Below are 54,536 nucleotides of genomic sequence, written 5' to 3' on the forward strand. Positions count from 1 at the left end.
CACGCGGCCGCCCACCGGGGCGTCCTGTTCGGCAAGGCCATCGACCGCGACTTCGATCCCGCCCCCTCCGCTTTTGATCTGCACGGGATCGCCGCGCTTCACGGCATTTGCGGCGATCAGCACGTTGGCGCGCACCGCCTCGCCGGGGTTCAGCGCGCGAATAACCACCTTGCCGACCACCTGATCGACCGCCGTGACGCCGCCTGGCACATAGGTATCAGGCCGGAAATCCACATCCCCCGCCGTGATCGTACCGCCGCGCGGCACCGGGCGAACGACGACGACGGCACCGCTTCCACCCTGCACAGCGCCCTGCCCCGCCGGTTTCATGTCGATGGGAACGTAAATCTGCCAGCCGGCCGGCCCGCCGCAGCGGACGAGAACCGTCGTCTGCCCCGTGCCGTACCAGATCAGTTCCGGCCGGATAGCACAGGCGCCAAGCTTGAGGCGGCGATCGACGCGCGGCGCGCGGTTCGGCCCGGCGAAGTCGCCGATCTGGGCTTCAAGGCGATCAAGGTTCTCGAAAATCACGGGCTGGGCCGTCGCCGCGGGTACGCCGACGGCAAATACTGCCGCCAATGCCCACAAGCGTCGGGAAACCGTCGTTCTGTTCATCCAGCCTTGCATGACACATTTCAAAGCAATGTCCATGCCAAGCCCGGAACGTTAGCGCAGGCGCAGCGCCGTCCGCGTTCCGGGAGGCACCCCATCGCCGAGCACGCGCGCCCGCGCGGCGCTGCCCGACACCGAGACCACCTCGGCAAACGTCCATCCCGGCCCTGCCCCAGCCGCAACGCGCGCGTCTCCGAGCCCAAGCAGATCGCCGACGACGAGATCGCCGCCCGCCGCCGAGATCAGCAGTTCGTCCCCCGAAGCCCCGTTCACGGCCACTTCGAGCGGGCGGCAGCGCGCGAACGCCCCCGCTTCCTCGACGAGATCGGCGAGCTTTCCGCCGAAATCGGGCGCAACGGCACGGCGCGAGGGGCGATAGTCGGCGGGAACATATTCCCACGTCCGCGCCGAAAGCGTCCAGTCGCTATCCCGCGTGATCCGCCCGAGGAGCGTGCCCCGCACGGAATCGTAAACTTCCACGCCCAGCACGGCCTCGGCGCGCTTGCCCGTGATCAGTCCGGCGCCTTCGACCCGGTGCGTGCGCATCTCGATGAACGGCTGCACGAACAGGCCGTAGCCGGGCGCGCCGCCATGCGCGAGCGCCGCATAGCGCTCCGAAGACCGCCGCGCGGCAGCAAGCGGCAACGCGGCAGGCTCCCCATAGGCATCCCGGAACGTGCGCTCGGCATCGGCACGCACCGGGTCCGCAATGGCGGGATCAATCGCCGGATCGATATCGACGCGTAGCGGTCCCACATGCATCGCGGGCCGCACCGATGCGTTGCACGTGTTGGCCTCAAGCGGCGCGAGCGTTGCGGATACCGCAACCCGCAACAGGCCGCCCTCGCGCCATTCGTCCGTCACCTCGAACGCAGTCACCTTCGCGCGCGCGGTCGCCCAGAGCGTGTCGGACCGCACGATATTGCGATCGATGATCGTGCGCGCCTCGACATCCATGCCGCCCGCCGCGACCGCCTGCCGAAGCGCATCCCCGATCGCCGCGCGGCGCGCACGCGCCGCATCCGCGCCGAGCGGCGCGGCGCCTTCCACGTCGACGCGCACGTCCGCGGCCGCCGGAAAGGCCGCAAGAACGACAGCAACGGCAAGAAGGGCGGCCCCGCGGCGCATCAGTCGGCCCCGCCCGCCGGTCGCCGCATTTCAACGACGGTTTCGTAGGTATCGTCGCCCTTCGGCGTGATCTTGACGATGCGTGCACCGGATACGGTGCCGCTCACTGTGGCGCGGATCGAGTCCGACTGCAGCGACGTGTTGGATGCGGAGGACTGCGACTGCAGCTTCACGCCGTAGACCTGCTCGGCCAGGTTGCGCAGCGCGGCAAGGTGCGAGGCGCGGATCGCCAGCAGACGGCGCTCCTCGTCCGTTCGCGCGGGCTGCGACGAGATCGGAGCGAAACCGACGCCGGTCAGCACGGCGGGCGCTGCTTCCTGCGCGTGTGCCGGCAGGACAAACAGGGCAAGCACCGCAAACGCGGTCCGGGGCGTCATGAGTCTCATGTCAGGAATAACGACAGCTTCGGGTTAAGATTAAGTGCGCGCAAAAACGCGTCGGGAAACCGACGGAAGACCGTCAAGGCTCCGACAACGCACCCTTTCTCTCAAAATATATCTATTGAAATCATACTGTTATCGATCTGGCACGCCACTTGCTGGAGCGAGAGCGGACAAAACCATCAGGACGTACCGCAATGGACGTACTCGACAATTATTTCGGTGTGCACGCACAGGCGCTCGAATTGCGTTCGAAGCGCCTCGAACTGCTCGCCTCGAACATCGCCAACGCGGCCACCCCCGGCTACAAGGCGCGCGACATCGATTTCGCCGCGCAGCTGAAGTCGGCGGAGAGCGGCGGCGGTGCGCTGACCGTCACGGCCGGCAATCACATCGGCATGGGCGGTCCGGGCGCGACCGGTAATGCGCTCTACCGCATTCCCAACCAGGCTTCGCTCGACGGCAACACGGTCGAGCTTTCCACCGAGCAGACGCGCTTCGGTGAAAACGCCGTCCAGTACCAGACGACACTCGCGTTCCTGAATGGCCGCATCAACACGCTCTCGCGTGCGCTGAAGGGCGAATGACGATGGCCGGGCTTTCGATCTTCGACATTTCGGGCCGCGCCATGTCGGCGCAGCTTGTGCGTCTCAACACCACGGCGAGCAACCTTGCGAACGCCGGCTCCGTCGCGCGCAGCGAGGCCGAAGCCTACAAGGCGCGCAAGCCGATCTTCGAGACCTATTTCGATCAGGCGAACGGCGGGGCTACGGCGACGGTGGACGTCGTCGATGTCGTCTCCGCCGGCGGCACGCCCGTGAAGCGCTACGATCCGGGCCACCCGCTCGCGGACAAGAATGGATATATCTACGAAGCCGCAGTCGACCAGACCCAGGAGATGGTCGAGCTGCTCGAGGCTTCCCGCCAGTATCAGAACAACGTCGAGGTCATTCAGACCGCGAAGTCGCTGATGCTGAACACCCTGAAACTCGGACAGTGAGGCAGGCATGACCAGCACCAGCAGCGGTCTTGATCTCAATGCGCTCGGCATCAAGAGCTACGATTCAAGCAACACCGTTACGCAGAAGACCCAGCTCGACCAGAGCGACTTCCTGAAGCTGCTGACCACGCAGCTGAAGAATCAGGATCCACTGAAGCCGGTCGAGAACGAGGCGTTCGTCGCGCAGATGGCGCAATTCTCGTCGCTGTCCGGCATTACGGAAATGAACACCAAGCTCGGCAGCATCCTCGACTCGCTGAACAACAATCAGCTTTCGACCGCCACCGGCCTTGTCGGCAAATATGTGCTGACCTCTGGCACCAAGGCGGTGCCGGACGGCACCGGCGCCGTTTACGGGGCGATCACGATCCCCGAGGGCGCGACCGACACGACAGTCGCGATCAAGGATTCCACGGGCGCGACGATCCGGACGCTGAAGCTCGGCGCGGTCGAGGACGGCGTCCACGAATTCGCGTGGGACGGCAAGAACGACGCGGGCGAGGCCGTCGAGCCAGGCCCAGTCACCATCGAGGCAACGGCGAACGTGGGCGGCAAGCGCGAGGCGCTCGCCACGTCGGTCTACGCCCTTGTCCAGTCCGTCAGCACTGCAACGCCGAATTCACCGATGACGCTCGATCTGCTCGGCATCGGCTCCGTCACCTTCGACAAGGTTCAGAAGATCAGCAGCTAGTTCTCACCGTTTCCAGAGGAGACCCTACCCATGGCCATGTATACCTCGCTCACCGGCCTCAACGCCGCGCAGACCGATCTTTCCACGACTTCGAACAACATCGCGAACGTCGGCACGGTCGGCTTCAAGCGTTCGCGCGCCGAGTTCGGCGACATCATCTCCAGCTCCGCGCTGCAGAGCGCCGGCCGCGTCGCCGGTTCGGGCACCGCGCTCAAGACGATCAAGCAGCAGTTCACGCAGGGCGCGATCCAGTCGAGCCTCAACGTGATGGACCTCGCCATCATGGGCGAAGGCTTCTTCATGGTGAAGTCGACCTCGGGCACGACCGACATGCAGTTCACGCGCAACGGCTCGTTCACGGTGAACAGCGAACGCTTCGTCGTCGATAGCGGCGGACAGGCACTGCAGGTCTATCCGGTCAACGATTCGGGCACGGTGATCTCCACGAGCATCAACGACACGCGCGCGCTGCGTCTGCCGCTGACCTCGGGCCAGCCTCGTGCGACGACGGGCATCAACCTTGCGCTCAACCTGCCGTCCGACGCCGAGGTGATCCCAAACAATCCGATCTACACGCCGACGAACCCCTATGTGTTCAATCCGGACAACCCCACGACCTACAACCGGTCGACATCGACGACCGTGTACGACTCGCTCGGCAATCCGCTGGCGGCGGAAATCTACTACGTCCGCACGTCGAGCTCGAACTCTTCCTCGACCACGAACGACTGGAACGTCCACGTGATCGTCGACGGCACCGAGCTCACCCCTTCGAGCGGTCCCTCGCCGATGCAGATGCAGTTCGACAACTTCGGCCAGCTGATCTCGCCCACCACAGGCGTTGGTTTCGATCCGCTGGCGATCCCGGGCGGCGACGCGCTGCAGATCGCGCTCGATCACGGCACCTCGACGACCCAGTATTCGGATCCGTTCTCGATCGTCTCGATGACGCAGGACGGCTATCCCTCGGGCCGCCTCGACAGCGTGACCGTCGATAACAACGGCGTCATCTTCGCGAGCTTCACCAACGGCCAGACGCAGGCCCTCGGCAAGGTGTCCATCGTGACCTTCGCCAACGCCAACGGCCTGAAGCAGACGGGCGACGCGCACTACACCTCCACCGGGCTTTCGGGCGAACCGATCCTCGGCGAGGCGGGATCGAGCGGTGTCGGAACGATCCGGTCGGGCGCGCTTGAAATGGCGAACGTCGATATCACCGAGGAACTCGTCAACCTGATCACCGCGCAGCGCAACTTCCAGGCGAATGCGAAGGCGATCGAAACCGACAGCGCCATGACCACCGCCATCATCAACATCCGCAGCTAAGCGGAATTGGGCTGACCGGAACCGCTGATGGACCGTCTCGTCTATACCGCCCTCTCCGGCCTGCGCAGCGCCATGGCTGCGCAGGACGTGACGGCGCACAACATCGCCAACGCGAGCACGATCGGCTTCAAGCGCGACGTCAGCGCCGCGCAGAGCCGTCATCTCGTCGGCGGGCAGAGCTTCGCCAGCCGCATTCAGGCGGCCGAAGGCACGCTCGAGTCCGATACGGCGCCCGGCACGGTCAACCAGACCGGCCGCGCGCTCGACGTGGCGATGCTGGGCGAATCGATGATGGCGGTCCAGGCGCCGGACGGCAGCGAGGTCTACACCCGGCGCGGCGATCTTCGCATCAGCCCCACGGGTATCCTTGAAACCGGCGACGGTCTCGTCGTCGTCGGACAGGGCGGGCCGATCACGGTGCCGCCGGCGAACACGGTCGAGATCGGCGCGGACGGCACGGTGAGCATTCGTCCGCAGGGCGGGCAGCTCAACGAGATGAGCGAAGTGGGCCGCATCAAGCTGGTGACGCCGCAGCCGGACGAGCTCGAAAAGGGCCTCGACAATCTGATGCGCGCGGCGGGCGGCGGACAGCTCGCACAGGACGATACGGCCCGGCTTCAGACCGGCGGGCTCGAGGGATCGAACGTCAACATGATGGGATCGATGATCACGATGATCGAGCAGGCGCGCGCCTTCGAGGTGCAGGTTCAGCTCGTCACCAGCGTGCGTGACATGGATACGAGCAGCACGGCGCTGCTCCGTCTTGAATAACGAAGAAGGAGCCAGACGATGAGTTCGGCACTGCATACGGCACGGAGCGGTCTCGACGCGCAGGACATGCGCATGAGGGTGATCTCCAACAACCTCGCCAACGTGAACACCACGGGCTTCAAGCGCGATCGCGCGGAATTCCAGAGCCTGATGTACCAGAACTATCGTCAGGCGGGCGCGAACAGCGAGCAGTCGACGCAGTACGCGACCGGCCTCAACATCGGCACGGGCGTGCGCATCGTCGGCACCGAGCGTATCAATACGCAGGGTTCGATGCAGTCGACCGACAACCCGACCGACATGGCGATCAACGGCTCCGGCTATTTCCAGGTGCTGAAACCCGACGGCACGATCACCTACACGCGCGACGGTTCGTTCACGGTGAGTGCGGAAGGCCTGCTCGTCACCAACGACGGCTACCCGCTGCAGCCCGACATCACGATCCCCGAAGGCGCACGCTCGCTCACGATCGGCAAGGACGGCACGGTCAGCATCGTCAATGCCGGAGACTCCTCGCCGAGCCAGATCGGCCAGATCCAGGTCGCGAACTTCCTCAATCCGGCCGGCCTTCAGCCGCTCGGCGACAATCTGTTCGCCGAAACCGCCGCAAGCGGTGCGCCGATCGTCGGCACGCCGGGCGTCGATGGTCTCGGCGAGATCAACCAGAACATGCTGGAAACCTCGAACGTCAACATGGTCGAGGAAATGGTCAACATGATCGAGACGCAGCGCGCCTACGAGGTGAACTCGAAGGTGATCTCCACGGTCGACGGGATGATGCAGTATGTCACGCAGAACCTTTAAGGTTGCCGCGCTCTCGCTGCTCGCGGCGACCACCGCGTGCGCAGCGCCCTACGAGCGTCCGATGGCGGAATTCGCACCCTCGCACGCCCCGGCGCCGACCGCGCCCGTGCAGGCGACGGGCGCCATCTACCAGGCCGGGCGCTTCGCAAGCCTCGTCGAGGACAATCGCGCCCGCCGCGTGGGTGATGTGCTGACGATCGTGCTCGTCGAGAAGACGCAGGCGGCGAAGTCGGTATCGAGCGCCAGCTCGCGCAACAGCGACATGTCGCTCACGCTCCCCGATGCGAAACCCTTCTCGTGGGTGCCGGACGGGCTGCTTTCGGGCGGCAGCGGCCAGACGTTCGCCGGACAGGGTTCCGCCGCGCAGTCGAACCAGCTGACCGGCGAGATGACCGTCACCGTGGCGCAAGTCTACACCAACGGCACGATGCTCGTGCGCGGGCAGAAGCTCATCAAGCTCAACCGCGGCGAGGAGTATCTGCAGATCTCCGGCATCGTGCGTCCGCAGGACGTGACGCCGGAAAACCGTGTCGCCTCCACGCGCGTTGCCGACGCCCGCATCGCCTATTCCGGCACCGGCGAACTCGCGCAGCAGACCCGCATGGGCTGGCTGCAGCGCTTCTTCACCGCAATTACACCCTTCTAGGTCCAAAGGACTCGCCATGCGCCTTCGCCGCTTCCTCATCGCTTTCGTCCTCGCCTGCGGGTTCGCCGCACCGGCGGCGGCGGAGCGCGTCAAGGATCTCGGCGATTTCGCCGGCATCCGGTCGAACCAGCTTGTCGGCTACGGCATCGTCGTCGGTTTGAACGGCACCGGCGACGACAATCTCGAATACACGATCCAAAGCATGAGAAGCGCCATCGCGCGCTTCGGCGTCGTCATCCCGCCGGGGGTGAAGGCGAGCCTCAAGAACGCCGCCGCCGTGATGGTGACGGCTGACCTGCCGCCCTTCGCGAAGCCCGGCCAAAAGATCGACGTGACCGTCTCCGCGATCGGCAAGGCGAAGTCGCTTCGCGGCGGCAACCTGCTGCTGACGCCGCTCGTCGGCGCGGACGGCGAGGTCTATGCGATGTCGCAGGGCAGCCTTGCCGTCGGCGGTCTCGGCGTCGAGGGGCAGGACGGATCGAAGGTGACGGTGAACGTCCCCTCCACCGGCCGCATCCCGCAAGGCGCCTCGGTCGAGCGCATGGTGGATACGCCGTTCGCGACCTCGCCGAGCCTGGTGCTCAACCTTCGCGAGGCCGATTTCACGACGACGCAGCGCGTCGCCGACGCCATCAACAAAACGCTCGGCGGCGGCACCGCCTCCCCGATCGACGCGGTCTCCATCGAAGTCACCGCGCCGATGCAGGCGGACCAGCGCATCAGCCTCGTCTCGATCATCGAGAACATCGAGGTGCAGCCCGCCGCCCCCGCCGCGCGCGTGGTCGTCAATTCGCGCACCGGCACAGTGGTGATCGGCGCAAACGTCCGCGTCTCGCCCGCGGCCGTCAGCCACGGCAGCATGGTCGTGAAGGTGACGGAGAACCCGCAGGTCAGCCAGCCCGGCCCCTTCTCGCGCGGCCAGACGACCGTGACACCCGACAGCGGCATCGAAGTCGAGCAGGGCGGCGCACACATGTTCCTGTTCAACCCGGGCGTCGCGCTCGACGACATCGTGAAATCGGTGAACGCGCTCGGCGCAACCCCCTCGGACCTCGTCGCCATCCTCGAGGCCTTGAAGCAGGCGGGCGCGCTCAAGGCGGAGCTGATCGTGATATGACGACGATAAACGGCCTCCAGAACGGCGGAACCGCGGCTGTCGACAGCAGCCGCAAGAACACCGATGCGAACCTCGACAGGGCCGCACAGCAGTTCGAGGCCGTTTTCGTGAACCTGATGCTGAAGCAGGCGCGACAGGCCGTGCCCGATGGCGGTCTCTTCCAGAGCGAGGGCCTGAAGACCTTCCGCGAAATGCAGGACCGGGAGCTTGCGGGCACCCTCGCGAAGCACAGCCCACTCGGCATCGCCGAGGCGCTGAAGACCTTTCTCGCGCGTGGCCAGAAAACCGCAGCCCCAGCGACAAACGAAGGCGAAGCGAAATGAGCGACCTCCTCGGTCTAGGCGCATCGGGCGTCCGCGCCTACCAGACCGCGCTCGACATCGTAGGCGAGAACATCGCCAACGCGAACGTGCCCGGCTATGCGCGGCGGACCGCCGTTGTCACCGAGAATCCCTCCGCCGGCGGCGGCTTCCCGCTGATCCGGCAGACCGCAGCCGGAAGCGGCGTCAATGTGAGCGGCGTCGCGCGCGCCTATGATGCCTTCCTCACCAACGATGCACGCACCTCCTCGGGCGATTATTCGCGCGCGCAGACGCGGCAGTATTGGCTGAGCGAGATCGAATCGTTCCTCAACACGGGTTCGCAGGGCCTCTCGGGCAGGCTGACGTCGTTCTACAACGCCGCGCAGGACGTCTCCGCCGATCCCACCTCGCTCTCCGCGCGCGACGCCTTCCTGTCGGCCGCCGGAGAAGTCGCCGCGCAGTTCCGCAGCCTCGCGCAATCGTTCGACGCGACGCGCACGGGCATCAAGCAGGATGTCGATCAGACCGTCGATCGCATCAACGATCTCACCAGCGCGCTTTCGACGCTGAACGGCACCATGCGTCGCACCGCAGCGGGCACTTCGGCATCCGCGAGCCTCGAAGACGAGCGCGACCGGCTGCTGAACGAGCTGGCGTCGCTCACCAAGATCGACGTCACCACCCGCGGCGACGGCACGGTCGATGTGCGGCTCGACAATTCGAACGGCCCCATGCTGCTCGATCAGATGGGCGCGAAGCTGCTCGGCGCCACCGAGGCGAACGGGAAGATCAGGCTGACGCTTGATCCGTTCGGCAACAGCGGCACGATTCCAGTGCCGGGCAGCGGCGTGCTCGCCGGACTTTCCGATGCCTACACGCAGAACAGCAACAGCATGGCGGCAATCGACACGCTTGCCCAGCAGTTCATCACCAGCGTCAACGATGCACACCGGCAGGGCGTCGATCTGAACGGCATCGCCGGCGGCGATCTTTTCGCGGCAAGTTCGCTCGTGGCGACACCGTCGCGCACCAACACCGGGCAAGCGACGCTCGACCTGCAGGTGACCGACGAATCGCTCGTCTTCGCCGGGGGCTATGAGCTCTGGTACGATGGCGGCACCAGCCAGTGGACGCTCTCGCGCGCCGATGGCAGCGCCTCCATATCCGGCAGCGGCACGCTTGATCTCGATGGCATCCACCTCGAACTCGGCGGCGCGCCAAAGGGCGGTGACTGGTTCCAGATCGAAGGCGTCTCGGGCGCTGCGGGCATGCGCGTTCTCGTCGAGGACGGCGCAGATGTTGCGGCGGCAGCGCCGTGGGCGGCCGATATTTCCGCGGCCAACCAAGGCACGGGCACGGTTTCGGTGCGCAGCAACCCGGCGGCCGCCACGATCCCCGCGCCGGTGCCGACGAGTTTCACGGTCCGCATGGGCGCGGGCAGCACATACGAGATCATCGACACGGCCGACACCGGCATTCCACCCACCGTGCTCGCGAGCGGTCCCTATGTGCCGGGTGCGTGGATTCCGGTGAACGGCTTCGATGTGCAGCTTTCGGGCGCGATCGCAGAAGGCGACAGCTTTGTCGTCGCGCCGACGGCGGCAGGCATGGCCGACAACGCCAACATGCTGCGCATGGTCGATACGCGGCTCGGCAATCCCGGCTTCGAGGGCCGCTTCGCGCGCGAGGTGACGCGGGTTGCAACGAACCTCAACGATACGAAAGCGCTGGCTTCGGCAACGCTCGCCGTGCGCGACAAGGCGCTGGAAACGCGCGACGCGGCCTCCGCCGTCAATCTCGACGAGGAAGCCGCCGATCTCATCCGTTTCCAGCAGGCCTATCAGGCCTCTGCGAAGATCATCGCGGCCGCCCGCGAGATCTTCCAGACCATCATCGACATTCGCTAAGCATCCCCAAGGAACCGCAACATGCGCGTCGGCACCTTCCAATCCTTCCAGTCGCAGACGAGCCGCATGGGCTCGCTGCAATCGACTCTCGCGCAGCTCGAGGCGCAGATCGCTTCGGGCAAGCGCATCCTCGATCCGTCGGACGATCCCCTGGGATCGAGCCGCGTTGCGGACCTGCAGCGCAGCATCGACAACAATCAGCAGTTCATCCGCAACATGGATGCGATCACCACGCAGCTTTCGTTCGCCGACAGCGCCGTGGACGCCATGTCGAACCAGATGGTGCGCGCGAAGGAACTCGCCGTGCAGGCCGCGAACGGTACGCTGACCGACGCCGACCGGAAGGTGATCAGCACCGAGCTCGGGCAGATCATCGACCAGATGCTGTCGCTTTCGAACAGCCGCGACGCGGCGGGCAATTATTTGTTTTCTGGCGCTTCGGTCGCAACGGCACCGTTCGCGCGCGATGCGACGGGTGCCATCGTCTGGCAGGGCAGCGGTGAAGCACCGAAGGTGCCGATCAGCGCCGACGTTGCTGTGTCGACCGGTGCGAACGGCCTCTCGATGCTTTCGATCGAAACGAGCGGCGGACGCCAGACGATCCTCGCCTCGCTCACGGAATTCAAGGCGCTGCTCGAAGACCCCAGCGTCGACGCCGCAACCTTCACGGCCGGCATGGAGAAGGCGCTCAGCGACACGACGGCGGGTATCGACCGCCTTGCCGACCAGCGCGCGACCTTCGGCTCGCGCATGGCGCAGGTGGATACGGAGACCGACCGTCTGAAAGCGCTGGAGACCACGATGACGACCGCGAAGAGCAATCTCGAAAGCCTTGATGTCGCCGCGGCCATCGTGCAGCTCAAAAGCGCGATGACGCTTCTTGACGCCTCGCAGCAGAGCTTCGCCCAGATCAAGAAACTGTCACTCTTCAGCTACTTGTAACACTGTGCTGCGTCGCAACAAATCTGGGTTCGAGGAAGCCTTTCTCAACCTTTGGGTGCCTAAATGGCCGTCAATTGAGGTCGTTAAGCAAGATGGACAGACGGCATCGCGAGAATCCGGGCGCGGCCCGGTGATGCCGCCAGGCAATGGAGTTGTGCGTTAGATGTTCGCTGCGATCGGCCTTATTGTCCTTTTCGCGATGGTCTTCGGTGGTTTCGCCATCACCGGCGGCAATCTCGAGCCGGTCATGCACGCGATTCCGCACGAGATGCTCATCATCGGCGGCGCGGCGGCGGGTTCGCTGCTGCTCGGCAACAGCTTTGCCATCCTGAAGCAGGTCGGCGGCGGCATCGGCAAGATCTTCAAGGGCCCGACCTACAACCGGAAAGATTATCTCGACGCGATCTTCCTCGCCTCAAAGCTGATGAAGACCATGAAGACAGATGGCCCCGTCGCCATGGAAGCGCACATCGAGGATCCGAAATCCAGCAGCATCTTTCAGGAATATCCAAAGCTGCTCAAGGACCACTTCCTCATCGATTTCATGGCGGACGCCATCCGCCTCGTCGTCGTCTCTTCGGGCACGCTCAACGTGCACGCGGTAGAGGAGATCATGGACAATGCGATGAAGACGCATCACCACGCCGCCATGAAGCCGGTGAAGGTGCTGCAATCCACCGGTGACGCCCTCCCCGCGCTCGGCATCGTCGCGGCCGTGCTCGGCGTCGTGAAGACCATGGGCTCGATCGACCAGCCGCCCGCGGTTCTCGGCGGCATGATCGGCTCGGCGCTCGTCGGCACCTTCCTCGGCGTGCTCCTCGCCTACGGCATCGTCTCGCCGATGGCGAACCGGCTGGAGCAGATCCTTGAGGAAGACGGCGAGATCTATCATGTCGCCAAGGCGATCATCATTTCCTCGCTGCACGGCAACGCACCTGCAATGGTCATCGAGGCCGCGCGCACCAGCATCAGCAGCAAGAACCAGCCCGGCTTCGCCGAGGTGTTTGACGGGCTGCGGGGCCGATGAGCGCCGAGCCTATCAAGCCGCTCGTCGCCGAAGCGGAAGTCCCGCCGCCGATCATCATCAAGAAGATCACGATCGAAGCGCACGGAGGGCATCACGGCGGCGCATGGAAAGTTGCCTACGCCGACTTCGTGACCGCGATGATGGCGTTCTTCCTGCTGCTGTGGATCGTCGGCGCGACCAACGAAGACCAGCGCAAGGGCATCGCCGATTATTTCTCGCCGACGCTCGTCCAGCACACCAAGGCGGGCGGATCGAACGGCGTGATGGGCGGCCGCGCCATGCTGGCGCCCGATGGAAACGCGCCGAACGCCGTACCGAAGGGCTCACAGCGCCTGATGCCCGTCACCAGCTTTTCGCGCGTGACGCCGCCGACGCCAGAGGAACGCGCAGCGGCGGACCAGTTGCAGAAGGAAGACGTGAAACGCTTCGAAGCTGCGGCCGAAGCGCTCGAAAAGCGCATGGCGAGCGACAAGAATCTCGCGCAGCTCCGTGACCAGCTCCGGCTGTCGGTGACAGAGGAAGGCCTGCGCATCGATATCCTCGACGAGGCTGACTTCGCGATGTTCTCGCTCGGCACCAACCGGCTTTCGCCGCAGGCACAGGATCTTGTCCGCGCCGTCGCCACCGCCGTGCAGACGATGCCGAACCCCATCGCCATGCGCGGCCACACCGACAGCCTGCCCTACGCCGGCGGCTCGCTCGGCGGACCGGTGGGCGGCATGAACAACTGGGTACTTTCCGCGCAGCGCGCCGAAGCCACGCGCGCCGCGCTCGCCGCCGCCGGCGTCGATCCGACGCGGTTTTCGCGCCTTGAGGGCGTCGCCGACCGCGAGCCCTTCAACAAGGCGAACCCCTACGATCCGCGCAACCGGCGCATCAGTGTCACGCTGCTCTATCGCACGCCGATGGGCCCCGGAACCGCTGACCAGCCTCCCGCCGAATAAGACGGGTTGATCGGCGCGGCAGGTGCGTGCATATGCACGCATCATGTCTTCACCCTGTGTCTGCACACGCCTGCGTCGCGCGGCCCGCGCCGCGAACACGCTCTACGACGCCGCGCTCGCGCCGGCGGGCCTCACGACGCCTCAATTCGCGTTGCTGCGTACGCTGGCGCGCACGGGCGCCTGCTCGCTGACGGCGTTCGGCGCGGCGACAGGCCATGACCGCACCACGCTGAACCGCACCGTCGGTGCGCTCGAACGCGAAGGTTTCGTGCAATCCTGCGCAGGCACCGACAAGCGCCAGCGCATGGTTTCGCTGACGGATACGGGCCGTGCCGCGATCGACCGCGCAACGCCGCTCTGGGAGCAGGCGCAGGCGGAGATGGCGCGCCAGATCGACACCGAAACGCTGTTCACCCTGCTCGACCGCGTCGAATTGGCGGCGCACGCATGAAGCGGCCGGTCGTCGTCATCGCCTGCGGGGCGCTGATCGTCACGCTCGCCATGGGTGTGCGGCAGACCTTCGGGCTGTTCCTTCCCGACATGAGCGCCGCGCTCGACATCGGGCGCGGCACGTTCGGGCTCGCGCTCGCCATCCAGAACCTGTTGTTCGGCCTCGCGCAGCCGTTCGTCGGCGCCATCGCCGACCGCCACGGCGCCGGGCGCGTCGTCGCCTTCGGCGCCATTCTCTACGCCCTCGGCCTCATCGGCGCGGCAATGGCGTCGAGTGCCCTCGGCCTTCACATCACGTTCGGGATCATCGTCGGCATGGCGCAGTCCGCCACGACCTTCGTCGTCGTGCTCGGCGCGGTCGGCCGCGTGGTGCCGGAAGCGCAGCGCTCGCTCGCCTTCGGGATCGTCACGGCAGGCGGCTCGCTCGGCCAGTTCCTCATCGTGCCCGCCGGGCAGATGCTGCTCGGCGACTTCGGCTACCAGACCGCGCTCATGGTGCTCGCCGGCACCGTCGCCGTCGGCGCGGCGCTGTCGTTCGGCGTCGCCGGAAAACCGCAGCAGGTTCGGACCGACCAGCCCCTCGGAAACGCCCTTACCGAGGCACTATCGAACCGCAGCTTCCAACTGCTGACCGCAGGCTTCTTCGTCTGCGGCTTCCACATCGCCTTCATCGCCACGCATTTCCCGGCCTATCTCGCCGACAAGGGCCTCGGCACCTCAATTGGCGCCACGGTGCTGGCGCTCGTCGGCCTCTTCAACATCTTCGGCTCGTACATCTTCGGCCTGTGGGGCGACCACGCGCCCAAGAAGCTGCTACTGAGCGGGCTCTATGCGACCCGGGGCCTCATCATCGTCATCTACCTGCTTCTACCCGTATCAACAGCCTCCTCGCTGGCCTTCGCCGCCGCGATGGGTTTCCTGTGGCTCGGCACGGTGCCGCTGACGAGCGGTCTCATCGGGCAGATTTTCGGGGTGCGTTACCTGTCGATGCTCTACGGCATCGTCTTCCTCAGCCATCAGGTGGGCAGCTTCTTCGGCGCGTGGATGGCGGGCGTGCTCTACGACATCACCGGCAACTACGACGCGACCTGGGGCGCCTCGATTGCGCTCGCGGTGATCGCCGCGCTCCTGCACTTGCCGATCCGCGCCGTTCCCGTCGCGCGGCTGCAGGCCGCATGAGCCGCCGCGCACATCTTCTCGTCGTGGCGCTCGGCCTGCTTGCCGCAGCCGCCGGCTGGGCGCTGTGGAACCGCGAGGGCGCCATGCTCTGGCTCGCCGGGTTTGCGAGCCTGTGCGGCTGAGCCGCTTGCGCTCGCGTGCAAACCCGGCTAGCAGCACAGCGTCATCTGGGGAGTAGCCAGCCGCCGACAAGGCGGGCCTTCGCGTCAACATACTTGGTCGAGAGGCCATGGTGCGAGGGGAACGGGATCACCGTTCGGGCGAGACCAATGACGTCGCTTCCCTGTCCGGTCGGGCGGGGGAGGCGATGTCGTTGGATTCGCGTACTGCCCGACCCGGAGATATCCCTTGGAAGCCCTGTTCGTTTCGACCGTCGTGGTCGCGCTCGCCGAAATCGGCGACAAGACCCAGCTGCTCGCCATCGTCCTCGCCGCCCGCTTCAAGCGCCCGATGCCGATCATCGCGGGCATCTTCGCCGCCACGATCGCCAACCATTTCCTCGCCGCGCTTGTCGGCAGCCAGGTCGCTTCGATCCTCGAAGGGCAGTGGTTCCGCTATGCTGTCGGTGCCTCGTTCATCGCCATGGCGCTCTGGACGCTGATCCCCGACACGCTCGACGACGTGGAAGACAAGCCCGCCCGCTTCGGCGCGTTCCTCACCACGCTCATCGCCTTCTTCCTCGTCGAGATGGGCGACAAAACCCAGATCGCCACGGTCGCGCTCGGCGCGCGCTTCGAGAACGTGATCGCAGTGACGATGGGCACCACGCTCGGCATGATGATCGCGAACGTGCCCGCCGTGTTCCTCGGCGACGCGCTCATCCGCCGCGTGCCCATGCGCGCCGTTCACATCACCGCCGCGCTGCTGTTCCTCGCGATCGGCCTCTGGGTGGTCGCGCAGACCGCCGGCTGGGTGTGAGGCCCGGCATCGCCAAGGAAGCACTGGACAATCCGGGCGGCAACGCGCATCGCTTCGGCCCATGACCGGTACGCCCAAGGCGCGCCCAGCGCGCCGTCTCACCCGTGAGGACTGGATCGCAAGCGCCCGCAAGACGCTTGTCGATCGCGGTGTCGACGATGTGAAGGTCGATCGGCTGGCGAAGCAGATGCGTGTGACGCGCGGCAGCTTCTACTGGCATTTCCAGCACCGCAAAGACCTTCTCGATGCGCTGCTGACCGACTGGGAAGCACGCAACTATTTCGAGATCGCGCAGATCCGCGCGCGCTGGGCGAAGACCGCGCCGGATCTCACAGAGGTCGTGGCGAGCTGGCTGGATGCGGACCCCGCCTTCCCGTCCTTCGACGTTGCCGTGCGCGCATGGGCACGCAAAAGCACCGACGTGGCCGAAGCGGTCGAGCGCGCAGATGCCGCATGGATCGGGCTGCTGCAGGAGCTGTTCCAGAAGAGCGGCTACGACAGCGACGAAAGCCTCGTCCGCGCGCGCATCACGCACTTCCACCAGATCGGCTATTACGCCCTCGGTTTCCGCGAGCCCCATGCCGAGCGGCTTCGCCTCGTCCCGCTCTACTACCGCGTGCTGACCGGCCGCGAACCGACGGCCAATTTGCTGAAGACACTCGGCGATCTCGTCAGCGAAGCGCCCGTCGCCAAGCGCGCGGGCCGCAAGGCCGCAGGCTAACCCAAGTCCAGTGCAACGCTGTATCTTCGTTCCGAAAGCCTGAGCTTTCGGAGACGCCATTCATTTGCTTTCCATGCATTTCGCAGGATTGATTCCAAACAGAAGTGTATGTATCTCTGACGCCGTGATGGGAAGCAAGCGGGGAGCGACGGGCAGGTGACACGATATTCGGCGTGGTCGCTGCTGCGCGCGGGCCTTTCCGGCCAGCGGACGTGGACGCCCGCATGGCGCGACGCGAAACCCAAAAAAAGCTACGAGGCCGTCATCATCGGCGGCGGCGGGCATGGCCTCGCGACCGCGTATTATCTCGCGAGCAAGCACGGCCTTCGCGACATCGCCGTGCTGGAGCGCGGCTGGATCGGCGGCGGCAACACGGGGCGAAACACCACCGTGATCCGCTCCAACTATTTCTTCCCGGAAAGCACGCGCTTCTACGATTTCTCGCTGTCGCTCTACGAAGACCTGTCGCGCGAACTCAATTACAATATCATGTTCTCGCGGCGGGGCATGTGGAGCTTCGCGCACGACCGGCACGGCGTTGAGATGCTGCGCCGCTCGGCGAACGCGATGCGGCTGAACGGTGCCGACGCCGAATATCATGAGGAGGACGAGGTGCTCCGCCGCATCCCCGGCCTCAATCCCTCGCCGCGCTTCCCGATCCTCGCCGGCCTGCTGCAACCGCGCGGCGGCACCGCCCGCCACGATGCCGTGGCATGGGGCTATGCGCGCGCCGCCGACAGCCTCGGCGTCGACATCATCCAGAACTGCGAGGTGACAGGCTTCGACATTCGCGATGGTCGCATCCGGGGCCTCGAGACCTCGCTCGGCGATATCACCGTAGATCGCGTCGGCCTCGCGGTCGCGGGCCACAGCAGCGTAATGGCAGCGCGCGCGGGCTTCCGCCTGCCGATTGTTTCCTACGCGCTGCAGGCGTTCGTGTCGGAACCGATGAAGCCAGTGCTCGATACCGTCGTGCTCGCGCCTTCCACCGGCACCTACCTCAGCCAGTCAGACAAGGGCGAAATCGTGGTGGGGAGCGCGCTCGATCTGTTCCCGTCCTACGCGCAGCGCGGCAGCCTGCCCGTGCTCGAACACACGGCGGCGGGTCTTATCGACCTGTTCCCGCACTTCTCGCGCGTCCGCCTGCTCCGGCAGTGGGCAGGCATCGTCGATGTCGTCCAGGATTCGACGCCGATCCTTGGCGAAAGCCCGGTGAAGGGCCTGTACCTCAATTGCGGATGGGGCACCGGCGGCTTCAAGGCGATCCCCGGCGGCGGCTTCTGCCTTGCCCACAACATCGCGACCGGCGAGGCGCACCCGCTTGCCGCCGCCTTCTCACTCGACCGTTTCCGGACCGGCGCGCTCATCGATGAAGCCGCCGCCTCCGGCATTGCGCATTGAGGTCACCATGCTGCTGATCAATTGTCCCTGGTGTGGCCCGCGCGCCGAAAGCGAATTCCGCTGCGGCGGTGAAAGCCCGATCGTCCGCCCCGCCGACCCCGCAGCAACCGATGATACAGCATGGGGGGACTACATGTTCTTCCGCGATAACGTGAAGGGCCTCGGCTTTGAACGCTGGCACCACCGCTACGGCTGCGGCCTCTGGTTCAACATCGCGCGCGACACCGTCTCGCACCGCATTCTCGCCGTCTACGGCATGACCGATCCCCGCCCGACGCTGGAGAGCGAGGCATGAGCGGCTACAGGCTCGACCACGGCCGCGACATAGACCGCAGCCGCCCCCTCACCTTCCACTGGGAAGGCAAAAAATATTCAGGCTTCGCTGGCGATACGCTCGCCTCCGCCCTGCTCGCCAGCGGCGTCCGCATGGTCGGGCGCAGCTTCAAATATCACCGCCCGCGCGGCCTCATCGCCGCCGGGCTCGACGAGCCCAACGCCATCGTCCAGCTCGAACAGGGCGCGCAGACGATCCCGAACCTCAAGGCGCCTTATGTGGAGCTTTACGAAGGGCTGAGCGCCAACCCGGTCAATGCATGGCCCAGCCTCAATTTCGATCTTCTGGCCGTAAACGGCCTCCTGAAGCGCTTCATTCCGGCCGCCTTCTATTACAAGACCTTCATATGGCCGGATTGGCTGCTGTTCGAACCCGCGATCCGCAAGGCTGCTGGCCTCGGCACAGCACCGAAGCTTCCCGACCCTGATGTCTACGCGCAGATCTCGGCGCACACCGAGGTCCTCGTCGTCGGCGGCGGGGTCGCCGGGCTTTCGGCAGCGCTGCAGGCCGCGCAGGCTGGGAAAACCGTGATGCTGGTCACCGGCGGCGCGCATTGGGGCGGCAGGCTCGCCGGAACCAGCGACACGATCGAAGGGAAGCCGGCACGCGTCTGGATCGAAGACACGCTCCGCGCTCTTGCCGCGATGCCCAATGTCACGCTGAAAGCGCGAACGCTTGCCACGGGACATTACGATCACGGCATGGTCGCGCTTTGCGAACGCCTGACCGACCATCTGCCGCTCGAACAGCGCAGCGGCCCGCGGCAGCGGCTGTGGCGGGTTCGCACCGACGAACTGATCCTTGCAAGCGGCGCAATCGAACGCCCGCTGGTCTTCCGCGGCAACGATCGCCCCGGCGTGATGCTCGCGGGTGCGGCACGCGCTTATCTCCATCGCTACGGCGTCGTCGCCGGGCGGCGCATCGTCGTCGCAACGAACAACGACAGCGCATGGCAGGCGGCTTTCGATCTTGCCGAGGCGGATGCGCATCTTGTCGCCATTGTCGATGCACGCAGTGCGCCGTCCGCCGCGCTGATCGAACGCGCGCGCGGCTTGGGCATCCCGGTCCACACAGGCATGGCCCCTGCCGCAGCACTCGGCGGGCGGTCGCTGCGCGGCGTGCGGGTCGGGCCCGTATCAAACGATGGACAAATCCAGGGCGCCACGCAGACGCTGCGCTGCGACACGCTGCTCGTCTCGGGCGGCTGGAATCCCGCCGTGCATCTCCATTCGCACGGCGCCGGCAGATTGGCGCTCGATCCGAACCTTCAGAGCTTCACCCCCATCGCCACCGCGGGACATCGCAGCGTCGGCGGCGCGGCGGGTGATTTCGCACCCACCTCTCCGATCCCGGCGCTGTGGTCGATTTCTGAAACCGGAGAGCCCCATCCCGAAGCGTGGGTCGATTTCCAGAACGATGTGACCGCCGGAGACGTGGCGCTCGCCGCGCGGGAGAACTTCCGCTCGGTCGAGCATCTGAAACGCTACACGACGCTCGGCATGGCTTCCGATCAGGGCAAGACCTCGAACGTGAACGGCATCGGCATCCTCGGCACGCTGCTGGATAAGCCGATGCAGGCGATCGGCACCACCAAGTTCCGCCCGCCCTACGACCCGACACCGTTCGGCGTGTTCGCCGGACACCGTGTCGGCGAAGGTCTGCGCCCCCGCCGCCGCCTTGCGTTCCACGACTGGCACAGCGCGAACGGCGCATCGCTCGACGAATACGGCGGCTGGATGCGCCCCGCGGCCTACCCGCGCGCGGGTGAGAGCGAGGAAGACGCCGTCCGCCGCGAGGTTCTATCCGTACGTGCCGGCGTCGGCCTCTTCGAAGCCTCCCCGCTCGGCAAGATCGAGGTGAAGGGCCCGGACGCAGCCGCCTTCCTCGATCGCATGTACGTGAACACGATCAGCACGCTGAAACCCGGCCGCTGCCGCTACGCGATCATGCTCACCGAAAACGGCACGGTGTTCGACGACGGTGTCGTCACGCGGCTCGGAGAGGATCACTTCCTCGTCGGCACGACGAGCGGGCACGTCAGCGCGATCGCTGAAGCGTTCCGCGAGTGGCTTCAGTGCGAGTGGACGACGATGCAGGTGCTCGTCGAAGACGTCACCACCTGCTGGGCAGTCGCGAACATCGCCGGGCCGAAGGCGCGCGACGTGCTCGCCGCGCTGGAGCCGGACGTCGACATTTCGAGCGCCGCCTTCCCGCACATGAGCGCGCGTACCGGGCACGTCTGTGGCCTCCCTGCGCGTATCGCGCGCGTCAGCTTCACGGGCGAGCTTTCCTATGAAATCGCCGTGCCATGGCGGGATGCCGGGGCATTGTGGACCGCGCTGGTCGAAGCCGGCACCCCTTACGGTTTGACCCCGTTCGGCGTCGAGGCGCTGATGACAATGCGCATCGAAAAGGGCTTCCTGCATGTCGGCTCGGACACCGATGGCGCCACGCTGCCGCAGGACATCGGCTTCGGCGGCATCATGCGGAAGAAGACGCAGGATTTCGTCGGCCGCCGCTCGGCGCTCCGTCCCGACGGGCTCAGGACCGACCGGCGCAGCCTCGTCGGGCTCGAAGTGACGGACGGCAATCCGGCCCCGCTCACCACCGGCGCGCACGTGCTCCCCGCCGCGACCGCCGCGCCGCAGCCGAGCGAGGGCTGGGTCACGTCGAGCACATGGTCGCCGACGCTGGAGGCACCGCTCGCGCTCGCACTTGTCGAACGCGGGCAGGACCGGATGGGCGACACCGTGCGCGTCTGGGATCTCGGCACATGGCGCGAGGCGCGCATCACCGGCCTCTGCCGCTATGACCCCGAAGGAGCCCGGCTCGATGCCTGACCACCTGATGCCGGATTGGTGCCGTATCGATGCGGACCTCGCCGTCGCCAAGATCCAGATCACCGGCGCCGATGACGCGCCGCAGCGGCTCGCAGCGGCGCTCGGTCTCAGCACGCCCGCTCCGAACCGCTTCACCGGCAATGGCGATATCGCGCTCTCGGCGGTCGCGCCGGGCGAATGGCTGCTCACGGGCACGGCAGACGGCGTGGCGACCGCACTGAACCGCGCCGAGGCCGCGTTTCCGAACGAACCCATCCTCGCGCTCGATCTCACCCACGGACGTATCGCGCTGCGGCTAGAAGGGCCGGCGGGGCAGGATTGGCTCGCTGCTTTCACGCCGCTCGATCTCCGACTCCCGGCCGGCGCCGCGGTTCGCACGCGTTTCGGCGACATCGGCGCCTTCATCGCGCGCACAAGCGATACGCCTGCGTTCCTGCTGATCGCCGATCAGAGCTACGCCGGATACCTCCTGCACCTCCTCGGAAGCCCGTCATGACCGAACTGAACCGAACCCGCTGCGTCCTCCGCTTCCGCAGTCCGGATCGAACCGGCATCCTCGCGGGATTGACGCCGCTTCTCACCGACAACGGCTGGGACATTCGCGAGGCCGCGATCTACGGCGACCCGGACAGCGCCACCTTCTTCGCGCGCATGGAACTCGCGAGCGACAGCGCCCGCACGGCCGATCTCGCCCGGCACATCGCCCCCGCAGTCGTCTCGCTCGGGCTCGACTGGGAAGTCCACGACATCGCCGAACCGATGCCCGTCCTGATCGCCGTCTCAAAGTTCAACCACTGCCTCGTCGATCTCCTACACAAGGTCGAAATCGGCGCCCTCCCCATACGCATCGTCTGTGTCGTCTCGAATCACGAGCAGGAACGAAAGCGCGTGGAATGGCACGGCATCCCCTACCACCACCTCCCGGTGGACCGCTCGGACAAAGCCGCACAGGAACGGCGCTTCCTCGAGATCATCGCAGAGACCGGCGCCGAACTCACCGTCCTAGCCCGTTACATGCAGATTCTCTCGGATGACTTCGCAGGCCAGTTCGCCGGCCGCTGCATCAACATCCACCACAGCTTCCTGCCGAGCTTCAAGGGCGCCAAGCCCTACCATCAGGCCAAAGCACGCGGCGTGAAGCTGATCGGCGCCACCGCTCACTACGTCACCGCCGACCTCGACGAAGGCCCCATCATCGAGCAGGACGTCCGCCGCGTAACCCACGCAACCACCGCCGAGGAGATGGTCGCCATCGGCCGCGAGGTCGAAGCTTCCGTGCTATCCCGCGCCGTCCGCTGGCACGCCGAACACCGCATTCTTGGCAACGGTAACCAGACAGTCGTGCTGAACTGACAAAACCGACGATTGCAGGCTTGGCAAGACCCCAACACCTCGCCTATATGCCCGCTTTCGTCGATCCAGTGCCTGCCTCCGAGCAAGGCGCTACCCGGTGCGGAGAGGTGCCAGAGAGGTCGATTGGGACGGTCTCGAAAACCGTTGTGCGGGCAACCGTACCGTGGGTTCGAATCCCACCCTCTCCGCCACTAAGCCTCTTCTTGAGCGCTCCGAAAGTCCCGGAAAACCTTGCTTTTCTGCTGATTTTCGGCTAGCCTGTTCTCTCATTTGATCCCTTTGGATGCCCCCAAATCCCATGCCGTACGGGACGTTTCTGGGGGCACCGATTTGAGAGATGGGGGCACTCGTGCTGACAGACCTCCAGGTGCGGAAAGCCAAGCCCGCGGAGCGGGATTACAAGCTTGCAGATTCCGGCGGGCTGTACCTCTACGTGACGCGCAAGGGCGCGAAGTCGTGGCGAATGAAGTACCGGTTTGCTGACCGGGAAAAGCGGTTGGTGTTCGGTCTTTACCCCGAGGTGACATTGGACGCGGCGCGCAAGCTGCGCGACGAGGCGCGACAACAGCTGCGCGACTTCCGTGACCCTGCCGTCGAGAAGCGCAAACGCAAGCTCGCGGCGTCCGCTGCGGCGATGGAGACGTTCGAGAAGTTGGCGCGTGCGTGGCACGCGTTGCAGGCGCCGCGCTGGGCGCCAGTCCATGCCGCCGACGTGATCGCGAGCCTTGAGAACGATGTCTTTCCGCACCTCGGGAAACTTCCGATCCCGGCGATCGACAGCCGGGTGATCCTTGCGACCTTGCGCAAGGTCGAGGCGCGCGGCGCGATCGAAACGGCACGGCGGCTGCGCCAGCGCATCTCGTCGATCTTCTGCTACGCGATTGCCGAAGGCGTTGCCGATCACGACCCCGCCTCCGGCATTGTGAAGGCGATGAAGCCGGTGCCGAAGAAAGGTCGACAGCCAGCAATGCTGCGGATCGAGGATGCGCGCTGCGTGCTGGTGGCGGCGGAAGCCTCCGATGCCACGCCAGTCGTGAAGCTCGCGTCGCGTCTGCTCGCGCTGACGGCCGTGCGGCCCGGGGTCATCCGCGGCGTGACATGGGACGAGTTCGAGAACGTCGATTGGGAACGTCCTGGTGGTGTCGGCGGCGAACCGCCGCTGTGGCGTATCCCGTCTGCGCGAATGAAGCTGGTGCTTGTGCGCAAGGACGAGACGGCATTCGATCATCTGGCGCCGCTCTCGCGCCAATCGGTCGCGGTGCTGCGCGCGATGCGGACGCTCACGGGACGGAACCGGCTGGTGTTCCCGTCGCAGCGTCATGCACATCGACCGATGAGCGAGAATGCCATCGGCTATCTCTACAACCGCGTCGGCTTCCACGGACGGCATGTGCCGCACGGCTGGCGCGCCAGCTTCTCGACGATCATGAATGAGGTCGCCGAGCGCAGCGCCCGCGAGAGCGGCCAGCGCATCCTTGCCGAGCTCGATGCCAAGGTCATCGACCTGATGCTTGCGCATGTCCCTCCGAACACGGTGGAGAGTGCCTACAATCGCGCGGCGTTCATGGACCGGCGCATCGAGATCGCGCAGGATTGGGCCGACCTCCTGTGCGAGGGGCTCGCCGAGCCCGCAGAGCTTCTGGAAGGCAACCGCCGCTAACGTGCCTCTGCGATCCATGCATCGATCTCGGACTCGTACCAGCCGACGAAGGTCGCGCTAAACCGGACCGGCGCCGGGAATGATCCGGCCTTCACGCTCCGCGCGATCGTCGTGCGGCTGAGGCTGGTGCGCCGGGTCACGTCATGGATGCTGACAAACCTGTCGGTGAGCAGCGGCACAGGCTACTCCGCGGGCAGATCGTCGACATGGAAGAACATGGGGTTCTTCATCCATGCGCTGACGGCTGACTCGCGCCAGCCGGTGCAGCGCGTGGCGATCCGGACCTGGCGTGGGAAGCTGCCCGCCTGCATCTTCCGGTACAGCGTAGAGCGGCTGAGCCCCGTGCGGTCGAGGACGGCCTTCAGGCGCAGAATACGATCGTGGGACATGGCTGGTCCTTCCTTCAGCGGTTGTCAGCTTCCCCAGTCGGGTCAGGATGCCGGGTCCGGTACGGGCGTCAAGAGTGGCGGAAATGATGCCACCTCAACGCAAACGGTCCCGTGGGATCGCCCAGGACGTCACCGGATGTCAGTGCACGTCAGTTCGCCGCCAAAGATTTTTTTGCAGCAGATCACGGCGATGGGGGCCTGGTGTCCCATTGTGTCCCGTGCGCCGGGTCGGCACGCGAATCAGGCGCCGGGCTTGTGCCTGGCGGCGTGTTTGACCCGTCAGTTCAGGCGGGGAGCGGGCGTCACGGGCCTTTGGGCGGGCCGCGCCGGCCTGCAACCTGCCTGCGGCAGGTCTTCCACTCGCGTTCCAGCCCTTCGGGTGCAGGCCGCCTCATGCGGCCCGCCTGATCCCGTTCCTGCCGCCCGCCCCCGCCCTCCGGCCGGGGCCGCGGCTTCGGCAGGAGAAGGTAATGAACGGAGAGTCTGTACCTGAACCCGGTGTGCCCCTTGAGCGGGACCGGCACGCAGTGATGCGGGCATGGCTGCGGAAGCTGCCCGAGCGGACATTGGTGGTGTTCATCGCCCACAGGGTCGAGGGCAAGTCCTACGCTGAGATTGCACGCGAGCTGGGCATCGGTGAGTGGCGCGTGCGCTGGCACATGCGGAAGGCCATCCGGCATATCCTGAAGATCGGCAAGCCCTACCGGGAGGCGTTCGCAGCGCTCGACCCGGTATCACAGCAAGTCATGGAGCTTGCCTGGGACGGCCTCCTCAACGACCGCATCGCGCTGCGGCTCGGCCTTTCCGTCACCGAGGTCGAAACCCGCATGGCGGCGGCATTGGTCGCGCTGCACAAGGCCGCAACCCTCTGATCAGGGGGTTGCGGGGTCCACACTTGCGGCAACAGCCTGTTCTTGCAGTGCAAAGTCATGCCTGAGTTGCTAGGAAGGTGTCCTATGCGCACGAGCCTCGATCATCTTCCGCCCGCAAAGCAGCGCGAGCTCGAGCGCGTCGTCGAGATTCTGTTTGAGGAGTTCAATGACACTCTCGCGCTCGCCCAGCACCAGTGGAAGAAGCAGGGCCGCATCACCAAGGTCATCCTCTACGGCAGCTACGCGCGCGGCGGCTGGGTCGACGAGCCGCACACCGCCAAGGGCTACAAGTCGGACTTCGACCTCCTCGTCATCGTCAATGACAAGCGGCTCACCGACTATGTGACGTACTGGGCGAAGGCCGAGGAGCGCTTCCACCGCGAGTACGGCATCACCAAGAGCATCAAGACGCCGGTCAACTTCATCGTGCACACGCTGCAGGAGGTGAACGACGGTCTCGCCCATGGCCGCTACTTCTTCATGGACGTCGCGAAGGATGGCATCGCGCTCTACCAGAGTGACGACAGCGTGCTGCATACGCCGAAGCCGAAGACGGCAAGCCAAGCGCTAGCCATGGCGAAGGAATACTTCGATGAATGGTTCCCAAGCGCCGCCGCGCTGAAAGAGGGGACGGACTTCTACATTGGTAAAGGGCGGCTCAAGGAAGCCGCATTTTCCCTGCATCAGGCGACTGAACGTTTGTACCACTGCGTGCTTTTGGTCTGCACGTTCTATACTCCGCATGTCCACAATCTGGGCTTTCTGCGGTCGCAGGCAAATCTCATCGACCGGCGCTTGATGTATGTCTGGCCCGAGGAAAACCGCAAGCAGCGCGCGATGTTCGAGAAGCTGAAGCAGGCTTATGTCAAAGCCCGCTACTCGAAACATTATCGCATCAGCGAGGAAGAGCTCACGTGGCTCGGCGAGCAGGTCGAGGAGCTCGGCCGTGTCGTCCATGCCGTGTGCAGCGAACGGATTACGGAGTTGGAAGTGGCAGCGAAGGGCTGATTTGGCTGATACCGGCCTGTACGACCTTAAGGCATCGATCGTGACTAAGCGGGCGGTGACAGTGCTGTTCGCCTACGTCGATAGCCGCCAACAGAGCCGACGTTCGTCGGCTCAGATCGATTTGTCGAAAGCAGTCGTACATTCACAAAAGTCGAATGGAGTTTAGCTGGCGGGCAGCTGACCCAAATTGGGCCGCATTTTGGCCGGAGGTCGGCCTTCCCCAAACTACCCAATTGACCTAGCTTGTTGCCGAGCGGCGCGTGCAAATGACCATGTTTCATATCAAGCGTACAAAGAAGACTGGGGGCGGGATGACGGCAAAGACGAAATCTGAAAGACTTCGGCGCCTGTTATCCCACGGCTATTTCGCTCCGGAGCTACCGCCCTGCTTTGTCTCGCACGACCTAGCAAAATATCGAAAGTTTGTGCTGAGCGGTATCGAAGCTTTGCCTCCAGTAAACGGCAAGCCAGCGTTTCACCGCTATCTTTCTGAGCCAAGCTGGTTCTATTTCCCCCGCTTCGGTAAAAACGACCGCAGGCATGGCGTGCCGAACCCTGTAGCCTATTTGCTCTTGTCGCGAGCCGTTGCCGATAACTACATTAAGATGCGGACCGCAGCTAAAAACTCGCGGATTTCTTCGTCGCCGCCAATATTCGACTGGAACGGTCCGCGCGCTCTGGTCCGGCCGAGTATCGATTTGCGTGACGACTTTCGCGTCGACCTGTCATCGAGACGCGAGGAATTCGTTAGCGCCGACATTAGAGCCTTTTTTCACTCAATTTATACTCATGCAATTCCCTGGGCGATTCATGGCAAGGCGTTCGCCAAACTAAATCGCGGCACACAGCATTTTGGCAATCTTATCGACCTATTGTGCCGGAACGCGCAGGACGGGCAGACTATTGGTCTGCCCGTAGGTCCCGATTGCTCACGCCTGATCGCCGAAGTGATTGCGTCCGCGATTGATGCCGCGCTGCGTGCCAAGGTCGGAATCGGCCCGCAGGATTCCTCCCGATATATCGATGATTATACGATAAGCAGCGGCGCCAACCATACTGGCAACAACCTTATAGCCGCGCTTCGCCAAGCTGCCGCGGAATATGAGCTAGAGCTCAACAACGACAAGTCGGCGATCCTGCCAACCTCGACTCGGCACGACAATGGCTGGAAGCAGGAAGCACGTTCCCACATTCCGCGCGGAATAAGCGGCGACAGCGAGTTCCAACACTTCTTCTATCACGTCGGACGCATGTGCAACGCCCATCCAGATACGAACGTTGAAAAATATGCTTTCCAGAATGCGCGAGCGGCGTTTGTGCGGGCAACCAGCTGGAGCAAGATCCAGAGCCACTTGATCGCGGCGTACCGACGAAACGCCAGCCTTGTCGCGTTTCTTGTCGAAATCACCCTCCTGCGCCAAGTCGAGCGCAACGACGTTGAATTGCCAAAGTTAGCTGAATTCCTCGAACATCGGCTGCCCGTACTCGCCCGTGAGAACCGGACCGGCGAGATCATCTGGTTTTTGTTTCTTGTTGCCCGCTTGAACATATCGATTTCAGCTAAGAGTGTTGAGCCCCTTACCGAAATTGATAACCCAATGGGGGCCCTCCTCACCGCATGGTGTGTCGATCGCCAGCTCGTCAGGGGTGCGATCAATTTCGCTAAATGGAATGCCGCGCTTTCCGGTGATGGTCTTCGGAGTGGCATGTGGCTATATGCGTATGAGAGCGTCGGCCTTGGGATCAATCCCGTACCGTCTACAGCTTTCGTTGAGGCGGATCCCTATTTTGCGTTTCTGCACGCTAAGAAGGTCCGCTTTCTCTCGATTGCTACTGGGTTCACGTCGATTAACACCACGCTCCGCTCGCTGCGCGCTGACAATGTCCGGCTCCAGCGCGTCCGTGACGATTTCCTTGACGATTTCATGTTCGAATTGGACGATCTCGACGATGACACTGATTATGACGTCGAAGACGAAGCATACTAGGCCGTAGACTTATAGGCGATGCTTTTCCAGGGCCCGCAGTCGACTCCTCACGCATCGCTGCGACATCGAACCCGCTAAACCGCCGACAAAGGACTTTCCCGCTGATGGAAGCGCCGATTGGATCATCACGCGGGTGACCTTAGAAACCGCCGACTTTCCGGACATCTTCTGATCAAGCGTCGGTGTCCGAAAGTTGCCGTTCGTAGGGATTGGACCTGCTCCGACTCTCGTAGAAAACCGTCACCACCGCACGAGCCGGGGGACCAACAGCCTGCCGAGCAGCGCGCTGATGAGGACGGGTGCGGTGTGCCACAGCCCGACGTGATAGATCGTGTCCGACGAGCAGTGAAACGCAAACGCAAAGATTCCGATGCATCCCGACGCGATACCGACGAGCAGCCCCGCGCGTTCGGGTGAGGTCGGCGCACCCCGCCGCAACCAGAACACCAGTACCGCAGCGGTGAGCAGGCCGAGGCCGACCCCGGCGAAGAGACAATCCATCTCGTGCACGGACATGAGCGTACCGGGAGGCGCCTCGGTGCCGGACATGAGTATGATGATCGCCGACAACGGCAGCAAACACGCCGCCGCAGCCACCCATCGCCATCCGAAGTGCCGGCTCCCGACTTGCGGATTCCCCATTGCGATAACGGTTGCCGCGCAGGCGACACCCAGAATCAGGAACAGGCCGTTGGCGATCAGGAACAGCGTGTCGAAGCGCCCTGCGGAGATGTCGCTCCGGAACCCGAAAACGAACGCGACGATGGCAAGCGTGGCAATTGCTGCAGTCGCGGCAAGCAACAGTCCGTAGCGCCGGCGCAGGACACGCGCCGGTCGCAGGTCGTCCACGAGCGAAGCGATGAGCGTGTCGGTATCGGGATCCATCGTCATTCTGCTTCCTCGATCAGGGCGCTGAGTTTCCTGAGCCCCCTGTGTACATTGACCTTGACCAGTGCCTCACTCTGGCCCGACCGCGAGGCCGCTTCGGCCACGGACAGCCCCTCGATCCTCACCAGCTCTATCGCCTGCGCCTGGGAGGGGGACAGACACGCCAGCAGCCCGTCGAGGCTGAGCCGCGCCGCGACGCTCTCCTGACCGCCGGTGACGGACACTTCCTCGTCTAGCCCCACTTCGTCCACGCGGTAGACCTTTCGAAGATGATCCACCCAGCGATAACGAGCAATCGCCGCAAGCCAGGGCAGGAACGGGCGCGACGGATCGTAACTCGCGAGCTTGCCGTGCAGCGACAGCAAGGTTTCCTGCACGAGATCGTCCAGATGGCACGGTGCGATCCGGCGGGCGAAATAGCGACCAAGCCAGGACGAGCAGGCCTTCAGAAGCGCGGCATAGGCCGGGCGGTCACCCCGCTGCGCCAGCGCCATCAGGCGCGACAGGCTGGCATCGTCCGCCTTCACCGCGCGGGTCGGCTGAAAAGCGTGTCGAGCGACAGCATGCCGCCCCCCCTCGCGATGAGGACGAGCGCCAGCGCGGCCCACAGGGAATGCACCGGCCACCACGCTTCAGGGTAGACGAACAGCTGAATCACTATCGTCATGCCGAGCAGCCCGAGCGCGGACAGGCGGACGCCGAAGCCGATGACGAGCAGCACCGGAAAAATATGCTCGGCCATCGCCGCGGCGACAGCCGCGAACACGGGTGGCAGCGGGACGCGCGTATATTCCTCACGAAACAGATAATAGGTCGCATCGCTGATCGAAAGCCAGCTGCCGTCTTCGATTTTCGCACGTCCCGATCGCCAGAAAACCCCGGCGAGCGCGAAACGCGTGAGTAGAAGCGCTGCGGCCTCCACCGCGCGGCTGGAAAGCAAAGCCGTGATCCGCTGCCAGCCCGTCTGAAGCGCGACCATCACTCTATGCCTGCGGCGTCAGCGAACCGCTGCCCTTCGGCGTCTTGATCTTCAGGCAGGTTCCCGCCTTCACCAGCTTCCACGCATTGCCCTGGTAATCGGTGGTCGATGTGCCCGCGCAGCTGGTGCCGGCTCCGGCGGCGCAGTCGTTCTGGCCTGCCTTCGCGACGCCGTAGCATTTTTCCATCTCGGGCTTTTTGGTTTCCGCCTGCGCGCCGTTCGCCAAGCCGGCGGTCACCGCCGCCGCGAGCAATGTCGTGAACAGGGGCGTCAAGGGTTCGCGGGTCATCATCTCATCTCCCATTGGATTGAAAGGCGGCCGGTCATGCAGTGGCCTGACTCGAAGTTCGGGCAGGGAGCGCCGCGCGTTACAGGCGCGGAAAAATAAAATTCGAAGGCACCACTGTAACCTTCCAGCGTACGCGCGCGAATGAACGATAGCCAATCCGGCGCACTTCATTGGGAGATTTGTCTGATGTCCACCGCACTGAAAGGAGCCGGTTTCGCCTCGGCTGCCGCCCTGTTCGCACTTTCGACGCTAGCCTCCGCCGCGCCAGCGCCCGCCGGCAGCAGCGGCGCAGCCATCTCCGGCGCGGACACGGTGCATTGCTACGGCGTCAACAGCTGCAAGGGCAGCGCCGACTGCAAGACCACCCAGCACGAATGCAAGGGACACAACAGCTGCAAGGGTCACGGCTTCAAGGCGATGAAGGCCGACCAGTGCCTGAGCAAGGGCGGCACGATCGGCGATATCGGCTGATTCTCCCCTGGCGATCCGGTCTCCCCCCGACCGGATCGCCCCTCCTTCCTCCTTTCAGGACGCCCTCGTGACGGAAATCCAGCCCTTCACCGGCTTCGGCCTTGGCCTGCGCAGGGATCACTACGCCGACTATCTGGCCGGGACCGTTCCGGTCGATTTCGTCGAGATCATCTCGGAGAACTTTATGGTGGACGGCGGCCGCCCGCTGTTCACGCTCGATGCCGTTCGCGAGCGGTATCCGGTGGTGATGCACGGCGTATCAATGTCGATCGGATCGGCGGCGGGTCTTGATCCCGAATATCTTGCACGCCTCAAGCGGCTGGCTGATCGCGTGAACCCGCTATGGGTGTCCGACCATCTCTGCTGGACCGGCGTGGCCGGCCACAACACGCACGACCTGCTGCCGTTGCCCTACAGCGAAGAGGCGCTGGAAACTGTGTGCAGGAATATCCTGCACGCCCAGGAGACTTTGGGACGAACACTGTTGTTCGAAAACCCCTCCAGCTATCTCGCCTTCGACGCCGACATGACCGAGGCGCAGTTTCTGGCCGCGATGTGCGAACGGACCGGCTGCGCCCTTCTGCTCGACGTCAACAACGTCTATGTCAGCAGCGTCAATCACGGGTTCGATCCCGCCGCGTATCTTGACGCGCTTCCCGCCTCGCGGGTGCGGCAGATTCATCTGGCGGGCCACAGTCGGGGTCAGGACATGCTGATCGACACGCACGATGCGCCGGTCTGTGCGGATGTCTGGGCGCTCTATCAACTCGCCTGCGCGCGTTTCACCGCGGTTGCCGCCATGATCGAGCGCGACGACGCGATTCCGCCGATCAATGTGCTGCTGAGCGAACTCGACATCGCACGACGGCTTTCGGGACACGGAGCACGGTACGCCGCATGACCCTTGTCGATCTCCAGCGTCGGTTCCACGCCGCCGTGACGAGCCCCGGTGAGACGGCGTTCGAAGATTGGGTTCCGGTCCTGCGCCCGGGCCTTGCTGTCTACCGGAATGCCTATCGGGCTCGGCTGATCGAATGTCTGCGTTCCACATTCGAGAAGACATGGACATGGATCGGCGACGAGAGTTTCGATGCCGCAGCCGCGCATCACCTCATTGTAAAGCCGCCGCAAAGCTGGACGCTCGACGATGCGGGCGCCGGCTTCGATGAAACGCTGGCTCAGCTCTTTCCAAACGACCCGGAGGTCGCGGAACTGGCCTGGCTCGAATGGCAAATGCAGCAGGCCTTCATTGCCGCCGACGACCCGGCGCTCGATGCCGCCGGCTTCGCCGCGCTCTCGAAAGACTTTACTGAAGAGGCGTGGGCTTCGCTCCGCCTTTCATTCGTGACCGGAATGCGCTCAAGGCGGATACAGGCCGATTGCGAGGCGATCTGGACCGCTATCGCGACTGACGGAGACATACCGGCGGCAATCCTGCTCGCCGAGCCGCGAACGTTTGTCGTGTGGCGCCAGGGTCTGAGCCCGCGATTCCGAATGCTGGGCACCGAAGAGACGGCCGGTCTCGAGGTGCTGCAACAGGGCGGTAGTTTCGGAGATATGTGCGAGACGATGGTCAAGCGCCTCGGCGCGCCCGGCATCGAAGAAGCCGGACGCGCACTCGGCGCCTGGATCGCGGAGGATATGATCCGTCAGGTTATGGTCGCTGCATAGCGAAATCGTTGATATGGCTGCGAGACACTGATCTCCTAGCGATACGATCATAACATGCATCTTCGGTCAGCAAGCTCAAGTAGAGGAGCCGGACCACAATACCCGACCTTGGTACTGCGACGTCCAATTCTGCGCGCTAACCAAACAGGGGGAAATCTTGCCGAACAAGCCCGATCGCAATGACAACCCTCAGGTCACAATCACTGTCCGATTATTTGAGCGAGAATATCATAGAACATTTCGGTCCGCCTCACCGGCCTGATAGCAATTGGCATGGCTGAATGGCGCTCCCCGAAACCTGTCGAGGTTGCACCCTCGCCGAAAGATACTCTAGATTCTCAAACGTGGGTGGATGCACCTTATCAGACAAGTCACGGCTTTCTCTAGCGATCGCCGGCTTTCTCTATCAGTTTATTCACAATATTGACCGTGTTCTGACAGCTTACCGCACATCCACACTGTCGCACGGTGTGCTTGCACTCGTTCTGGAGCTGCCCGGTGCCGACACAATCTACCGCGGCATGACGACGGAGTTCGTACCGTGCAAAGCAAGACGAGGACGCGCTTGGTCGCCGTTCCAGATCCCCCTCGAGATCCTACCCCCGCTCGTGAAGGCCGTGCTTGGCTGCGACACGCTGGAATTGCATTATTATGAATTTAGTTTCCGTCTCGAAACCTCATTTGTCACACGTTCGATATATGGATGAACTGCGCGTGCGTCGATCGGCTTGCTGAGCCAATACCCCTGAATTTGCCGGCATCCTTCCTTGCGGAGAATATCAGCCTGAGCTTCATCCTCCACGCCTTCCGCCAGTGTTTCCATGCCGAGCGCGTCGGCCAGGGTCGTGATGGCGCGGATCACCGCGTGTGCATTGCCGTCCTGCGTCAGGTCGCGCACGAAGCTCTGATCGATCTTCAGCTTGTCGAACGGGAACGATCGCAGATAGCTGAGCGAGGAATAACCGGTCCCGAAATCATCAAGCGCGATCCGAACACCAAGCGCGCGCAGGCTGTGCAGCGCGCCCAGCGTCTTTTCCACGTTGGCGATGAAGATGCTCTCGGTGATTTCCAGTTCAAGCCGCGTCGCGGGCAGCCCGGACGATGCGAGTGCCGACATGACGACGCCCGCAATGTTGGGGCTGAGGAACTGTTTGGGCGAGACGTTGACGGCAACCGAAAGATCGCCCGGCCACGATGCCGCCTGATGGCACGCTTCGCGGATCACCCATTCGCCGATCTGCACGATGAGGCCGGTATCCTCGGCAAGCGGTATGAAATCGGCCGGGCTGATCATGCCCTTTTCCGGGTGCGGCCAGCGGATGAGCGCTTCGAACGCCTTCAGCCGCTCCTCTTTCAGGCTGTAGAGCGGCTGAAAGTAAAGCTCGAAGCCGCCTTCTCGAATGGCCGTGCGCAGATCGAGTTCCATCTCGCGGCGCTGGCGCGCCTGTACGTCGAGCGATGGCTCGAAGAAATGAAACATGCCCTTGCCGTCGTGCTTGGCGCGATAGAGCGCAAGGTCGGCGTTCTTCATCAGCGTGACGCGGTCAGTGCCGTCATCGGGTGCGATGGCGATGCCCATGCTCGCCGAGGTTTCCGCCAGCTGTCCCTCGATCGTGATCGAACGGTCGAAGCAGCCCTGCAGCTTTTCAGCGAGCGCGACAAGGTTCGCGCTGGGGGGCACTTCGCTCAGCAGAATGGCGAACTCGTCGCCGCCCAGCCGCGCCACAATGGCATCCTCCAGCGTATCCTGCAGATGCGCGGCGACATTGCGCAACAGCGTATCGCCCGCCGGGTGCCCCAGCGTGTCGTTAACCACCTTGAAGTCGTCGAGATCGACATAAACGACCATCAGCCGCGCGTCGCCGCGCCGCCGGGCGATCGCGTGATCGATCTGTTCGGCAAACAGCTTGCGGTTGGGCAACCCGGTCAGATTGTCGTGAAGCGCGACGTGCGTGATCTGGCGTTCCCGCTCCTCGATCGCGGCGACCATCACGTTGAAACTCTCGCCGAGGCGCCCGATTTCGTCATCCGACGACACCTCGACGCGCGCTTGCTGCCCCTCGCCCACCAGTTGCGTCGCCTTGTCGAGCGCGCTCAGCGGCCGAGTGATCGACCGGGCGACCGGCCAGCTCAGAACCATGACGAGCGCGAGGCCGGCCGCGGCAAGCGAGACCAACAGCCATTGCAGCCCCGAATATTCGCTGAGAGCCTTGCTCAGCGAGTGATCAAGCACGAGGCGCGGCTGGATGCCGCTTTGAAGAGACGGTAGCGCCGTCACATAATGCAGAATGCGTTCGTCGCCGCCACTTTCGAACACATCGTCGCGCGTCGCGCGGGCCAGAGCCCCGCGCAATTCCGATTGTCCGACGACGCGGGCATTGATGTCGACCGCGGCGAGCTTGCTCAACCGACCCATTTCCGTCGCATCGAGCGACTGCGCGAGCACAAGCCAGCCGATGAGATCAGGCGCTTCGATCGCCGAGGCCGCGGCAAGCGCGGGCTGACCGCCGACCAGCACAATGCCGCGTTCCTGCCCCGCGTCGAGCGAGGACCAGAGCGCATCGACAGGCGGCAGCGCGCCGTCGGCGGACCCGACCATGTCGCCGTCGAGCCCCACGATGAACGCTGCATCGCTGCCGGAGCGTCGGCGCAAGCTATCCAGCGCGCTTTCAATCGTTGGCCGGTCGCTGGTGGCGACGGCCTGCCGGAAACCAAAGTCCCGCGAAAGCACGTCGCCCGCGCCCCGCATCTGCTTTGCGCGCAGTTCGATGATCTCGTCGAACACGCGGGCATTGGCTGCAAGATCCCGCGAGGCGCTGGTTTCGCCGAACCGCGCGATGCCGTCGCCCGCCAGAAGCAGCACCGCGGCGAGCGTCACGGTGAACAGCCCCGCATAGGTGGCGGCGATCCGCAGTCTTAGGGAACGAAAACGGAGTTGCGGCGTGATCCGACGCAGCATCAGCGCAGACTCAGTGTGATCGTCTGCACCGCCTGGCCCGCACTGACCCGGAACGAGCGCCGGAATTCACCGCCCGGTGTTCGCGCGCGCGGGTGCCACACCGTCATTTGATAACTGCCCGCGGGCACCGTCGCCAGTTTTATGGTGCCGTTCGGATCGGTCTTTCCCGCGTAGGGCGTATCGACGACGCGGATATAGCCTCGCATCTCGTCGTGGATGTTGCACCCGAGCGCGACCGTACCCGGCAACGGAAAGTTTTGGGAACGCGTCTGGTCACGGCCGTAAAGGTCGATTTCAAAACGCGCCGCTTTGGAAAAGCTGTAAACGCTGTGGCGGACCTTATCGAGATTGGGGAAGGCCACGCTCGCCCCCTTCGCCACCACGAGCGTTCCCGGCGCGAACGCAATGTTCTTCTGCGCCATGGCTGCGCGCCAAGGAAACAGGATGGCGCCTCCGTTCCAGCCTCCGTCGGGGCCGAGTTCAACGACGGCGTCGCGTATCGGTACGCCGCGTTCATCGACCACCCTCACCTCAACGCCGATCGGGGCCGCTGTCCATGAAACGAACAGCGGTGCGCCGAGCGCGACCAGGGCCAGACAGAAAATCTTCTTTCTCACCCGCTCGCAGCTAGGCGACAGAGCTTAATATTACCTCACCGCCACCGTGGGTTAACGCAATATTCGCGATCTGCTGCGATCAGCGCACCATGAAAAACTGGCTCCCCCGCTGCGCCCGCACACCCAAATGGATCGCCGCCGTCGTGCTCGCCTGCACGCTCGCCGCACCGGCGGCCGCGCAGCAGGCCGATCTCTTCGACGGCGGCAAGTTGCTGCTCACCAACGGCGTATCGAGCATTCAGGGGGCCAGCGGCGGCGGTCTCGCCACTTGGTCAACTATCGCCGGGCGCGGAACGGACGCAGGCGTCGGCCTTTCCGCACACGCAACGCTGGTGGAACTTCCCGATTACGGCTTTCAAAGTCACGGCGTGTCCGTGGGGCTCTTCAACCGTGTCGAACTCAGCTACGCGCGGCAGAATTTCGATACCCGCGACGTCGGCACCGCGCTCGGCCTCGGCAAAGGCTTCACCTTCAACCAGGATATTTTCGCCGCCAAGGTGCGGCTGGCGGGCGATGTCGTCTACGGCGACCCGTTCATGCCGCAGATCGCCGTGGGCATCGAGCACAAGCGTAGCGCCGACACGCCGATCGTTCGCGCCGTCGGGGCCACCGAAGGCAGCGGCACGGATTTCACGCTCTCCGCGACAAAGCTGTTCCTCTCGCACAGCCTTCTCGTCAACACGACGCTGCGCCTTACGAAGGCGAACCAGAACGGGCTGCTCGGTTTCGGCAGTGCAAGCGGCAAAAAACATTCGCTTCAGTTCGAAGGTTCCGTCGCCTATCAGCTTTCTCGGCGCGCGGTGATAGGCGCGGAGTACCGCACCAAACCAGATAATCTCGCCATCGCGCGCGAGGATGATTGGTGGGATTTGTTCGCCGCCTACGCAATCACGAAGAATATCACGATCACCGCCGCTTATGTCGATCTGGGCTCAATCGCCACGTTCGACCGCCAGCGCGGCGGCTTCCTCTCCGCGCAATTCGCCTTCTAGGACTCCGAACATGATCCTGCTTGCCGCCCTCCTTCTGATGCAGACGGTTCCCGAAGCCTCCGCGAACGATTCCGTGGACTGGGACAAGGAATTCGGCGTCGCGGAAAAGGTCCGCGATCCCGTCACAGGCGAATTGCCGGTCGATCCTTATACTCAACGCGACAGCAACGCTGGCACGAAACCGTTCGAAGGTACCGGCATGGCGAAAGCCTTCGGCGGTCAGGACGGCATCCGCCGCATCACGATACGCACCGTCGAACTTTCCGAGGCCGACCCGCGCATTGCGAAAATCTTCAAGGCGCATGACATGGTGCGGCTGAAACGCACGCTGTTCGAACAGTTCTGCTACATTCTGAACGCCGGATGCAGCTACAGCGGGCGGGACATGGCGACGTCGCACAAGGATATGGGCGTGCGGATGCGGGACATGAATGCCCTTGTCGAAAACCTTCAGCAGGCGATGCGGGAGGAGAATGTACCGTTTCCCGCGCAAAATCGCTTTCTAGGAAAGCTGGCTCCCATGTCACCAGATGTAATGGCTCAATAGCCTCGCCCCTGTGCTTATGATTATACAGGAGGCCTCATTCATCAAAAGGGCTCCTGCGAGAACTGACCATTCCAGGCACTTCATCGCAATGCTCGCATGAGAGGATTGGGGCGCAAACCATCACAGACAACGTGGCGATCGAAATGGCGGCTTACCGCTGCACGGCTCTGGATTCCTGACGGTCCGCAAGGTCGAAGAAGCCGCCATTATGAGTCCCGTTCCGCGGCCTCCGCTTCGAACGCCCGCTTCCCTTTGCGCCGCCACAGTGCAATGACCTCGCCGCGCGGCTCCCCGTTCGCCTGCTGCACGAGCCCGAGCAACGCGCCGTAGATCGCAGCGCGATCGTCCTCGACGAGCACATCGAGCCTGGCCTTGACGATGAGCCCGCCAAGTTCGATGAGCCGGCGCGTCCGCTCGCGGCGTTTCACCACCCACCCCCGCGTATCAGCCCGCGCCCGCCGCGCCTGCAGCCGGCTCTGGAGAACGCGGAGCCGCCGCTCGGCGCGGATTGCCCTTAGCAGCGCTTGTCGCAAGTTTCCCGCGCAGAAAGAACGCCGCGCCCGCGGTGCGCCATTCCTCCCTCTGCACCATGTCGGTGGTCGCGGCGGCGTTGACCAGCACGCCCGCGAGCACATCGACCCCGAGGCCATCGGCGCCGGTCGCCGTGACCAGCTGCCCAAGCTCGCGAAGCTTCCGCTCCTGAAGCGCCTTCGCCTTGTGGGCGAGCAGCTTCATCTCGGCATCATAGTCGCGGGGTCTGCGCATGGGGTTCGCTCCATCGGTTCTGTCGCGGAATGCGCCGAGGCTACGAGTTGTTCTGGCGCGCGGTAAAGAGGCCGAACCCGTGTGAGACCACCCGGTCCCTCGCGAGATTCGATCTTGTGAGGGCGCGCTTATACGTCGTGCCGACGTGGCTTTCGGGGTGTAGATGGATAGGCCTTATGGCGATCTATCACTTCAGCGCGAAGGTCATCAGCCGGAGTACCGGAGCAAGCGCGCTCGCGTCTGCCGCGTACCGATCCGCCTCGCGGCTGCACGACCAGCGCCTCGATCGCCACCACGACTTCACGGGCAAGGCCGGCGTCATCCATTCTGAAGTGATGCTCCCCGAACATGCCCCGCAGCATCTGCGTGACCGCGAAGCGCTCTGGAACAGTGTCGAGGCGGCCGAGGTGCGCAAGGACGCGCAGCTCGCGCGCGAGGTCGAGTTCGCACTGCCAAGGGAACTGGAACAGGCCGACGCGACTCAGGTGGCGCGCGACTTCGTGCAACGTGAGTTCGTCGATCGCGGCATGTGCGCCGATCTCAATCTGCACTGGGACATCGACGCTGATGGGCTCGCAAAGCCCCATGCCCATGTCATGCTCACCATGCGCGAAGTCGATGAGAACGGCTTCGGCGCAAAGATCCGCGACTGGAACAGCACGCCGCTCCTCGAACACTGGCGTGAGGCCTGGGCAGATCACCTCAACCGCGCACTCGCCGAGCGCGATATCGACATCACCGTCGACCACCGCAGCCTCGAGGCGCAGGGCATCGACCTTGAACCCCAGAACAAGATCGGCCCGGCGGCATCGCGCATGGCGGCCGTGGGGCTTGTCGGCGAGCGTCTCGACGAACACCGCGCGATCGCGCGCGCCAATGGCGAGCGGCTGCTTCGCAGCCCCGAAGTGGCACTCGATGCACTAACGCATAACCAGGCGACGTTCACGCGCCGGGAGCTTGCGATGTTCGTGCACCGGCACAGCGACGGAAAGGATCAGTTCGACGGCGTGCTTGCCGCGGTCGAAGCCTCGCCCGCGCTGGTCGCCCTGGGCAGGGACGGACGCGAGCAGGAGCGGTTCACCTCCCGCCCCATGCTGGAGACCGAGCAGCGGCTCGAACACGCCACGGAGCGCCTGCTGGGGCAGGAGAAGCACGCTGTCCGCGACCTGTTCCGCGACCATGCCGTCGCGCGTGCCGAGCGGCACGGGCTCGTGCTCTCCTCCGAGCAGCGCGCCGCGCTCGATCATGTCACCGAACCCAGGGGTCTCGGTGTCATCGTCGGCTATGCCGGAACGGGGAAGTCGGCGCTGCTCGGCGTGGCGCGTGAAGCGTGGGAGGATGCCGGGTACCGCGTGCGCGGTCTTGCACTCTCCGGCATCGCTGCCGAGAACCTGGAAGCTGGTTCTCGGATACCGTCGCGAACCATCGCAGCGCAGGAGCACGCCTGGGCAAACGGCGCCGATCGACTGACGTCCCGCGATGTGCTCGTCATCGACGAGGCCGGGATGATCGGCACGCGGCAGATGGAGCGTGTGCTGTCACACGCCAGTGAGGTCGGCGCGAAGGTGGTGCTCGTGGGCGATCCCGAGCAGCTGCAGGCGATCGAGGCGGGCGCGGCGTTCCGCAGCACCCATGAGCGTCACGGCGGGGTCGAGGTCACCGAAATCCGCCGCCAGCACGACGCCTGGCAGCGTGATGCCGTGCGACAGCTGGCGACGGGCAGAACCGCGGAGGCGGTCCATGCACTCAACGAGCATGACCGCATCCACGCATCGCCGACCGAAGCCGACGCGAAGAAACAGCTGATCGATCGCTGGGACAGGGACCGGAAGGCGCAGCCGCAGAAGAGCCGGCTGATCCTCGCGCACACGCGCGCCGATGTTGCGGAGCTCAACGCGCTCGCACGCCAGCGCCTGCGGCTTGGCAAACAGCTGGGTGATGACGTCCGTGTCGAGACCACGAAAGGCCCGAAGCCGTTCGCGCGCGGCGACCGGGTGATGTTCCTGCGAAACGAGAAGAGCATCGGCGTCAAGAACGGCTCGCTCGGCAGGGTCGAGAGCGTCACTCAGGCCCGCATGGCGGTGATGCTCGACGATGGCAGGAGCCTGCAGTTCGACACGAAGCTCTATACCGATATCGATCATGGCTATGCCGCCACCATTCACAAAGCACAGGGGGTGACCGTGGACCGGTCCTACGTGATGGCGACAGGCGGCATGGACCGTCACGGTGCCTATGTGGCGCTGTCCCGTCACCGCGAGCGGGTGGACCTCTACTATGGCAAGGAGACGTTCAAAAACGAGCAGCAGCTGATCCGCACGCTGGCACGCGACCGCGGCAAGGACATGGTCGGCGACTACGGGCCGGTCACCGACAAGGCCGAGGCGTTCGCGGCGAGGCGCGGCATTACGCTCAGGGAGCGGGTCAAGGAGATCACCACCAAGGTCCGCGACATGTTCGAGGGGCTGCAGCTCAAAAGCACCCCGATCCAACCTCCAAAGCCGCAGCTCGAGCCTGCGGTCGAGCAGTACGCCCGCACGGTGCACAAGGTCCGCGAGATGGGGCTTGCGCGCGTGCCGATGAGCGAACCCTTGCGCGTCCTGCACGAACGCGACGAGGCCGCGCTCGATGCAATCCGCCCCGGCGCGGCGCGTGATCTCCGGGACGCATGGCGCGCGGACCTGAAGCTCCTCGATACGATGGCACGCGGCGACGTGCGGCAGGCGCGCGCCATCCTCGACGAGGCCGAGCGTGTTCGCAGCGATCCCGCCTACCGCGCCGACCGGTTCGTCGCCGAATGGACCCGGCTCAGAAAGCAACAGGAACATGCCCGGTTCTGGGGCGAGGAACACAAGCTCCCGAAGATCAATGCGGGCATGATGGGACTCGCCAAGAGCCTCGAGCGCGATGCGCAGATGGAATCACTGCTTCGTCCACGTGCCCGCGAGCTGGGGCTCGGCATCGGCATGGAACCGGAACGGGGACTGTCCCGGGAGCTCTCAGACTGGTTCGGCCTCTCGCGCGGAAGGGGCCTCAGCCGTTAGGCTCATGCGCATGACGACCGACTCATCACCGGCAGACGCGTTCGAGGCACTCCGGCGCGAGGTGGCGCTGCTCCGCCGCGCGCTCGAAGGCCTTGCCGCCGAGCAGAAGGCGCAGCCCGATTACAGCGGCGTGCTCGCCGGTATCGGGGCGCGGATCAGGGAACAGAATGCAGCGCTCGGTGCCATGGCAAACGCACCGGCGGTTCAGCTCACCCCCGCGGCCCTGGGACAGCAGATCCTGCGCGCAAGCGAACAGGTGCGGGCGGAGGATGCCCGACTGCTCGGTCATGCACAGAACGGGATGACGGCAGCAGTGCGTCAGATCGAGCGGGCACTCTCCACAGCGCGGACAGCCCATGCGCAACAAAGAGCCGTCAGATGGTATGCGATACTTGGCATCGTGGCCGGGGTTATCTTGGGCGCTGCGGGTGCCGCAATCACTATTGAAGGAAACACATCCCCCGCCTTGATCACCAGCGAAGGCAGCTCAAAGGGCCCCAATTAACGTAGGATCGAGGTCTGCTTTATACGCACAGCCTCTAACTGAAGGGGAAAGTTCTGCCCTGCCCCGCGCTCGTAAGCCAGTGCTCCTCCTGAAGTTTAAACAGGAACTCTTTCGTGATTTTGCAAACTTGTTCGATCGCGGATCGTGCACTGAGGTGAGCTTCAAGAAATGGAGATTTTCTCCTGTAAACGCTCTCAGAAGGCGTATCGATAATCCTCCACCTCACCTCTAGGGACTGAAAAATCCCCTTCAAACATCCGTCGGTGTGAAGCATCTTGCATTACCAGTTCAAAACGACTTTGCCCGACTTTCCAGAGAGAGCTGCGTCGAATCCCTTTTGAAAATCGTCGGCATGGTACTGGTGAGAGATGAGCGGCGTAAGGTCGAGTCCGTTTCGAAGAAGCCCAAACATCTTGCGCCATGTACCGAACATTTCGCGGCCATAGACGCCGTGGATTTTCAGTGCCTTCAGAATAATTTCGTCCCATGCGACCTCCATTCCCTGATCGGGAATTCCAAGCATCGCAAGGCCCCCGCCCATCGTCAGGCTGTTTACCGCCTGCCGGATCGCCGATGCAGCACCGGAGACTTCGAGCGCGACTGAAAATCCATGCTGGATGCCTTCCGCGGCCATCACGTCACGCAGATCTTCCTCGCTCACGTTCACAGGCCGGACATCAGCGACTTTTGCCGCAAGATCGAGGCGATAGCGGTTAATATCCGTTATGACCACCAAGCGCGCCCCCGCGCGCCGCGCAACCGCGGCAGCCATGATTCCGATCGGGCCGGCACCCGTGACAAGCACATCTTCGCCCATCAGGTCAAACTGCTGGGCCGTATGAACGGCATTGCCGAAAGGATCGAGAATTGCGCCCACGTCATCGCTGACATCGTCAGGCAGGGGTACGACGTTGAACGCGGGTATCGATAGATACTCCGCGAACGCGCCTTGCCGGTTGACGCCGACCCCAACTGTACCGGGATCGAGATGAAAGCGCCCGGCGCGGGATGCCGCGCTATCGAGGTCAATGATATGGCCCTCGCCCGATACGCGCTGGCCAACATGGAGGTCACGCGTGACGTCCGCACCAATTTCAACAATCTCGCCACAAAACTCGTGGCCGACGATCATCGGCACGGGAATCGTCCGTGCTGCCCAGGAATCCCAATTGTAAATGTGGATGTCCGTGCCGCAGATGGCCGTCTTGCGCACGCGGATAAGAACCTCGCCACCCCCCACCGCGGGAACGGGTGCACGCGTTTGCCATAGACCCGAATGCGGTTCAAGCTTGGCGAGCGCCCTCATGGTGTGCGCGGTTTGCGTTTCCTCATACTGGCCAGCGACTTCTGCCATCAGATGATCCCAAGCTTATGGCCAATGTCCGTGAAGATGTCCGCAGCCTTCTCGATCTGCTCGACAGTCAACGACGCCGACATTTGCGTGCGAATACGGGCTTTTCCTTCCGGAACGACGGGAAAGTAGAAGCCGCTGGCGAGCACGCCCGCTTCCAGAAGTTCTGCCGACATGGTCTGCGCCAATGACGCCTCATGCAACATCACCGGGATGATGGGGTGTTCGCCAGGCAGCAATTCGAATCCTGCCTCGGTCATATGCTGCCGAAAAAGCTGCGTGTTGTGACGTATGCGATCTCGCCGCTTATCACCATCGGACGAGCCCGCGATATCGATCGCGGCGATGCTGACACCGCATACGGCCGGTGTCAGCGCGTTCGAGAAAAGATAGGGCCGCGCCCGCTGACGCAGAAGGTCAACAACTGGCTGCCGCGCTGCGACGAAACCGCCCATCGCACCGCCGAGCGCCTTGCCAAACGTGCCGGTGATCAGGTCTATCCGGCCTTCAACGCCGCATAGGGCGGCAGTTCCCCGCCCGCCCATTCCGATGAACCCGCTAGCGTGACAATCATCCACCATGGTGAGTGCCTCGTAACGCTCCGCAAGACTGGCGATGACATCAAGCTGAGCGATCGTACCATCCATCGAAAAGACGCCATCGGTGACGACAAGAATGCTCCGCGCACCTTCGCTGCGCACTTTTTTCAATATGCGCTCAAGAGCGTCCATTTCGTTCGTGGCATAGCGATAGCGCCGGGCCTTCGAGAGCCGGACACCGTCGATGATCGACGCGTGGTTGAGCGAATCAGAGACGATTGCATCGTTCTCTCCGAGCAAGGCTTCAAACACGCCGCCGTTGGCATCAAAGGCGGCAGCAAACAGTATCGCGTCTTCGAATCCCAGATAGTCGGCGATGGCATGCTCCAGTTCCTTGTGGATCTCTTGCGTGCCGCAAATGAAACGAACCGACGCCGGCCCCGCGCCCCATCGCCGTGTGGCTTCGATAGCAGCGTCGATCACACGCGGATCGTTCGCAAGGCCCAGGTAATTGTTGGCGCACAGATTGATCACCTGCCGCCCCTTGATGCCTACCACGCCTCCCTGGGGCGTCGTGAGCACGCGTTCGGGTTTCAGCAGTCCGGCCGCTTCCATCTCGCGCAGATCACGCTGGATTCTCTCGTAGAATTGTAAATCCATCACTCTCTCATTGACTCTGAGCCGGGTATCATGGCGCCCGCTCGGCACGCAGGCCGAGTGCGTCGCACATCACATCGAACAGGACGTGCTGTTCCATGACACCGCGCACGGCATCGGCGTTCGGCCCGCGGGCATAGGCGGGCACATCCTCGCCGCCATGCGCTCCGCTGCGACGGAAAACGGCTGATTGCTGAAGATAGTCCGGATGCGTGGTGTCAATCTGCATTAAATCCTGACGCGGCGTGTCATCGACCGCGCCGGGCGTCGCATAATAGCCGAGCGTTGTGTAGGTCTTGCCATCGTCGGCCTTGTCAGGACCGTTCATCGGTTCTCCCCTCTCGTCATTGCCAACGACCTTTCCGAAAATCGGGTTTCCTCGTGTCGGATAACCCGCAATGGCAAACGTGTGAGAATGATCGGCGGTCACAACGATCAGCGTATCCTCCGAAGACGTCATGTCGTTCGCAAGCCCGACAGCCCGCGCGAACTCGACGCCTTCCGTCAGCGCACGAAACGCGTTTCCAGCGTGGTGCGCATGATCGATCCGCCCGCCCTCCACAAGCAGGACGTAGCCCTTTTTATTGCGTGACAATATCTGGACGGCCTTGCGAGTCATGTCGGTCAACGACGGTTCGCCCGTGGCATCCTTGTTCCGCTCAACTTCGAATTGCATGTGGCCGGGCTCGAAAAGCCCAAGCACTTTGCTTGCGGCGCCGGGGTCGATGGCATCGAACGTGCGCGTATCCCACACGAACAAACCGCCCGAACTGGCTTTCCGCCACGCTTCGACGAGATCTCGACCATCCGCCCGCTTTCCGCGTAGCGCAGCGTGCTCGGGATCAGCGGCCGAAGCCGGAAGGAAGTTCGCGCGTCCGCCCCCAAACGCCACATCGACCCCGCCGCCGGGTGCGAATTCGACGAACTGACGCGCGATGTCGCGGCAACCTGCTGCTCGCTCGGTATCCGGCATGTCCGAATCCGCCTCCCAACCTCGCTCCGGGCTATGGGCGTAAGCAGCGGCCGGTGTTGCGTGCGTCAGGCGCGCGGTCGTCACAATCCCCGTGGAAAGGCCGGCCTCGGCCGCCATCTCCAGCAACGTTCGGATATCCGCACCTTTCGAAGATTGGCAATCGCCCCGAAAAGCCGTCGGCCCCATGCCGATAAAACCGGCCTTGGTCTTTATCCCGTTCAGAAGCGATGTCGCAGTGCCTGCCGAGTCAGGAACCTGCTGATTGGTATTGTAAGTCTTGATGAGAGCCGTGTTTTCGAATGTTTCAAACGGAAGGACATGGTCTTCACCGCTTTTTCCGGCCATCTGCCCCGCAAGTATGCGCATCGCAGTAACGGTGCTGACACCCATGCCATCGCCCACGAACAGGATGACGTTTTTCGCACGCGCCGCGTTTTCAGGTATGTTTGGCGATGCGAAAGCGACCGGCTGTGCTTCCTCCCTCTGAGCCGCACCGCAAGCAGCCAACGTCATTGCGAAAGCCACGGTCAGGCCACGCCGCACCACTTTCTGCACACGATCGAGCGACATATGACAATATGGCTTACTGAAGTTGCGCATAAGTCCTCCGCAGGCCTGCGACCCGGTACGATCGGCCTTCAAATCGAACGACCGATGATCTGCTTCATGATTTCCGACGTGCCGCCGTAAATTCTCTGGACACGCGCGTCGGTGTACATGCGGGAAATGGGGTATTCGTCCATATAACCGTACCCTCCAAAGAGCTGGAGGCATTTGTCGACAACGTCGCCCTGCAGCTCAGACGCATAGAGCTTCAGCATGGCCGCCTGCTCGGGCGTAAGCGCTTTCATATCGTGCGCCAGAACACACTGGTCGAGCAGCGTCCAGCCCGCCTGGATTCTCGTCTTCAAATCCGCGAGCACGAACCTCGTATTCTGGAAATCGTAGAGCCGCTTTCCGAACGCTCTGCGCTCTTTCACGTAGCGGGTGGTCAGATCGAAAGCTCTTTGCGAAGCGGACATTGCTATCACGCCAATGGACAACCTCTCCTGCGGAAGCGCATCCTGCATGATCTGGAAACCCTGCCCTTCTTCTCCCAGAAGGCTCGACACGGGAATGCGAACGTCGTTGAAGAAAAGCTCCGCCGTATCCTGGGCTTTCATGCCCATCTTTTCGAGCTTCCGGCCCTTGGTGAAGCCATCAGCGCTTGCTTCCACAAGGAACAGCGAAAGCCCTTCCGCATGTTCCGTTCGCGCCGCGACAACGACAAGGTCGGCAATCCAGCCATTGGTAATGAAGATCTTGCTGCCGTTCAGCACAAAATCATCACCGTCCCGGCAGGCCTTTGTCGCGATCGAACGAAGATCGCTTCCTGTGCCGGGTTCCGTCATCGCGATCGCACCGACAACATCGCCGGATACCATCCTCGGCAGCCACGCCCGCTTTTGGCCCTCGCTGCCGTGGGTAAGGATATAATCCGCGACGATATCCGAATGGATGGGAAAGCAGGGACCGGTGACGCCGCAATATTGCGCGACCTCGTTCACGACACAGAGGGTGCGATGATCGCCTCCCGCCCCACCGTAGCATTCCGGCACCTGCGGACAGAGCAGCCCTTGCTCCCCCGCCCTCTTCCAGAAACTGCGCGGGGTTTCGCCTTGCTTTTCCCATTCACCGTGAAACGGAACGGCTTCCGCCTCCAGAAAGCGGCGCACGGACTCGCGGAAGATCTCGTGTTCCTGCGAATAGACTGTCCGTTCTAGAAACATGCTGCAGCCCGCGCGAGAGGATCAGACATTGCGCTTGGCCAATAGCGTTTCACGAATGGCCATCAGCGCCGCTATGGGGCGAATGAGAACCTCGATGCAGATGATCTTGCCCTCATCGTTGATCGTCATCAGGTCTATGCCTTTGACATCCTTGTCGCCGACCTTGCCGACGAACTCGAGCGCGTACTCGTTTCCGTTCTCCCAGATGCGCTCGTAATGCATGGGCTTGATGATCGAGAGCACTTCGATAAGCGCGGCCCGTACGGCCTCTTTGCCCTGAATGGGCATCCAGCCTGCGGGGTTCTTGAGTTGCACGTCGTCTGCGAGCAGGAGCGGCAAATGCTCGAACTGCTTTGTCGTGGCGACCATTTTTATCAAGTCTACATCAAGCTTCATTGTTCACTCCCGTGATCAGGACGCAGGATTTTCGTAGCCCGTACCGCCTTTACTTAGGCGTCGGAATGAGCCCCATCGAGACGGTGCCACCGCCGACAAGTGCCTGCCCGCCGTCGCACGGAATGATCGCGCCGGTGATGTAGCGGGCTGCAGGCGAACACAGGAACAGGACCAGATCAGCGATCTCCTGCTTTTCACCGTAACGTTTGAGCGGCAGCATACCTTCGATCTGGCGCCGGATTTCCGGCGTCGGGCTCAGCCGCTCCATGCCCTCGGTTCCGTCTATGGGTCCGGGCTGAATGGCGTTGACGCGGATACCGTAACGCCCCCATTCCAGCGCAAGCGCCTTGGTCAGCATATCGATACCCGCCTTGGCGGAACAGACGTGGGACTGAAAGGCGTAAGGATGCGACGATTGCGGCGCCGACATGTTGACGATGGATGCATCGCCCTGCGTCAGATGATCGAACCCCGCCTTCATGACATGAAACGAACCGACAAGGTCGATATCGACAACTGTCTTGAAGCCGTTCGGCGAGAGCTTTTCCGCCGGCGCCACGAAATTCCCCGCCGCACCGGAAACGATAACGCTCACTTTGCCGATCGCGGCTTCGGTTTCAACGAATGCCTGCTTCACGGCATCAAAATCCCGCACGTCCGCTGCAAAGCCGATCGCTTCAGCGCCAGCCGTCTTCAATTGCTGAACCGCAGCATCGACGTTGTCCTGCTTGCGGCTCATCACCGAGACCCTCGCGCCCGACGCCGCGAAACCCTTCGCAACCTCGAGATTGATTCCGCTGGTTCCGCCTGCGACGAAAACAGCCTTTCCAGCGTAAACACCTTCCCTGAATATGCTTTTCATCACGTCATGGCTCCATCGGCGACACGCTTCATGCACATCTTCGCAAGATGCACTGCATTATATGTATTTATGAATGAACGTTCATGCATATAATGCGACTTCAGTTCGGTGGCAATCCGGATTTTCCTTGCCAGGTCCGGACAGCCCCCTGAGCCTACAAGCGTTTTCCGATACCCAGCATTGCGCGCGCTTCATCTGGGGTCGCGACTTCACACCCCAGACCTTCGATAATGGTCCGTGCACGTTCCACGAGCTGACCATTGGTGGCGAACACACCACGAGCAAGGTAGAGATTGTCCTCCAGCCCCACGCGCACGTTGCCGCCGAGAAGAACGGCCTGCGCCACCATGGGCATCTGCATCCGTGCGATTCCGAACGCCGCCCACTGGGCATCCTTCGGCAGCAGATCCCGCATGTAGATCATCGTTTCCGGGGTAGCGGGAAGGCCCCAGCGCGTTCCCATCACGATCTGGAAGCACGGGGGGGCGTCGAAATAGCCCTCATCGATCATTTTTTTTGCAAGCAGGACATCGCCGGGCGCAAAAACCTCGATCTCCGGCTTGACCCCCAGTTCCTGAAACCTTCTCGCCATTTTCTTCAGCGTATGGGGCGTGTTGAGATAGACATACTCCCGTTCGCCATCCTGCTGATTTTGCGTACTCACATCGATCGAGCACATATCCGGAAGCGTCATTTCAATGTGACGGACACGCTCTTCCGCACACGCCACGTCGCTCCCTGCGCCGGCCCGGCTTTCGTCTTCGGGATCGGGCATGAAAAAGCCGCCGCCGCCGCACGTAATGTTCATCACCGCGGTCACGCCCCTTTCGCGTACCCGAGTTGCCATATCTAGGAACAACGCAGGATCGCGGCTGCCCTTGCCGTTCTCGGGATTTCGCACATGCAGGTGCACTGCAGAAGCACCCGCCACCTCTGCCTCCAGCGCAGCGTCGGCTATCTGCTGCGGCGTCACCGGGAAATTGGGATGCGCCCGGTTGTAATCGTTCTCACCGACCACCGCGCAGGTCAGAATGACCTTTTGTTTCATCGACATAGGGGTTCCTCTATGATGAATTTCCGTTACAACGTCACAAGCTGTTGCCTCGCGGCGCTTTCATAAGCGGCAAGGATAACCCGGAGAGCCGCGAGTCCGTCTTCTCCGGTGACAGCCGGTGCCTCATCGTGCCGGATGCTCCGGACGAAGGATTCCATCTGCATTGCAAAATTGCCGGGCATAGGGCGATGATCGAGCCGAACGGGTGTCAGTTTATCCTTCGTGAAATGCACAAGTTGTTCGGCATAGGGATAAACCTTGATAGCTCCGGTGCTGCCGTAAACCTGAAAGTTGACCGGATGTGGTGACCAGCCAGGCTCAAGAGACAGGTTATTCTGGGCATCCCAGTTGCCGCCCCATCGGAATACGCCCTCCGTCGGTAGCTGCGTGGGAAAGCTGATGGTATTGGCGATCAGGTGCGCGACCGCGCCGTTCCCGAAGGTCGCGGTCACATGTTCGGATGCGGGATGTTCGCCGGAAATATTGCCACGGCCGAAGACGGTCTTCACCTCTGATCCCAGAAACCAGCGAAACAGATCGATAAGATGGATGCCATGATCCATGATTCCCATTCCGCAGCCTCCTGGCGTACCCGGCGCATAATGATGCGGCCCGCACTCGCTGTAGCTGTCGAGTCCGCTACCGCCGATGACGATCTCCATGGCCATGGATACGTCGCCGATAGCGCCGCTTCGGATCATTTCCCGCGCTTTCATGTTTGCGGTAAGGCTACGATAGGAGGCGCCATAATAGAGCTTCACGCCGGCCCGACGGCAGGCGTCTAGAATTGCCTCGCCGTCCTCCATCGTTGTCGCAAGCGGCTTCTCGATCAGAATATGTACGCCATGCCCGGCGATCACTTCGGCAACCGCACGGTGATAGCGGGCAGGCACGCAGATACACATGATATCCAGCTTTTCACGCGCCAGCATGTCTTTAAAGTCGGTATAGCCATTGACGCCCCATCGCCGGGTGACGCGATCCAGCCCCTCGACATTCACTTCCGCTCCAGCGACGACGTCGATGCAAGGCAGCCCCTGATAGGCCTGAAAATGCACCGCAGCCACCGATCCGCCGGCTCCGACAATACCAACACGCAGTTTGGGCATCACGTTTCTCTTCTCACTGCCGAAGGGGCGAGATTGTTTCCCAGCGATCGCATGATGATCAGCCCGATACCGATGAAAACAGCCGGTGCAATCGCGGTACAAAACCGGATCGTGTCAACGACACGCAGCGGTTGTTCCACAACGCCGGATGCGCTTTCCACGAAACCTGCGATGCCCAGGATGGTCCCCACAGCAAAGGCGGATACGGCAAAGCCGGTCTTTTCTCCTGCGAGCCAGATGCCCGTATAAATCCCCGAAAGACTGCTGGCGCCACCTCGCGAGGAGTCGAGCGTCACGAGGTCCGGCAGAAGCGCCAGGCCCAGAACCTGCTGTCCTGCGAAACCGACACCGATACAGAGGATGGCTCCATAAACCCCATATACCGTGGAGGGCTGCGAGAAAGCCCAGAAGAAGACCATCGACAGCACCAGAGTCAGACCGCTCACCTTGAAGGCACTGACTTTCCCGACCCGCGCCGATAGCCTCAGCCATATCGGAATGGAGACAATCGACGCGCCATTCAGGAGCAGGAACAGCACCGTCAATTGCGCCCCGCCACCGCCGAGAACATAGGTCGTGTAGTACGGCAAGCCGACCAGAAGGCACCCGAAGCCCGTCAACTGGATAGCGTATGTTGCGAACAGCTTCAGATATGCCGTGTTTTTCAGCGGGCCATCGACGACGGCCTGCCAGGTGAGGTTCGGCGGCTGAACGCGTGCGGTCCTGTCTTCCGGCGTCAAGACAAACGACGCGAGCATGGCAGAGCCGATGATGCCGCCCAGTATGATCGACATGGCTCCATAGCCGCTGAGGCCGCCGCCGAAGCGATCGATCAATACGGGGGACAGGCCTCCCGAGAGCACGATGCCGAGAAACAGGAAAACCATGCGGTAGGACACGATCCGCGTGCGCTCCTGCGGCGCGGAGGCCATCTCGGCAGGCAAGGCGATATAGGGAATGGAGAAGATCGCGTAGCCGGTCGTGCACAGCACATAAAGGCTTGCCACATGCCAGAAACGCGCCGCGACAGATGGATAATCAGGCACATTGAACAGCGCGCAGAAGAACACGCCTGTGAGAATAGCGCCCGCCAGAAGATAGGGACGACGCCCCCATTTGTGCCGCGTCCGGTCGGAGAGTATCCCGATGAAAGGATCGACGATGACATCCCACATCTTGGGTACAAAAACGCCCAGCGCCGCCAGCTGAGCTGGAATCCCCAGATAGTTCGTCATGTAGAACATCAACAGAAGACCGGGAACCGTCGTAAAGGCACCGGTGCCGATGGAACCGATTCCGTAACCGATCAAATGCCGACGACGCAGCTTTTCATCCCTCCCGGCCTGCACCATTCGATTAATCCTTCGACATTCTGTTGTCATATTGCCGGTCGAAATCGAGAGTCCGGAATGCGGTTTCGCAGGGTGGCCCGGGAGCGATATGCAGCCTTGTACGCTCCCCCATTTCATAGATGGCAGAGCCCGCCGTATATGAAATCGAATCGTGCAAGCTGGCCGTCGCCAGCTTCCGCGACACAGGATTGACCGGATCGTCGCTCGCCGAAAGTGCTGTCTTGAAGCCCTCAACAGCCGGGTGTTCGGAAATGCTGACGACACGGTTGACTATGGAAGCGAGTCGCGCACGTGAATTGCTGAGTTTGTGCGATGGAATCCGGTTTGCCTTTTCCATCCCTCCGAGAGCGTGGTTGGTATGGCAGATCCAATGTCTCTCGCCCCGATTAATCACCTTTGCGACACCTGAGGCAGAACATTCAAATGTGCGGACACCTTCGCGCGTCGCAATCAGATAGTTCTGGCCGGAAGCATGAGGGATCGAATGCAGAAGGGCTTCCGCTTCATCCCCGTTCGAGCGCTCCAGGAGGCTGCGCAAAACGAAGGCGACAGGCAGGCCGTCATTGCAGGCGGCCAACTCCATGAGCGTATTGCAGCATACGCCCAGCGACGCATTGTTCACGCCCATGAAGCCGAGACCACCTGCGGACGCGAATAGAAAGCTTTCAAGGTCGCTGTCATCATGGCGAATATGAAGAACAACCTGCTTTCCCTCGTGGAAGGGCGGGATATCCATGTTCTGGCCGGCATAGCTCTTGCGCTGGAGAGCATCATGCAACCCGAATGCGGTACACTTTGAACGAAACTGCGCGGCATCGTTCTTCGGCCACGCCATCCTTCCGAAAACCCACTCCTCATCGCTGAGCTGCAACAGGAGTATCCTTTCGAAAGGCAGTGATGCCCCTTCGGCGATGCCCTTCATCTCAGCGAGAAGTTGCGGGCAAAACCGTGCAATCGTCGGTTCGAATGCCTGATAGTTCAGAAACGCATTAAGATAGGTTTCGCTAGGTACACCATAAGCACGTCCGATCGCGTCTACCCACGCTTCATTGAGTTCATGTATTTCCGTACGCAGTTCCTCGCCATGAATTCTGCCGCGGTTCAGAGCAGTCCCGGAAAGTTTGATAACGCGAAGCGCGCCGGCTTGCATTTCAAGATCATCCCTCTTTTAGGAAGTAGACTTTTGTAATCAGCCCCTCGTTAACTTCGTATATGGCGACTGCACGCATATCGGCCTTTCCGGCGCGACCGGTTACGAACTCTTCGTCTATCACCTTGTTCTGAATAATTATTCGATTTGTGAGCGCGGCGTTTATCCCCGGCGCGCGTTCGAAGATTGCCTGGTACATGGCGCGCAGATTGTCCCGGCCGTTACACACAAGTTCATCAGGGAAATTGTATATCCCGACGGCGGCATGATAGGCGGCGACAAACGCGTCCGTGTCATGATTGTTGTAAGCGGTAAGTTGGCGATCTACGGGATCGACGATCGATTGCTTCATCTGCTCTGCTTTCCTGGGTTCAACTTTGCGCCGTGATGGAGATTGAAGGTCGATCTAACCAAGTATGGCGATGATGACGGGTGCCAGAAGAAGGGGAACGTACATTCCCATGATCTGCGTGAAGATCGCCATCAAAAGTGCGACCGTCACAAACCCTTTGTCATATGCCGCTGCCACAAGCGGATTTGTGACAGTGCCGCCAAGGTTCGCGTAAAGACCGGTAACCACGAGCACGATCGGTGCGCGCAGGAGCCTGCCTATCAGCAACATCGTTACGAAGCTAATCAGCAGCAGAACCGGGCTGTAGAGCAGGAAGACCCGATATTCCCAAACATGCTCGATGGCCGCGCCCGCGCCCAGAACAGCCATCATCATGTAAAGACTTATTTTCCCCATCTGCGTCGTCCCGTGTGCATTGAGCTGCCGTGCGGGCGAAAGGGACATCAACAAGCCGCTTGTTACGACCAGAAGAAGCGTCACGATCGGGGAGACGATCGCATCGAGCCCCAATCGCACGGCGGCTGCATCGCTGATG

The 54,536-nt window shown here is 63.1% G+C and carries 59 protein-coding genes, 1 tRNA gene and 1 riboswitch (2 of these 61 cut by a window edge); of the genes, 35 read left to right on the forward strand and 25 right to left on the reverse strand.

Going from position 1 to position 54,536, the window contains the following annotated elements; translation table 11 throughout:
• The 3 genes in view from flgA to ACE3TJ_RS06140 are tightly spaced (at most 51 nt apart) and all read right to left on the reverse strand, a layout consistent with a single transcriptional unit that may run on beyond the window.
• Positions 1-615: the 5' portion of a flagellar basal body P-ring formation chaperone FlgA gene (gene flgA / locus ACE3TJ_RS06130; RefSeq protein ID WP_374594892.1), read on the reverse strand. 105 nt of this gene lie to the left of the window's left edge; 615 of the gene's 720 nt are visible here — the first part of the coding sequence; the start codon lies at positions 613-615; the stop codon falls past the left edge of the window.
• Between the two features lie 51 nt (positions 616-666).
• The gene (locus tag ACE3TJ_RS06135; RefSeq protein ID WP_374594894.1) at positions 667-1,740 is read right to left on the reverse strand and encodes a flagellar assembly protein T N-terminal domain-containing protein; all 1,074 of its coding nucleotides are present in this window, start codon (positions 1,738-1,740) and stop codon (positions 667-669) included.
• Positions 1,740-2,117: an LPP20 family lipoprotein gene (locus ACE3TJ_RS06140; protein WP_374594896.1), complete on the reverse strand. Its 378-nt coding sequence runs from the start codon at positions 2,115-2,117 to the stop codon at positions 1,740-1,742. The genes ACE3TJ_RS06135 and ACE3TJ_RS06140 overlap by 1 nt, the downstream gene beginning before the upstream one ends.
• Before the next feature lie 200 nt (positions 2,118-2,317).
• Between ACE3TJ_RS06140 and flgB the strand changes: the two genes are divergently transcribed.
• From flgB to ACE3TJ_RS06265, 25 genes are all read left to right on the forward strand, one after another.
• A complete protein-coding gene (flgB, locus tag ACE3TJ_RS06145) occupies positions 2,318-2,707 on the forward strand; it encodes a flagellar basal body rod protein FlgB (protein ID WP_374594898.1) in 390 nt (129 codons plus the stop codon).
• Positions 2,708-2,709: 2 nt separating this feature from the next.
• On the forward strand, positions 2,710-3,120 hold the full coding sequence (flgC, locus tag ACE3TJ_RS06150) for a flagellar basal body rod protein FlgC (RefSeq protein ID WP_374594900.1): 411 nt from the start codon (positions 2,710-2,712) through the stop codon (positions 3,118-3,120).
• 7 nt (positions 3,121-3,127) lie between these two features.
• On the forward strand, positions 3,128-3,811 hold the full coding sequence (locus ACE3TJ_RS06155) for a flagellar hook assembly protein FlgD (RefSeq protein ID WP_374594902.1): 684 nt from the start codon (positions 3,128-3,130) through the stop codon (positions 3,809-3,811).
• 30 nt (positions 3,812-3,841) lie between these two features.
• Positions 3,842-5,137 (forward strand): flagellar hook protein FlgE, encoded by a 1,296-nt coding sequence (locus ACE3TJ_RS06160; protein ID WP_374594904.1) that lies wholly within the window; start codon positions 3,842-3,844, stop codon positions 5,135-5,137.
• 27 nt (positions 5,138-5,164) lie between these two features.
• Positions 5,165-5,908, forward strand: a complete 744-nt coding sequence (locus tag ACE3TJ_RS06165; RefSeq protein ID WP_374594906.1) for a flagellar basal body rod protein FlgF — start codon at positions 5,165-5,167, stop codon at positions 5,906-5,908.
• An 18-nt stretch (positions 5,909-5,926) separates the two neighbouring features.
• Positions 5,927-6,712: a flagellar basal-body rod protein FlgG gene (gene flgG / locus ACE3TJ_RS06170; protein ID WP_374594908.1), complete on the forward strand. Its 786-nt coding sequence runs from the start codon at positions 5,927-5,929 to the stop codon at positions 6,710-6,712.
• A complete protein-coding gene (locus ACE3TJ_RS06175; protein WP_374594910.1) occupies positions 6,693-7,358 on the forward strand; it encodes a flagellar basal body L-ring protein FlgH in 666 nt (221 codons plus the stop codon). Before flgG ends, ACE3TJ_RS06175 begins: the two co-directional genes overlap by 20 nt.
• Positions 7,359-7,374: 16 nt before the next feature.
• The gene (locus tag ACE3TJ_RS06180; protein ID WP_374594912.1) at positions 7,375-8,475 is read left to right on the forward strand and encodes a flagellar basal body P-ring protein FlgI; all 1,101 of its coding nucleotides are present in this window, start codon (positions 7,375-7,377) and stop codon (positions 8,473-8,475) included.
• Entirely contained in the window at positions 8,472-8,798 is a 327-nt protein-coding gene (locus tag ACE3TJ_RS06185; RefSeq protein ID WP_374594914.1) for a rod-binding protein, read from the forward strand. Before ACE3TJ_RS06180 ends, ACE3TJ_RS06185 begins: the two co-directional genes overlap by 4 nt.
• Positions 8,795-10,684, forward strand: coding sequence for a flagellar hook-associated protein FlgK (gene flgK, locus ACE3TJ_RS06190; RefSeq protein WP_374594916.1), 1,890 nt, complete (start codon positions 8,795-8,797; stop codon positions 10,682-10,684). The genes ACE3TJ_RS06185 and flgK overlap by 4 nt, the downstream gene beginning before the upstream one ends.
• Positions 10,685-10,705: 21 nt before the next feature.
• A complete protein-coding gene (gene flgL, locus ACE3TJ_RS06195; protein ID WP_374594918.1) occupies positions 10,706-11,626 on the forward strand; it encodes a flagellar hook-associated protein FlgL in 921 nt (306 codons plus the stop codon).
• Between the two features lie 163 nt (positions 11,627-11,789).
• Entirely contained in the window at positions 11,790-12,653 is an 864-nt protein-coding gene (motA, locus tag ACE3TJ_RS06200; RefSeq protein ID WP_374594920.1) for a flagellar motor stator protein MotA, read from the forward strand.
• The gene (locus ACE3TJ_RS06205; RefSeq protein ID WP_374594922.1) at positions 12,650-13,597 is read left to right on the forward strand and encodes a flagellar motor protein MotB; all 948 of its coding nucleotides are present in this window, start codon (positions 12,650-12,652) and stop codon (positions 13,595-13,597) included. The genes motA and ACE3TJ_RS06205 overlap by 4 nt, the downstream gene beginning before the upstream one ends.
• 43 nt (positions 13,598-13,640) lie before the next feature.
• Positions 13,641-14,048: a MarR family winged helix-turn-helix transcriptional regulator gene (locus ACE3TJ_RS06210; protein ID WP_374594924.1), complete on the forward strand. Its 408-nt coding sequence runs from the start codon at positions 13,641-13,643 to the stop codon at positions 14,046-14,048.
• On the forward strand, positions 14,045-15,226 hold the full coding sequence (locus ACE3TJ_RS06215; RefSeq protein WP_374594926.1) for an MFS transporter: 1,182 nt from the start codon (positions 14,045-14,047) through the stop codon (positions 15,224-15,226). Before ACE3TJ_RS06210 ends, ACE3TJ_RS06215 begins: the two co-directional genes overlap by 4 nt.
• A complete protein-coding gene (locus ACE3TJ_RS06220) occupies positions 15,223-15,348 on the forward strand; it encodes a hypothetical protein (protein ID WP_374594928.1) in 126 nt (41 codons plus the stop codon). The genes ACE3TJ_RS06215 and ACE3TJ_RS06220 overlap by 4 nt, the downstream gene beginning before the upstream one ends.
• A gap of 34 nt (positions 15,349-15,382) precedes the next feature.
• Positions 15,383-15,563: riboswitch (yybP-ykoY riboswitch) on the forward strand.
• Between the two features lie 11 nt (positions 15,564-15,574).
• Positions 15,575-16,144 (forward strand): TMEM165/GDT1 family protein, encoded by a 570-nt coding sequence (locus ACE3TJ_RS06225; RefSeq protein ID WP_374594930.1) that lies wholly within the window; start codon positions 15,575-15,577, stop codon positions 16,142-16,144.
• Between the two features lie 61 nt (positions 16,145-16,205).
• Positions 16,206-16,865: a TetR/AcrR family transcriptional regulator gene (locus tag ACE3TJ_RS06230; protein WP_374594932.1), complete on the forward strand. Its 660-nt coding sequence runs from the start codon at positions 16,206-16,208 to the stop codon at positions 16,863-16,865.
• 156 nt (positions 16,866-17,021) lie between these two features.
• Complete coding sequence (locus ACE3TJ_RS06235) at positions 17,022-18,266, forward strand: sarcosine oxidase subunit beta family protein (RefSeq protein ID WP_374594934.1); 1,245 nt, start codon at positions 17,022-17,024, stop codon at positions 18,264-18,266.
• Between the two features lie 7 nt (positions 18,267-18,273).
• The gene (locus ACE3TJ_RS06240) at positions 18,274-18,561 is read left to right on the forward strand and encodes a sarcosine oxidase subunit delta (protein WP_374594936.1); all 288 of its coding nucleotides are present in this window, start codon (positions 18,274-18,276) and stop codon (positions 18,559-18,561) included.
• Entirely contained in the window at positions 18,558-21,440 is a 2,883-nt protein-coding gene (locus tag ACE3TJ_RS06245; protein WP_374594938.1) for a 2Fe-2S iron-sulfur cluster-binding protein, read from the forward strand. The genes ACE3TJ_RS06240 and ACE3TJ_RS06245 overlap by 4 nt, the downstream gene beginning before the upstream one ends.
• Positions 21,433-21,936: a sarcosine oxidase subunit gamma gene (locus ACE3TJ_RS06250; RefSeq protein WP_374594940.1), complete on the forward strand. Its 504-nt coding sequence runs from the start codon at positions 21,433-21,435 to the stop codon at positions 21,934-21,936. The genes ACE3TJ_RS06245 and ACE3TJ_RS06250 overlap by 8 nt, the downstream gene beginning before the upstream one ends.
• The gene (purU, locus tag ACE3TJ_RS06255) at positions 21,933-22,793 is read left to right on the forward strand and encodes a formyltetrahydrofolate deformylase (protein ID WP_374594942.1); all 861 of its coding nucleotides are present in this window, start codon (positions 21,933-21,935) and stop codon (positions 22,791-22,793) included. Before ACE3TJ_RS06250 ends, purU begins: the two co-directional genes overlap by 4 nt.
• A gap of 101 nt (positions 22,794-22,894) precedes the next feature.
• A tRNA-Ser gene (locus ACE3TJ_RS06260) sits at positions 22,895-22,984 on the forward strand.
• A gap of 158 nt (positions 22,985-23,142) precedes the next feature.
• Positions 23,143-24,453 carry a tyrosine-type recombinase/integrase gene (locus ACE3TJ_RS06265; protein WP_374594944.1) on the forward strand — a complete coding sequence of 437 codons (1,311 nt, stop codon included), beginning with the start codon at positions 23,143-23,145 and terminating at the stop codon, positions 24,451-24,453.
• Here ACE3TJ_RS06265 and ACE3TJ_RS06270 read toward each other — a convergent pair.
• On the reverse strand, positions 24,450-24,632 hold the full coding sequence (locus ACE3TJ_RS06270; RefSeq protein ID WP_374594946.1) for a helix-turn-helix transcriptional regulator: 183 nt from the start codon (positions 24,630-24,632) through the stop codon (positions 24,450-24,452). The genes ACE3TJ_RS06265 and ACE3TJ_RS06270 overlap by 4 nt on opposite strands.
• Before the next feature lie 3 nt (positions 24,633-24,635).
• Positions 24,636-24,842, reverse strand: coding sequence for a helix-turn-helix transcriptional regulator (locus ACE3TJ_RS06275; RefSeq protein ID WP_374594948.1), 207 nt, complete (start codon positions 24,840-24,842; stop codon positions 24,636-24,638).
• Between the two features lie 470 nt (positions 24,843-25,312).
• Between ACE3TJ_RS06275 and ACE3TJ_RS06280 the strand changes: the two genes are divergently transcribed.
• The 3 genes from ACE3TJ_RS06280 (at position 25,313) to ACE3TJ_RS06290 (ending at position 28,710) form a co-directional block, all read left to right on the forward strand.
• Complete coding sequence (locus ACE3TJ_RS06280) at positions 25,313-25,714, forward strand: sigma factor-like helix-turn-helix DNA-binding protein (protein ID WP_374594950.1); 402 nt, start codon at positions 25,313-25,315, stop codon at positions 25,712-25,714.
• A gap of 84 nt (positions 25,715-25,798) precedes the next feature.
• The gene (locus ACE3TJ_RS06285; RefSeq protein WP_374594952.1) at positions 25,799-26,722 is read left to right on the forward strand and encodes a nucleotidyltransferase; all 924 of its coding nucleotides are present in this window, start codon (positions 25,799-25,801) and stop codon (positions 26,720-26,722) included.
• A gap of 266 nt (positions 26,723-26,988) precedes the next feature.
• Complete coding sequence (locus ACE3TJ_RS06290; RefSeq protein WP_374594954.1) at positions 26,989-28,710, forward strand: RNA-directed DNA polymerase; 1,722 nt, start codon at positions 26,989-26,991, stop codon at positions 28,708-28,710.
• A 240-nt stretch (positions 28,711-28,950) separates the two neighbouring features.
• Here the strand turns inward: ACE3TJ_RS06290 and ACE3TJ_RS06295 are convergent, their stop codons facing one another.
• From ACE3TJ_RS06295 to ACE3TJ_RS06310, 4 genes are read right to left on the reverse strand one after another with little or no spacing between them, the layout of a single operon-like run.
• Positions 28,951-29,601: an NrsF family protein gene (locus ACE3TJ_RS06295; protein WP_374594956.1), complete on the reverse strand. Its 651-nt coding sequence runs from the start codon at positions 29,599-29,601 to the stop codon at positions 28,951-28,953.
• Positions 29,598-30,125 carry a sigma-70 family RNA polymerase sigma factor gene (locus tag ACE3TJ_RS06300; protein ID WP_374594958.1) on the reverse strand — a complete coding sequence of 176 codons (528 nt, stop codon included), beginning with the start codon at positions 30,123-30,125 and terminating at the stop codon, positions 29,598-29,600. The genes ACE3TJ_RS06295 and ACE3TJ_RS06300 overlap by 4 nt, the downstream gene beginning before the upstream one ends.
• A complete protein-coding gene (locus ACE3TJ_RS06305; RefSeq protein ID WP_374594960.1) occupies positions 30,122-30,577 on the reverse strand; it encodes a DoxX family protein in 456 nt (151 codons plus the stop codon). The genes ACE3TJ_RS06300 and ACE3TJ_RS06305 overlap by 4 nt, the downstream gene beginning before the upstream one ends.
• Positions 30,578-30,581: 4 nt before the next feature.
• Positions 30,582-30,866, reverse strand: a complete 285-nt coding sequence (locus ACE3TJ_RS06310) for a DUF2282 domain-containing protein (RefSeq protein ID WP_374594962.1) — start codon at positions 30,864-30,866, stop codon at positions 30,582-30,584.
• A gap of 186 nt (positions 30,867-31,052) precedes the next feature.
• On the opposite strand from ACE3TJ_RS06310, the gene ACE3TJ_RS06315 reads away from it, so the two are divergent.
• The 3 genes from ACE3TJ_RS06315 (at position 31,053) to ACE3TJ_RS06325 (ending at position 33,008) form a co-directional block, all read left to right on the forward strand.
• A complete protein-coding gene (locus ACE3TJ_RS06315) occupies positions 31,053-31,337 on the forward strand; it encodes a hypothetical protein (RefSeq protein ID WP_374594964.1) in 285 nt (94 codons plus the stop codon).
• Positions 31,338-31,413: 76 nt separating this feature from the next.
• Positions 31,414-32,238, forward strand: coding sequence for a DUF692 domain-containing protein (locus ACE3TJ_RS06320; RefSeq protein ID WP_374599333.1), 825 nt, complete (start codon positions 31,414-31,416; stop codon positions 32,236-32,238).
• Complete coding sequence (locus ACE3TJ_RS06325; RefSeq protein ID WP_374594966.1) at positions 32,235-33,008, forward strand: DNA-binding domain-containing protein; 774 nt, start codon at positions 32,235-32,237, stop codon at positions 33,006-33,008. Before ACE3TJ_RS06320 ends, ACE3TJ_RS06325 begins: the two co-directional genes overlap by 4 nt.
• Positions 33,009-33,657: 649 nt before the next feature.
• Here the strand turns inward: ACE3TJ_RS06325 and ACE3TJ_RS06330 are convergent.
• Together ACE3TJ_RS06330 and ACE3TJ_RS06335 are read right to left on the reverse strand one after the other, a co-directional pair.
• Positions 33,658-35,967, reverse strand: coding sequence for a putative bifunctional diguanylate cyclase/phosphodiesterase (locus ACE3TJ_RS06330; protein WP_374594968.1), 2,310 nt, complete (start codon positions 35,965-35,967; stop codon positions 33,658-33,660).
• Complete coding sequence (locus tag ACE3TJ_RS06335; protein WP_374594970.1) at positions 35,967-36,584, reverse strand: methylamine utilization protein; 618 nt, start codon at positions 36,582-36,584, stop codon at positions 35,967-35,969. The genes ACE3TJ_RS06330 and ACE3TJ_RS06335 overlap by 1 nt, the downstream gene beginning before the upstream one ends.
• Before the next feature lie 89 nt (positions 36,585-36,673).
• Between ACE3TJ_RS06335 and ACE3TJ_RS06340 the strand changes: the two genes are divergently transcribed.
• Positions 36,674-37,576 (forward strand): DUF3034 family protein, encoded by a 903-nt coding sequence (locus tag ACE3TJ_RS06340; protein ID WP_374594972.1) that lies wholly within the window; start codon positions 36,674-36,676, stop codon positions 37,574-37,576.
• A 10-nt stretch (positions 37,577-37,586) separates the two neighbouring features.
• The gene (locus tag ACE3TJ_RS06345; protein WP_374594974.1) at positions 37,587-38,123 is read left to right on the forward strand and encodes a group 1 truncated hemoglobin; all 537 of its coding nucleotides are present in this window, start codon (positions 37,587-37,589) and stop codon (positions 38,121-38,123) included.
• 206 nt (positions 38,124-38,329) lie between these two features.
• Here the strand turns inward: ACE3TJ_RS06345 and ACE3TJ_RS06350 are convergent, their stop codons facing one another.
• Both ACE3TJ_RS06350 and ACE3TJ_RS06355 read right to left on the reverse strand, forming a co-directional pair.
• Positions 38,330-38,551, reverse strand: a complete 222-nt coding sequence (locus tag ACE3TJ_RS06350; protein WP_374594976.1) for a conjugal transfer protein TraD — start codon at positions 38,549-38,551, stop codon at positions 38,330-38,332.
• Positions 38,552-38,567: 16 nt separating this feature from the next.
• Complete coding sequence (locus ACE3TJ_RS06355; RefSeq protein ID WP_374594978.1) at positions 38,568-38,888, reverse strand: conjugal transfer protein TraD; 321 nt, start codon at positions 38,886-38,888, stop codon at positions 38,568-38,570.
• Positions 38,889-39,064: 176 nt separating this feature from the next.
• Here ACE3TJ_RS06355 and traA point away from each other — a divergent pair, with 176 nt between their 5' ends.
• A complete protein-coding gene (traA, locus tag ACE3TJ_RS06360; RefSeq protein WP_374594980.1) occupies positions 39,065-41,932 on the forward strand; it encodes a Ti-type conjugative transfer relaxase TraA in 2,868 nt (955 codons plus the stop codon).
• Positions 41,933-41,942: 10 nt separating this feature from the next.
• Positions 41,943-42,437: a hypothetical protein gene (locus tag ACE3TJ_RS06365; protein WP_374594982.1), complete on the forward strand. Its 495-nt coding sequence runs from the start codon at positions 41,943-41,945 to the stop codon at positions 42,435-42,437.
• 280 nt (positions 42,438-42,717) lie between these two features.
• On the opposite strand, the gene tdh is transcribed toward ACE3TJ_RS06365, so the two are convergent.
• The 12 genes from tdh to ACE3TJ_RS06425 form a co-directional block, all read right to left on the reverse strand.
• On the reverse strand, positions 42,718-43,791 hold the full coding sequence (tdh, locus tag ACE3TJ_RS06370) for an L-threonine 3-dehydrogenase (RefSeq protein ID WP_374594984.1): 1,074 nt from the start codon (positions 43,789-43,791) through the stop codon (positions 42,718-42,720).
• Entirely contained in the window at positions 43,791-44,987 is a 1,197-nt protein-coding gene (locus ACE3TJ_RS06375; protein ID WP_374594986.1) for a glycine C-acetyltransferase, read from the reverse strand. Before ACE3TJ_RS06375 ends, tdh begins: the two co-directional genes overlap by 1 nt.
• Before the next feature lie 28 nt (positions 44,988-45,015).
• The gene (locus ACE3TJ_RS06380; protein ID WP_374594988.1) at positions 45,016-46,527 is read right to left on the reverse strand and encodes an alkaline phosphatase; all 1,512 of its coding nucleotides are present in this window, start codon (positions 46,525-46,527) and stop codon (positions 45,016-45,018) included.
• Between the two features lie 68 nt (positions 46,528-46,595).
• Entirely contained in the window at positions 46,596-47,726 is a 1,131-nt protein-coding gene (locus ACE3TJ_RS06385) for an acyl-CoA dehydrogenase family protein (protein WP_374594990.1), read from the reverse strand.
• A 21-nt stretch (positions 47,727-47,747) separates the two neighbouring features.
• Positions 47,748-48,122, reverse strand: coding sequence for a nuclear transport factor 2 family protein (locus ACE3TJ_RS06390; protein WP_374594992.1), 375 nt, complete (start codon positions 48,120-48,122; stop codon positions 47,748-47,750).
• 49 nt (positions 48,123-48,171) lie between these two features.
• Complete coding sequence (locus ACE3TJ_RS06395) at positions 48,172-48,984, reverse strand: SDR family oxidoreductase (protein ID WP_374594994.1); 813 nt, start codon at positions 48,982-48,984, stop codon at positions 48,172-48,174.
• A 154-nt stretch (positions 48,985-49,138) separates the two neighbouring features.
• Positions 49,139-50,032 carry a 3-keto-5-aminohexanoate cleavage protein gene (locus ACE3TJ_RS06400; RefSeq protein WP_374594996.1) on the reverse strand — a complete coding sequence of 298 codons (894 nt, stop codon included), beginning with the start codon at positions 50,030-50,032 and terminating at the stop codon, positions 49,139-49,141.
• Between the two features lie 32 nt (positions 50,033-50,064).
• Positions 50,065-51,147: a Gfo/Idh/MocA family protein gene (locus ACE3TJ_RS06405; protein ID WP_374594998.1), complete on the reverse strand. Its 1,083-nt coding sequence runs from the start codon at positions 51,145-51,147 to the stop codon at positions 50,065-50,067.
• Entirely contained in the window at positions 51,147-52,499 is a 1,353-nt protein-coding gene (locus ACE3TJ_RS06410) for an MFS transporter (RefSeq protein ID WP_374595000.1), read from the reverse strand. Before ACE3TJ_RS06410 ends, ACE3TJ_RS06405 begins: the two co-directional genes overlap by 1 nt.
• Positions 52,500-52,503: 4 nt before the next feature.
• A complete protein-coding gene (locus ACE3TJ_RS06415) occupies positions 52,504-53,649 on the reverse strand; it encodes a C45 family autoproteolytic acyltransferase/hydolase (RefSeq protein ID WP_374595002.1) in 1,146 nt (381 codons plus the stop codon).
• A gap of 7 nt (positions 53,650-53,656) precedes the next feature.
• Positions 53,657-54,001: a nuclear transport factor 2 family protein gene (locus ACE3TJ_RS06420; RefSeq protein ID WP_374595004.1), complete on the reverse strand. Its 345-nt coding sequence runs from the start codon at positions 53,999-54,001 to the stop codon at positions 53,657-53,659.
• Positions 54,002-54,055: 54 nt separating this feature from the next.
• Positions 54,056-54,536, reverse strand: partial view of a DUF819 domain-containing protein gene (locus ACE3TJ_RS06425; RefSeq protein WP_374595006.1) — the end only. Its footprint extends 686 nt past the window's final position; the window shows 481 of its 1,167 coding nt (coding positions 687-1,167); its start codon lies off the right edge, out of view — the gene reads right to left on this strand; the stop codon is at positions 54,056-54,058.

The sequence above is a fragment of the Sphingosinicella sp. genome (assembly GCF_041916975.1).
In the GTDB taxonomy this organism is placed as follows: domain Bacteria; phylum Pseudomonadota; class Alphaproteobacteria; order Sphingomonadales; family Sphingomonadaceae; genus Sphingosinicella.

What these genes read in the sequence shown, in the direction of transcription:
- flgG (WP_374594908.1), top strand. Translation starts at nt 5,927, where the DNA reads ATGAGTTCGGCACTGCATACGGCACGGAGCGGTCTCGACGCGCAGGAC.
- ACE3TJ_RS06275 (WP_374594948.1), bottom strand. Translation starts at nt 24,842, where the DNA reads ATGTCCCACGATCGTATTCTGCGCCTGAAGGCCGTCCTCGACCGCACG.
- ACE3TJ_RS06215 (WP_374594926.1), top strand. Translation starts at nt 14,045, where the DNA reads ATGAAGCGGCCGGTCGTCGTCATCGCCTGCGGGGCGCTGATCGTCACG.
- ACE3TJ_RS06310 (WP_374594962.1), bottom strand. Translation starts at nt 30,866, where the DNA reads ATGACCCGCGAACCCTTGACGCCCCTGTTCACGACATTGCTCGCGGCG.
- ACE3TJ_RS06325 (WP_374594966.1), top strand. Translation starts at nt 32,235, where the DNA reads ATGACCCTTGTCGATCTCCAGCGTCGGTTCCACGCCGCCGTGACGAGC.
- ACE3TJ_RS06140 (WP_374594896.1), bottom strand. Translation starts at nt 2,117, where the DNA reads ATGACGCCCCGGACCGCGTTTGCGGTGCTTGCCCTGTTTGTCCTGCCG.
- ACE3TJ_RS06410 (WP_374595000.1), bottom strand. Translation starts at nt 52,499, where the DNA reads ATGGTGCAGGCCGGGAGGGATGAAAAGCTGCGTCGTCGGCATTTGATC.
- ACE3TJ_RS06220 (WP_374594928.1), top strand. Translation starts at nt 15,223, where the DNA reads ATGAGCCGCCGCGCACATCTTCTCGTCGTGGCGCTCGGCCTGCTTGCC.
- ACE3TJ_RS06160 (WP_374594904.1), top strand. Translation starts at nt 3,842, where the DNA reads ATGGCCATGTATACCTCGCTCACCGGCCTCAACGCCGCGCAGACCGAT.
- ACE3TJ_RS06415 (WP_374595002.1), bottom strand. Translation starts at nt 53,649, where the DNA reads ATGCAAGCCGGCGCGCTTCGCGTTATCAAACTTTCCGGGACTGCTCTG.
- flgC (WP_374594900.1), top strand. Translation starts at nt 2,710, where the DNA reads ATGGCCGGGCTTTCGATCTTCGACATTTCGGGCCGCGCCATGTCGGCG.
- traA (WP_374594980.1), top strand. Translation starts at nt 39,065, where the DNA reads ATGGCGATCTATCACTTCAGCGCGAAGGTCATCAGCCGGAGTACCGGA.
- flgK (WP_374594916.1), top strand. Translation starts at nt 8,795, where the DNA reads ATGAGCGACCTCCTCGGTCTAGGCGCATCGGGCGTCCGCGCCTACCAG.
- ACE3TJ_RS06250 (WP_374594940.1), top strand. Translation starts at nt 21,433, where the DNA reads ATGCCTGACCACCTGATGCCGGATTGGTGCCGTATCGATGCGGACCTC.
- ACE3TJ_RS06340 (WP_374594972.1), top strand. Translation starts at nt 36,674, where the DNA reads ATGAAAAACTGGCTCCCCCGCTGCGCCCGCACACCCAAATGGATCGCC.
- ACE3TJ_RS06135 (WP_374594894.1), bottom strand. Translation starts at nt 1,740, where the DNA reads ATGCGCCGCGGGGCCGCCCTTCTTGCCGTTGCTGTCGTTCTTGCGGCC.
- flgB (WP_374594898.1), top strand. Translation starts at nt 2,318, where the DNA reads ATGGACGTACTCGACAATTATTTCGGTGTGCACGCACAGGCGCTCGAA.
- motA (WP_374594920.1), top strand. Translation starts at nt 11,790, where the DNA reads ATGTTCGCTGCGATCGGCCTTATTGTCCTTTTCGCGATGGTCTTCGGT.
- ACE3TJ_RS06185 (WP_374594914.1), top strand. Translation starts at nt 8,472, where the DNA reads ATGACGACGATAAACGGCCTCCAGAACGGCGGAACCGCGGCTGTCGAC.
- ACE3TJ_RS06245 (WP_374594938.1), top strand. Translation starts at nt 18,558, where the DNA reads ATGAGCGGCTACAGGCTCGACCACGGCCGCGACATAGACCGCAGCCGC.
- ACE3TJ_RS06290 (WP_374594954.1), top strand. Translation starts at nt 26,989, where the DNA reads ATGACCATGTTTCATATCAAGCGTACAAAGAAGACTGGGGGCGGGATG.
- ACE3TJ_RS06205 (WP_374594922.1), top strand. Translation starts at nt 12,650, where the DNA reads ATGAGCGCCGAGCCTATCAAGCCGCTCGTCGCCGAAGCGGAAGTCCCG.
- ACE3TJ_RS06180 (WP_374594912.1), top strand. Translation starts at nt 7,375, where the DNA reads ATGCGCCTTCGCCGCTTCCTCATCGCTTTCGTCCTCGCCTGCGGGTTC.
- ACE3TJ_RS06345 (WP_374594974.1), top strand. Translation starts at nt 37,587, where the DNA reads ATGATCCTGCTTGCCGCCCTCCTTCTGATGCAGACGGTTCCCGAAGCC.
- ACE3TJ_RS06175 (WP_374594910.1), top strand. Translation starts at nt 6,693, where the DNA reads ATGTCACGCAGAACCTTTAAGGTTGCCGCGCTCTCGCTGCTCGCGGCG.
- ACE3TJ_RS06165 (WP_374594906.1), top strand. Translation starts at nt 5,165, where the DNA reads ATGGACCGTCTCGTCTATACCGCCCTCTCCGGCCTGCGCAGCGCCATG.
- ACE3TJ_RS06280 (WP_374594950.1), top strand. Translation starts at nt 25,313, where the DNA reads ATGAACGGAGAGTCTGTACCTGAACCCGGTGTGCCCCTTGAGCGGGAC.
- ACE3TJ_RS06365 (WP_374594982.1), top strand. Translation starts at nt 41,943, where the DNA reads ATGACGACCGACTCATCACCGGCAGACGCGTTCGAGGCACTCCGGCGC.
- ACE3TJ_RS06315 (WP_374594964.1), top strand. Translation starts at nt 31,053, where the DNA reads ATGTCCACCGCACTGAAAGGAGCCGGTTTCGCCTCGGCTGCCGCCCTG.
- ACE3TJ_RS06285 (WP_374594952.1), top strand. Translation starts at nt 25,799, where the DNA reads ATGCGCACGAGCCTCGATCATCTTCCGCCCGCAAAGCAGCGCGAGCTC.
- purU (WP_374594942.1), top strand. Translation starts at nt 21,933, where the DNA reads ATGACCGAACTGAACCGAACCCGCTGCGTCCTCCGCTTCCGCAGTCCG.
- ACE3TJ_RS06155 (WP_374594902.1), top strand. Translation starts at nt 3,128, where the DNA reads ATGACCAGCACCAGCAGCGGTCTTGATCTCAATGCGCTCGGCATCAAG.
- flgL (WP_374594918.1), top strand. Translation starts at nt 10,706, where the DNA reads ATGCGCGTCGGCACCTTCCAATCCTTCCAGTCGCAGACGAGCCGCATG.
- ACE3TJ_RS06375 (WP_374594986.1), bottom strand. Translation starts at nt 44,987, where the DNA reads ATGGATTTACAATTCTACGAGAGAATCCAGCGTGATCTGCGCGAGATG.
- ACE3TJ_RS06405 (WP_374594998.1), bottom strand. Translation starts at nt 51,147, where the DNA reads ATGCCCAAACTGCGTGTTGGTATTGTCGGAGCCGGCGGATCGGTGGCT.
- ACE3TJ_RS06380 (WP_374594988.1), bottom strand. Translation starts at nt 46,527, where the DNA reads ATGTCGCTCGATCGTGTGCAGAAAGTGGTGCGGCGTGGCCTGACCGTG.
- ACE3TJ_RS06230 (WP_374594932.1), top strand. Translation starts at nt 16,206, where the DNA reads ATGACCGGTACGCCCAAGGCGCGCCCAGCGCGCCGTCTCACCCGTGAG.
- ACE3TJ_RS06355 (WP_374594978.1), bottom strand. Translation starts at nt 38,888, where the DNA reads ATGCGCAGACCCCGCGACTATGATGCCGAGATGAAGCTGCTCGCCCAC.
- ACE3TJ_RS06390 (WP_374594992.1), bottom strand. Translation starts at nt 48,122, where the DNA reads ATGAAGCTTGATGTAGACTTGATAAAAATGGTCGCCACGACAAAGCAG.
- ACE3TJ_RS06385 (WP_374594990.1), bottom strand. Translation starts at nt 47,726, where the DNA reads ATGTTTCTAGAACGGACAGTCTATTCGCAGGAACACGAGATCTTCCGC.
- ACE3TJ_RS06400 (WP_374594996.1), bottom strand. Translation starts at nt 50,032, where the DNA reads ATGAAACAAAAGGTCATTCTGACCTGCGCGGTGGTCGGTGAGAACGAT.
- ACE3TJ_RS06210 (WP_374594924.1), top strand. Translation starts at nt 13,641, where the DNA reads ATGTCTTCACCCTGTGTCTGCACACGCCTGCGTCGCGCGGCCCGCGCC.
- ACE3TJ_RS06240 (WP_374594936.1), top strand. Translation starts at nt 18,274, where the DNA reads ATGCTGCTGATCAATTGTCCCTGGTGTGGCCCGCGCGCCGAAAGCGAA.
- ACE3TJ_RS06305 (WP_374594960.1), bottom strand. Translation starts at nt 30,577, where the DNA reads ATGGTCGCGCTTCAGACGGGCTGGCAGCGGATCACGGCTTTGCTTTCC.
- ACE3TJ_RS06330 (WP_374594968.1), bottom strand. Translation starts at nt 35,967, where the DNA reads ATGCTGCGTCGGATCACGCCGCAACTCCGTTTTCGTTCCCTAAGACTG.
- ACE3TJ_RS06420 (WP_374595004.1), bottom strand. Translation starts at nt 54,001, where the DNA reads ATGAAGCAATCGATCGTCGATCCCGTAGATCGCCAACTTACCGCTTAC.
- tdh (WP_374594984.1), bottom strand. Translation starts at nt 43,791, where the DNA reads ATGGCAGAAGTCGCTGGCCAGTATGAGGAAACGCAAACCGCGCACACC.
- ACE3TJ_RS06395 (WP_374594994.1), bottom strand. Translation starts at nt 48,984, where the DNA reads ATGAAAAGCATATTCAGGGAAGGTGTTTACGCTGGAAAGGCTGTTTTC.
- ACE3TJ_RS06295 (WP_374594956.1), bottom strand. Translation starts at nt 29,601, where the DNA reads ATGACGATGGATCCCGATACCGACACGCTCATCGCTTCGCTCGTGGAC.